This is a genomic window from Streptomyces sp. NPDC096339, from assembly GCF_044762985.1.
Taxonomy (GTDB): Bacteria; Actinomycetota; Actinomycetes; order Streptomycetales; family Streptomycetaceae; genus Streptomyces.
This window is the reverse complement of the sequence record NZ_JBIWFI010000019.1, coordinates 56,889-110,782: the sequence shown is the minus strand read 5'-3', so window position 1 is coordinate 110,782 and position 53,894 is coordinate 56,889. Positions and strand designations below refer to the sequence as shown.

At 71.1% G+C, this 53,894-nt stretch carries 54 protein-coding genes and 1 riboswitch (2 of these 55 cut by a window edge); of the genes, 25 read left to right on the top strand and 29 right to left on the bottom strand.

Going from position 1 to position 53,894, the window contains the following annotated elements; all coding sequences use genetic code 11:
• The 3 genes in view from ACIQ5Y_RS23595 to ACIQ5Y_RS23585 are tightly spaced (at most 40 nt apart) and all read right to left on the bottom strand, a layout consistent with a single transcriptional unit that may run on beyond the window.
• Window positions 1-739, bottom strand: partial view of an amino acid ABC transporter ATP-binding protein gene (locus ACIQ5Y_RS23595; RefSeq protein WP_403883707.1) — the 5' portion only. 29 nt of this gene lie to the left of the window's left edge; 739 of the gene's 768 nt are visible here — the first part of the coding sequence; it begins with the start codon at window positions 737-739; its stop codon lies off the left edge, out of view.
• On the bottom strand, window positions 736-1,686 hold the full coding sequence (locus ACIQ5Y_RS23590) for an amino acid ABC transporter permease (protein ID WP_403883704.1): 951 nt from the start codon (window positions 1,684-1,686) through the stop codon (window positions 736-738). The genes ACIQ5Y_RS23595 and ACIQ5Y_RS23590 overlap by 4 nt, the downstream gene beginning before the upstream one ends.
• Window positions 1,687-1,726: 40 nt before the next feature.
• Window positions 1,727-2,683 carry an ABC transporter substrate-binding protein gene (locus ACIQ5Y_RS23585; RefSeq protein ID WP_403883701.1) on the bottom strand — a complete coding sequence of 319 codons (957 nt, stop codon included), beginning with the start codon at window positions 2,681-2,683 and terminating at the stop codon, window positions 1,727-1,729.
• Between the two features lie 524 nt (window positions 2,684-3,207).
• Between ACIQ5Y_RS23585 and ACIQ5Y_RS23580 the strand changes: the two genes are divergently transcribed.
• The 4 genes from ACIQ5Y_RS23580 (at window position 3,208) to ACIQ5Y_RS23565 (ending at window position 6,505) form a co-directional block, all read left to right on the top strand.
• A complete protein-coding gene (locus ACIQ5Y_RS23580; protein WP_403883698.1) occupies window positions 3,208-4,416 on the top strand; it encodes an NADP-dependent malic enzyme in 1,209 nt (402 codons plus the stop codon).
• Between the two features lie 286 nt (window positions 4,417-4,702).
• Window positions 4,703-5,665: a zinc-binding dehydrogenase gene (locus ACIQ5Y_RS23575; protein WP_403883696.1), complete on the top strand. Its 963-nt coding sequence runs from the start codon at window positions 4,703-4,705 to the stop codon at window positions 5,663-5,665.
• Between the two features lie 70 nt (window positions 5,666-5,735).
• Entirely contained in the window at window positions 5,736-5,945 is a 210-nt protein-coding gene (locus ACIQ5Y_RS23570; protein ID WP_042818984.1) for a helix-turn-helix domain-containing protein, read from the top strand.
• Complete coding sequence (locus ACIQ5Y_RS23565) at window positions 5,945-6,505, top strand: Clp protease N-terminal domain-containing protein (RefSeq protein ID WP_403883692.1); 561 nt, start codon at window positions 5,945-5,947, stop codon at window positions 6,503-6,505. The genes ACIQ5Y_RS23570 and ACIQ5Y_RS23565 overlap by 1 nt, the downstream gene beginning before the upstream one ends.
• A gap of 162 nt (window positions 6,506-6,667) precedes the next feature.
• Here ACIQ5Y_RS23565 and ACIQ5Y_RS23560 read toward each other — a convergent pair whose 3' ends face one another.
• From ACIQ5Y_RS23560 to ACIQ5Y_RS23550, 3 genes are all read right to left on the bottom strand, one after another.
• Window positions 6,668-7,564 carry a helix-turn-helix transcriptional regulator gene (locus tag ACIQ5Y_RS23560; protein WP_403883689.1) on the bottom strand — a complete coding sequence of 299 codons (897 nt, stop codon included), beginning with the start codon at window positions 7,562-7,564 and terminating at the stop codon, window positions 6,668-6,670.
• 1 nt (window position 7,565) lies between these two features.
• Complete coding sequence (locus tag ACIQ5Y_RS23555) at window positions 7,566-8,486, bottom strand: DUF4097 family beta strand repeat-containing protein (protein ID WP_403883686.1); 921 nt, start codon at window positions 8,484-8,486, stop codon at window positions 7,566-7,568.
• A 414-nt stretch (window positions 8,487-8,900) separates the two neighbouring features.
• Entirely contained in the window at window positions 8,901-9,836 is a 936-nt protein-coding gene (locus ACIQ5Y_RS23550; RefSeq protein WP_403883683.1) for a LysR substrate-binding domain-containing protein, read from the bottom strand.
• A 211-nt stretch (window positions 9,837-10,047) separates the two neighbouring features.
• Here ACIQ5Y_RS23550 and snpA point away from each other — a divergent pair, with 211 nt between their 5' ends.
• Window positions 10,048-10,704 (top strand): snapalysin, encoded by a 657-nt coding sequence (snpA, locus tag ACIQ5Y_RS23545; RefSeq protein ID WP_403883680.1) that lies wholly within the window; start codon window positions 10,048-10,050, stop codon window positions 10,702-10,704.
• 4 nt (window positions 10,705-10,708) lie between these two features.
• On the opposite strand, the gene ACIQ5Y_RS23540 is transcribed toward snpA, so the two are convergent.
• The 5 genes from ACIQ5Y_RS23540 to ACIQ5Y_RS23520 all read right to left on the bottom strand — a co-directional run bounded on the left by ACIQ5Y_RS23540 (window position 10,709) and on the right by ACIQ5Y_RS23520 (window position 14,839).
• Window positions 10,709-10,906, bottom strand: a complete 198-nt coding sequence (locus ACIQ5Y_RS23540) for a hypothetical protein (RefSeq protein WP_403883677.1) — start codon at window positions 10,904-10,906, stop codon at window positions 10,709-10,711.
• A 36-nt stretch (window positions 10,907-10,942) separates the two neighbouring features.
• Window positions 10,943-11,524: a dihydrofolate reductase family protein gene (locus ACIQ5Y_RS23535; protein ID WP_403883674.1), complete on the bottom strand. Its 582-nt coding sequence runs from the start codon at window positions 11,522-11,524 to the stop codon at window positions 10,943-10,945.
• Window positions 11,525-11,580: 56 nt separating this feature from the next.
• Window positions 11,581-12,207 carry a GNAT family N-acetyltransferase gene (locus ACIQ5Y_RS23530; protein ID WP_403883671.1) on the bottom strand — a complete coding sequence of 209 codons (627 nt, stop codon included), beginning with the start codon at window positions 12,205-12,207 and terminating at the stop codon, window positions 11,581-11,583.
• Between the two features lie 128 nt (window positions 12,208-12,335).
• Window positions 12,336-13,382 carry a family 2 encapsulin nanocompartment cargo protein polyprenyl transferase gene (locus tag ACIQ5Y_RS23525; protein ID WP_403883668.1) on the bottom strand — a complete coding sequence of 349 codons (1,047 nt, stop codon included), beginning with the start codon at window positions 13,380-13,382 and terminating at the stop codon, window positions 12,336-12,338.
• A 50-nt stretch (window positions 13,383-13,432) separates the two neighbouring features.
• On the bottom strand, window positions 13,433-14,839 hold the full coding sequence (locus ACIQ5Y_RS23520) for a family 2B encapsulin nanocompartment shell protein (RefSeq protein WP_403883665.1): 1,407 nt from the start codon (window positions 14,837-14,839) through the stop codon (window positions 13,433-13,435).
• Window positions 14,840-15,055: 216 nt separating this feature from the next.
• On the opposite strand from ACIQ5Y_RS23520, the gene ACIQ5Y_RS23515 reads away from it, so the two are divergent.
• From ACIQ5Y_RS23515 to ACIQ5Y_RS23500, 4 genes are all read left to right on the top strand, one after another.
• A complete protein-coding gene (locus ACIQ5Y_RS23515) occupies window positions 15,056-15,511 on the top strand; it encodes an RrF2 family transcriptional regulator (RefSeq protein ID WP_403883662.1) in 456 nt (151 codons plus the stop codon).
• A gap of 180 nt (window positions 15,512-15,691) precedes the next feature.
• Complete coding sequence (locus ACIQ5Y_RS23510; protein ID WP_403883658.1) at window positions 15,692-16,888, top strand: globin domain-containing protein; 1,197 nt, start codon at window positions 15,692-15,694, stop codon at window positions 16,886-16,888.
• Window positions 16,889-16,998: 110 nt separating this feature from the next.
• Entirely contained in the window at window positions 16,999-17,589 is a 591-nt protein-coding gene (locus tag ACIQ5Y_RS23505; protein WP_403883655.1) for an N-acetylmuramoyl-L-alanine amidase, read from the top strand.
• A 31-nt stretch (window positions 17,590-17,620) separates the two neighbouring features.
• Window positions 17,621-18,514 (top strand): 1-aminocyclopropane-1-carboxylate deaminase/D-cysteine desulfhydrase, encoded by an 894-nt coding sequence (locus ACIQ5Y_RS23500; RefSeq protein WP_403883652.1) that lies wholly within the window; start codon window positions 17,621-17,623, stop codon window positions 18,512-18,514.
• Window positions 18,515-19,153: 639 nt separating this feature from the next.
• Here the strand turns inward: ACIQ5Y_RS23500 and ACIQ5Y_RS23495 are convergent.
• On the bottom strand, window positions 19,154-20,734 hold the full coding sequence (locus ACIQ5Y_RS23495) for a Na+/H+ antiporter (protein ID WP_403883650.1): 1,581 nt from the start codon (window positions 20,732-20,734) through the stop codon (window positions 19,154-19,156).
• Between the two features lie 55 nt (window positions 20,735-20,789).
• On the opposite strand from ACIQ5Y_RS23495, the gene ACIQ5Y_RS23490 reads away from it, so the two are divergent.
• The 3 genes from ACIQ5Y_RS23490 to ACIQ5Y_RS23480 all read left to right on the top strand — a co-directional run bounded on the left by ACIQ5Y_RS23490 (window position 20,790) and on the right by ACIQ5Y_RS23480 (window position 22,726).
• On the top strand, window positions 20,790-21,050 hold the full coding sequence (locus ACIQ5Y_RS23490; RefSeq protein ID WP_403883647.1) for a UBP-type zinc finger domain-containing protein: 261 nt from the start codon (window positions 20,790-20,792) through the stop codon (window positions 21,048-21,050).
• A gap of 210 nt (window positions 21,051-21,260) precedes the next feature.
• Window positions 21,261-21,674, top strand: a complete 414-nt coding sequence (locus ACIQ5Y_RS23485) for an anti-sigma regulatory factor (protein ID WP_365165629.1) — start codon at window positions 21,261-21,263, stop codon at window positions 21,672-21,674.
• Complete coding sequence (locus tag ACIQ5Y_RS23480) at window positions 21,671-22,726, top strand: SigB/SigF/SigG family RNA polymerase sigma factor (RefSeq protein WP_403883643.1); 1,056 nt, start codon at window positions 21,671-21,673, stop codon at window positions 22,724-22,726. Before ACIQ5Y_RS23485 ends, ACIQ5Y_RS23480 begins: the two co-directional genes overlap by 4 nt.
• Window positions 22,727-22,768: 42 nt before the next feature.
• Here ACIQ5Y_RS23480 and ACIQ5Y_RS23475 read toward each other — a convergent pair whose 3' ends face one another.
• Window positions 22,769-23,230: a hypothetical protein gene (locus ACIQ5Y_RS23475; RefSeq protein WP_403883640.1), complete on the bottom strand. Its 462-nt coding sequence runs from the start codon at window positions 23,228-23,230 to the stop codon at window positions 22,769-22,771.
• Between the two features lie 84 nt (window positions 23,231-23,314).
• Here ACIQ5Y_RS23475 and ACIQ5Y_RS23470 point away from each other — a divergent pair, with 84 nt between their 5' ends.
• Both ACIQ5Y_RS23470 and ACIQ5Y_RS23465 read left to right on the top strand, forming a co-directional pair.
• Complete coding sequence (locus ACIQ5Y_RS23470) at window positions 23,315-24,280, top strand: diacylglycerol/lipid kinase family protein (protein ID WP_384584542.1); 966 nt, start codon at window positions 23,315-23,317, stop codon at window positions 24,278-24,280.
• A gap of 323 nt (window positions 24,281-24,603) precedes the next feature.
• Entirely contained in the window at window positions 24,604-24,861 is a 258-nt protein-coding gene (locus tag ACIQ5Y_RS23465) for a WhiB family transcriptional regulator (protein ID WP_003953983.1), read from the top strand.
• Between the two features lie 148 nt (window positions 24,862-25,009).
• Here the strand turns inward: ACIQ5Y_RS23465 and ACIQ5Y_RS23460 are convergent, their stop codons facing one another.
• Window positions 25,010-26,479, bottom strand: coding sequence for a sensor histidine kinase (locus ACIQ5Y_RS23460; protein ID WP_403883787.1), 1,470 nt, complete (start codon window positions 26,477-26,479; stop codon window positions 25,010-25,012).
• Between the two features lie 361 nt (window positions 26,480-26,840).
• Window positions 26,841-27,434: a TetR/AcrR family transcriptional regulator gene (locus tag ACIQ5Y_RS23455; protein WP_403883637.1), complete on the bottom strand. Its 594-nt coding sequence runs from the start codon at window positions 27,432-27,434 to the stop codon at window positions 26,841-26,843.
• Between the two features lie 84 nt (window positions 27,435-27,518).
• Between ACIQ5Y_RS23455 and ACIQ5Y_RS23450 the strand changes: the two genes are divergently transcribed.
• Together ACIQ5Y_RS23450 and nagB are read left to right on the top strand one after the other, a co-directional pair.
• Window positions 27,519-28,280, top strand: coding sequence for an SDR family oxidoreductase (locus ACIQ5Y_RS23450; protein WP_403883634.1), 762 nt, complete (start codon window positions 27,519-27,521; stop codon window positions 28,278-28,280).
• 322 nt (window positions 28,281-28,602) lie between these two features.
• Window positions 28,603-29,388, top strand: coding sequence for a glucosamine-6-phosphate deaminase (gene nagB / locus ACIQ5Y_RS23445; protein WP_403883632.1), 786 nt, complete (start codon window positions 28,603-28,605; stop codon window positions 29,386-29,388).
• 148 nt (window positions 29,389-29,536) lie between these two features.
• Here nagB and ACIQ5Y_RS23440 read toward each other — a convergent pair whose 3' ends face one another.
• The 4 genes from ACIQ5Y_RS23440 to ACIQ5Y_RS23425 form a co-directional block, all read right to left on the bottom strand.
• Window positions 29,537-31,036 (bottom strand): glycoside hydrolase family 3 protein, encoded by a 1,500-nt coding sequence (locus tag ACIQ5Y_RS23440; RefSeq protein ID WP_403883630.1) that lies wholly within the window; start codon window positions 31,034-31,036, stop codon window positions 29,537-29,539.
• 7 nt (window positions 31,037-31,043) lie between these two features.
• Complete coding sequence (locus tag ACIQ5Y_RS23435) at window positions 31,044-31,946, bottom strand: carbohydrate ABC transporter permease (RefSeq protein WP_403883627.1); 903 nt, start codon at window positions 31,944-31,946, stop codon at window positions 31,044-31,046.
• Window positions 31,943-32,965 carry a carbohydrate ABC transporter permease gene (locus ACIQ5Y_RS23430; protein ID WP_403883624.1) on the bottom strand — a complete coding sequence of 341 codons (1,023 nt, stop codon included), beginning with the start codon at window positions 32,963-32,965 and terminating at the stop codon, window positions 31,943-31,945. The genes ACIQ5Y_RS23435 and ACIQ5Y_RS23430 overlap by 4 nt, the downstream gene beginning before the upstream one ends.
• A 444-nt stretch (window positions 32,966-33,409) precedes the next feature.
• A complete protein-coding gene (locus ACIQ5Y_RS23425; RefSeq protein ID WP_403883621.1) occupies window positions 33,410-34,693 on the bottom strand; it encodes an extracellular solute-binding protein in 1,284 nt (427 codons plus the stop codon).
• Window positions 34,694-34,981: 288 nt separating this feature from the next.
• Here ACIQ5Y_RS23425 and ACIQ5Y_RS23420 point away from each other — a divergent pair, with 288 nt between their 5' ends.
• The 3 genes from ACIQ5Y_RS23420 to ACIQ5Y_RS23410 all read left to right on the top strand — a co-directional run bounded on the left by ACIQ5Y_RS23420 (window position 34,982) and on the right by ACIQ5Y_RS23410 (window position 38,281).
• Entirely contained in the window at window positions 34,982-35,746 is a 765-nt protein-coding gene (locus ACIQ5Y_RS23420; protein WP_215146782.1) for a GntR family transcriptional regulator, read from the top strand.
• Window positions 35,747-35,843: 97 nt separating this feature from the next.
• Entirely contained in the window at window positions 35,844-38,090 is a 2,247-nt protein-coding gene (locus tag ACIQ5Y_RS23415; protein ID WP_403883618.1) for a carbon starvation CstA family protein, read from the top strand.
• Window positions 38,087-38,281, top strand: a complete 195-nt coding sequence (locus ACIQ5Y_RS23410) for a CstA-like transporter-associated (seleno)protein (RefSeq protein ID WP_403883615.1) — start codon at window positions 38,087-38,089, stop codon at window positions 38,279-38,281. The genes ACIQ5Y_RS23415 and ACIQ5Y_RS23410 overlap by 4 nt, the downstream gene beginning before the upstream one ends.
• A 50-nt stretch (window positions 38,282-38,331) precedes the next feature.
• Here ACIQ5Y_RS23410 and ACIQ5Y_RS23405 read toward each other — a convergent pair whose 3' ends face one another.
• Window positions 38,332-38,916 (bottom strand): Uma2 family endonuclease, encoded by a 585-nt coding sequence (locus ACIQ5Y_RS23405; RefSeq protein ID WP_403883612.1) that lies wholly within the window; start codon window positions 38,914-38,916, stop codon window positions 38,332-38,334.
• A gap of 78 nt (window positions 38,917-38,994) precedes the next feature.
• On the opposite strand from ACIQ5Y_RS23405, the gene ACIQ5Y_RS23400 reads away from it, so the two are divergent.
• From ACIQ5Y_RS23400 to ACIQ5Y_RS23390, 3 genes are all read left to right on the top strand, one after another.
• On the top strand, window positions 38,995-39,489 hold the full coding sequence (locus ACIQ5Y_RS23400) for a GNAT family N-acetyltransferase (protein ID WP_403883609.1): 495 nt from the start codon (window positions 38,995-38,997) through the stop codon (window positions 39,487-39,489).
• 76 nt (window positions 39,490-39,565) lie between these two features.
• A riboswitch (cobalamin riboswitch) is annotated at window positions 39,566-39,621 on the top strand.
• A gap of 163 nt (window positions 39,622-39,784) precedes the next feature.
• Complete coding sequence (locus ACIQ5Y_RS23395) at window positions 39,785-42,166, top strand: ribonucleoside-diphosphate reductase subunit alpha (protein ID WP_403883606.1); 2,382 nt, start codon at window positions 39,785-39,787, stop codon at window positions 42,164-42,166.
• Window positions 42,166-43,185 carry a ribonucleotide-diphosphate reductase subunit beta gene (locus tag ACIQ5Y_RS23390; RefSeq protein WP_384584508.1) on the top strand — a complete coding sequence of 340 codons (1,020 nt, stop codon included), beginning with the start codon at window positions 42,166-42,168 and terminating at the stop codon, window positions 43,183-43,185. The genes ACIQ5Y_RS23395 and ACIQ5Y_RS23390 overlap by 1 nt, the downstream gene beginning before the upstream one ends.
• Here ACIQ5Y_RS23390 and ACIQ5Y_RS23385 read toward each other — a convergent pair.
• Window positions 43,140-43,343 (bottom strand): hypothetical protein, encoded by a 204-nt coding sequence (locus tag ACIQ5Y_RS23385; RefSeq protein ID WP_403883602.1) that lies wholly within the window; start codon window positions 43,341-43,343, stop codon window positions 43,140-43,142. The two genes, ACIQ5Y_RS23390 and ACIQ5Y_RS23385, sit on opposite strands and share 46 nt — an antisense overlap.
• An 81-nt stretch (window positions 43,344-43,424) precedes the next feature.
• Here ACIQ5Y_RS23385 and ACIQ5Y_RS23380 point away from each other — a divergent pair, with 81 nt between their 5' ends.
• Window positions 43,425-44,396, top strand: coding sequence for a helix-turn-helix domain-containing protein (locus ACIQ5Y_RS23380; RefSeq protein WP_403883600.1), 972 nt, complete (start codon window positions 43,425-43,427; stop codon window positions 44,394-44,396).
• Window positions 44,397-44,618: 222 nt separating this feature from the next.
• Here the strand turns inward: ACIQ5Y_RS23380 and def are convergent, their stop codons facing one another.
• The 8 genes from def to ACIQ5Y_RS23340 all read right to left on the bottom strand — a co-directional run bounded on the left by def (window position 44,619) and on the right by ACIQ5Y_RS23340 (window position 52,248).
• Window positions 44,619-45,257, bottom strand: coding sequence for a peptide deformylase (def, locus tag ACIQ5Y_RS23375; RefSeq protein ID WP_403883597.1), 639 nt, complete (start codon window positions 45,255-45,257; stop codon window positions 44,619-44,621).
• Between the two features lie 57 nt (window positions 45,258-45,314).
• Window positions 45,315-46,322 carry a tetratricopeptide repeat protein gene (locus ACIQ5Y_RS23370; protein ID WP_403883594.1) on the bottom strand — a complete coding sequence of 336 codons (1,008 nt, stop codon included), beginning with the start codon at window positions 46,320-46,322 and terminating at the stop codon, window positions 45,315-45,317.
• 131 nt (window positions 46,323-46,453) lie between these two features.
• A complete protein-coding gene (locus ACIQ5Y_RS23365; RefSeq protein WP_403883591.1) occupies window positions 46,454-47,737 on the bottom strand; it encodes an HD-GYP domain-containing protein in 1,284 nt (427 codons plus the stop codon).
• The gene (locus ACIQ5Y_RS23360; protein ID WP_403883588.1) at window positions 47,734-49,353 is read right to left on the bottom strand and encodes an HD-GYP domain-containing protein; all 1,620 of its coding nucleotides are present in this window, start codon (window positions 49,351-49,353) and stop codon (window positions 47,734-47,736) included. Before ACIQ5Y_RS23360 ends, ACIQ5Y_RS23365 begins: the two co-directional genes overlap by 4 nt.
• Before the next feature lie 192 nt (window positions 49,354-49,545).
• Complete coding sequence (rsrA, locus tag ACIQ5Y_RS23355; protein WP_376659124.1) at window positions 49,546-49,851, bottom strand: mycothiol system anti-sigma-R factor; 306 nt, start codon at window positions 49,849-49,851, stop codon at window positions 49,546-49,548.
• Window positions 49,848-50,492, bottom strand: a complete 645-nt coding sequence (locus tag ACIQ5Y_RS23350) for a sigma-70 family RNA polymerase sigma factor (RefSeq protein ID WP_030385954.1) — start codon at window positions 50,490-50,492, stop codon at window positions 49,848-49,850. Before ACIQ5Y_RS23350 ends, rsrA begins: the two co-directional genes overlap by 4 nt.
• A 267-nt stretch (window positions 50,493-50,759) precedes the next feature.
• Window positions 50,760-51,398 carry an alpha/beta family hydrolase gene (locus ACIQ5Y_RS23345; RefSeq protein ID WP_403883584.1) on the bottom strand — a complete coding sequence of 213 codons (639 nt, stop codon included), beginning with the start codon at window positions 51,396-51,398 and terminating at the stop codon, window positions 50,760-50,762.
• A 31-nt stretch (window positions 51,399-51,429) separates the two neighbouring features.
• On the bottom strand, window positions 51,430-52,248 hold the full coding sequence (locus ACIQ5Y_RS23340) for an SOS response-associated peptidase (protein ID WP_403883581.1): 819 nt from the start codon (window positions 52,246-52,248) through the stop codon (window positions 51,430-51,432).
• A 53-nt stretch (window positions 52,249-52,301) separates the two neighbouring features.
• Between ACIQ5Y_RS23340 and ACIQ5Y_RS23335 the strand changes: the two genes are divergently transcribed.
• Both ACIQ5Y_RS23335 and aroA read left to right on the top strand, forming a co-directional pair.
• The gene (locus ACIQ5Y_RS23335) at window positions 52,302-53,015 is read left to right on the top strand and encodes a M50 family metallopeptidase (RefSeq protein WP_403883578.1); all 714 of its coding nucleotides are present in this window, start codon (window positions 52,302-52,304) and stop codon (window positions 53,013-53,015) included.
• 64 nt (window positions 53,016-53,079) lie between these two features.
• On the top strand, window positions 53,080-53,894 hold the 5' portion of the coding sequence (gene aroA / locus ACIQ5Y_RS23330; protein ID WP_403883576.1) for a 3-phosphoshikimate 1-carboxyvinyltransferase. The gene runs 547 nt beyond the window's last position; only the first 815 of its 1,362 coding nucleotides appear in the window; it begins with the start codon at window positions 53,080-53,082; its stop codon lies beyond the right edge, outside the window.

Genomic DNA, 53,894 nt, shown 5'->3' with positions numbered 1-53,894 from the left:
TGCGGTCGTGCTGCGGGTTACCCAGCACGTCGCGCGGGTTGCCGGACTCCACGACGACGCCGCCGTCCATGAAGACGAGGTTGTCGCCGACCTCGCGGGCGAAGCCCATCTCGTGCGTGACCACGATCATGGTCATGCCCGACTCGGCCAGGTCCCGCATGACGTCCAGGACGTCACCCACCAGCTCCGGGTCGAGCGCCGAGGTGGGCTCGTCGAAGAGCATCAGCTTCGGCTCCATGGCCAGCGCGCGGGCGATCGCCACGCGCTGCTGCTGACCGCCGGAGAGCTGGGAGGGGTAGTTCCCGCCCTTGTCTCCGAGGCCCACGCGGTCCAGGAGGCGCACGGCGCGCTCGCGCGCCACCGCCTTGGACTCGCCCTTGACCATGACCGGGGCTTCCATGACGTTCTCTATGGCCGTCATGTGCGGGAAGAGGTTGAAGCGCTGGAAGACCATGCCGATGTCCCGGCGCTGGGCCGCGACCTCGCTGTCCTTCAGCTCGTAGAGCTTGTCGCCCTTCTGCTTGTACCCCACCAGCTGGCCGTCGACCGAGAGCCGGCCGGCGTTGATGCGCTCCAGGTGGTTGATGCACCGCAGGAAGGTCGACTTGCCGGAGCCGGACGGGCCGACCAGGCAGAACACCTCTCGGGGGGCGACTTCCAGGTCGATCCCGCGGAGGATGTGGGCGGCGCCGTACGACTTGTGGACGCCCTCGGCCTTGACCATCGGCTGAGCGGTCATCGCGCGACCTCCGTACGGCGGAACATGTTCAGGTTGGCCTTCAGACGCTGGAACGGCGTCGGCGGCAGGTTCCGCGTGGAACCACGGGCGAAGCGGCGCTCCAGGTAGTACTGGCCGACGCTGAACACACTGGTCAGGGCCAGGTACCAGAAGGAGGCCACGAACAGCATCTCCATGATGGCACCGGCCGTGTTGCCGATGTTCGACGAGGCCCGCAGGAGTTCGGTGTACTGCACCGCCGAGACCAGGGAGGAGGTCTTCAGCATGTTGATGAACTCGTTGCCCGTGGGCGGGATGATCACGCGCATCGCCTGCGGGAGCACGATCCGGCGCATGGTCTTCGACTGCGGCATGCCGAGCGCGTGGGCGGCCTCGGTCTGGCCCTCGTCGACCGACTGGATGCCGGCCCGGACGATCTCCGCCATGTAGGCGCCCTCGTTCAGGCCGAGGCCCAGGAGGGCGACCATGAACGGGGTCATGACGTCGACGGTCTCGTTCTTGTAGATCGGACCGAGGTTGATGTACTGGAAGATCAGCGACAGGTTGAACCACACCAGCAGCTGGACGTACACCGGGGTGCCGCGGAAGAACCAGATGTAGAGCCAGGAGACGGCGCCCGTCACCGGGTTCTTCGAGAGGCGCATCACCGCGAAGATGATGCCGAGCACGAGGCCCAGGGCCATGGCCGAGACGCTGATGATCACGGTGTTGCCGAGACCGCTCAGGACCGCCGGGTCGAACAGCTTGTCGCGGACCGTCGCCCAGATGACGTTGCCGTTGGCGAAGGCGTAGACGATCCATCCCAGCAGCGCGACCACGACGACGCCGCTGACCCAGCGGCCGTAGTGCCGCACCGGGATGGCCTTGATGGCCTCGTACGGGGTACCCGAGGCGCCGGGTCCGGCCGGCTGGTTATCGGCCGGACCCTTTTCGATCTTGTCAGTCACAATGACTGCCCTTCAGTGGAGCGTGGAGCGAGGGACTGACCTACTGGCCGGCGTTGATCGTCGCGGACTTGACCGCGCTGTCCTGCACGTTCCACTTCTCCAGCGCCTTGGCGTACGAGCCGTCCTTGATGGCGGCGTCGAGGGCCTGCTTGAGGGCGTCGCGGAGCTGGGTGTTCTCCTTGCTCACGCCGATGCCGAAGAGGCCGACGTCGCTCTGCTGGCCGGCGATCTCGAAGTCGTTGCCGCCACCGGAGGTCTTCACCGTGTAGGCCGCGACCGGGTAGTCGTTCAGGTCGGCGACGGCGCCGCCGGCCTTGACGCGGGTCTGCGCCTCGGCGTCGGTGTCGAAGGCCTGGATGGTGAGCTTCTTGTCGCCGCACTTCTCGGCCTGGGCCTTGAAGGTGTCCTCGTAGATCGTGCCGCGCTGGACGGCCACGGTCTTGCCGCAGAGGTCGTCCATGGACTTGATGCCCTCGGGGTTGCCCTTCTTGACGAGGAGCGAGAGACCGGAGGAGAAGTAGTCGACGAAGTCGATCCCCTTGCCGATCTTCTGGCCCTTGTCGTCCAGGCCCTCCTGGCGCTTCTTGTTGTCGGTGATCGACGACATGATCGCGTCCTCGCGGCCCGTGTAGATCGAGGTGATCAGGCCGTCGAAGGTGCCCGCGGTGAACTGGAACTTCACACCGAGCTGCTTGCTGAGCGCCTCGGCGATGTCGGGGTCGACACCGACGATCTTGCCGCCCTCGACGAACTCCATCGGGGCGTAGGCGGAGTCCGTGCCGACCTTGATGACACCGGCGTCCTGGATCTTCTTCGGCAGGGCGGAGAAGAGAGGGGCGGAGCTGTCCTTCTGCGTACCACCGGAGGGGGTCGCGGAGGAGCCCTCCGTCTGGTCGCCACAGCCGGTCAGGACCAGGGCGCCGGCGACCGCGATCGCGCCGACCGCGGCGATCCGGGACCGGGCGGCGGTCGTACGACGGGTGGTGCTTGCGGTCATGGCTTCGTTCCTCCGGCTGGTGGAAAAGGATCGAGAAGCGGTCGGACACGCACCATCGAGTGTCGCGACCTTGTGTGATTACGGCATCTTGCCATTCGGACTGAGACATTCAGGCTGCCCGTCAGGTCAAAATCGCATAACGGGCGACTGGGGTGACCCAACAGGACTGCGGGACAGGGCCGTCGATACCGCAGATACTGCCGTGACCAGGGACTTTCCCGGCACTTTCTTCTGCCTGTCTCGCCTGTCGGACATCAAGGTTTGGACTTTTGGCCAAAAGCAGGACAGAAGGCCTACAGTCGAGGCGGAATCGACTCGTCTGGGTGAGCGTTCTTCGGGTAGAACAGATCCTTACACCCCTCATCCGGGGCTCAGGGCGCGCGTGCGGCGCGCCCGCGCGTACGAACCTCCCCTCCGCGGAGACGGGCCAACCGTCGAAGCGGAGTACGTACTCGGTGCCCGCCCACCCCTTAACCAGGAGTGGCCACCCTCAACGATTCAAAGGACTTAAGGGGTCACATCAAGTGGCAGCGGAGATCGTCAACCCTCACAGTGACAGCAGCGCGACGGACAACAACCCGGACGCGGTGTTCGCGCTGCACCGCGGCGGCAAGATGGCCGTCCAGGCCACCGTGCCGGTCAACAACAAGGACGACCTGTCCCTGGCTTACACGCCGGGCGTGGCGAAGGTGTGCACCGCCATCGCCGAGCAGCCCGAGCTCGTGAACGAGTACACCTGGAAGTCCAACGTGGTCGCCGTCGTCACCGACGGTACGGCCGTGCTCGGACTCGGTGACATCGGTCCCGAGGCCTCCCTCCCCGTGATGGAGGGCAAGGCCATCCTCTTCAAGCAGTTCGGTGGCGTGGACGCGGTTCCGATCGCGCTCGCGACCAAGGACACCGACGAGATCGTCGAGACGGTCATCCGCCTCGCGCCGTCCTTCGGCGGCGTGAACCTGGAGGACATCTCCGCTCCCCGCTGCTTCGAGATCGAGCGCCGCCTCCAGGAGGCCCTCGACATCCCGATCTTCCACGACGACCAGCACGGCACGGCCATCGTGACGCTGGCCGCCATGCGCAACGCCGCGAAGCTCACCGGGCGCACGCTCGGCGACCTGCGCGCCGTGATCGCGGGCGCCGGCGCCGCGGGCATCGCCATCGCGAAGATCCTCGTGGACGCGGGCATCGGCGACGTCTGCGTCACCGACCGCAAGGGCGTCGTCTCGGCGGACCGCACCGACCTGACGGACGTCAAGGCGGAGATCGCGGGCCTGACCAACAAGACCGGCCAGACCGGTTCGCTGGAGCAGGCCCTGGCCGGCGCGGACGTCTTCATCGGCGTCTCCGGCGGCACGGTTCCGGAGGAGGCCGTGGCCTCGATGGCGAAGAACGCCTTCGTCTTCGCCATGGCGAACCCGAACCCGGAGGTCCACCCGGACGTCGCGCACAAGTACGCGGCGGTCGTGGCCACGGGCCGCTCGGACTTCCCGAACCAGATCAACAACGTGCTGGCGTTCCCGGGCATCTTCGCGGGTGCCTTCAAGGTCCGCGCCTCCCGGATCACCGAGAACATGAAGATCGCGGCTGCCGACGCCATCGCCGGCGTCGTCGCGGACGACGAGCTCACCGCCGACTACGTGATCCCGTCGCCGTTCGACACGCGCGTCGCCGAGGCCGTCGCCACGGCCGTGGCCGCCGCGGCGAAGGCCGACGGCGTGGCCCGCCTGGTCTGATCGCCTCGCTGAGCGGTACGGGCGCAGGCCCGGCCGGATCCCTTCCCGGATCCGGCCGGGCCTGCGTCTTTTGCGCGGCGGTAGGGGCGGGCTCCGCCCGCTCGGCCTGCAGGGCGGCCGGGAACGGGCCGGACCGGACCGCCCGGACCGGTCCGGCGGGCACCGCCGCCCGGGCGCGCAGGCGCCTCGGACCGCGCCCCGCGTACCGGCCGGGTGCGACGAAGGACTCACCAACCCGGTCGCGGAAGCCCTGGAACCCGGCCCTACCCAGCGGTAGCGTCGCGGCATGTTCGCTGCCTATGCCGCCCGAATCGACCGTGACCAGCCGCTGAACGGCCTTGAGCTGGGCGAACGCCCCGCGCCCGAGGCCCGGCCCGGCTGGGTGACCGTGAACGTCAAGGCCGCCTCCCTCAACCACCACGACCTGTGGTCGCTGCGCGGAGTCGGCCTCGGCGAAGAGAACCTCCCGATGATCCTCGGCTGCGACGCCGCCGGGATCGACCAGGACGGCAACGAGGTCGTCCTGCACTCCGTGATCGGCCAGAGCGGCCACGGAGTCGGCCCGGACGAGCCCCGGTCGATCCTGACCGAGCGCTACCAGGGCACCTTCGCCGAGCAGGTGTCCGTCCCCGCCTGGAACGTGCTGCGCAAGCCCGCCGAACTGTCCTTCGAGGAGGCCGCCTGCCTTCCGACGGCCTGGCTGACCGCGTACCGCATGCTCTTCACCAACGCGGGCGTCCGCCCCGGGGATTCGGTACTGGTGCAGGGCGCGGGCGGCGGGGTCGCGACCGCCGCCATCGCGCTGGGCAAGGCGGCGGGCCTGCGGGTCTACGCCACCAGCCGCGACGAGGCCAAGCGCAAGCGGGCCGTGGAACTGGGCGCGGCGGACGCCTTCGAGCCGGGCGCCCGCCTGCCGCACCGCGTCGACGCGGTGATCGAGACGGTCGGCGCGGCGACCTGGTCGCACTCGGTGAAGTCCCTGCGCCCCGGCGGCACCCTGGTCATCTCCGGCGCCACGAGCGGAGACCGCCCGGCGCATGCCGAACTGACCCGGATCTTCTTCCTGGAGCTGAAGGTCGTCGGCTCGACGATGGGCTCGAAGGACGAGCTGGAGGACCTGCTGTCGTTCTGCGCGACGACGGGCCTGCGGCCGGTGATCGACGAGGTCCTGCCGCTGGACCGGGCGCGGGAAGGCTTCGAGAAGGTCGCGTCGGGCGACCTCTTCGGCAAGGTGGTCCTGACGCCCTGAGACCCGCCCTCCCCATCCCGTATGTCAACCGGGGTTGACGCCCCTCCCGCGTCAACCTAAATTGACATGCATGACGGAAGCCACCGATCTGGCCGAACGGGCCGGTGACCGTGACCCGCGCGTGGGCCTGCGTGCCGTGGCCGCCCTCCGCAGACTGCTGGAGCAGTTGGAGGCCGTACAGGTACGCAGTGCCCGCGCGCAGGGGTGGTCCTGGCAGGAGATCGCGGCCGAGCTGGGCGTGAGCCGGCAGGCCGTGCACAAGAAGCACGGGAGGCTTTGATGTTCGAGCGATTCACCGGGGACGCCCGCGCCGCGGTGACGGGCGCGATCGCCGAGGCACGGCAAGCCGGCGCCGCCACGGTCACCGAGGAGCACCTGCTCCTCTCCCTGCTGACCCTGGGCGCCCTGGACCCCTTGGGCGTCGACCGGGCCGCGGTGGCGGCGGACCTCGCGGCGGCCCGCCGCCGGGGCGGCATGTCCAGGGCGGACGAGGAGGCCCTGGCGGACCTGGGCATCGACCTCACCGAGATCGTCTCCCGCGTCGAGGAGACCCACGGCGAGGGAGCCCTGTCCGCCCCGGAGCCGCGAAAGCGCACCCTGGGCTCCTCGCTCCGCTCGGCCCTGGGCCGCCCGGAACCGGACAGCCGCCACGTCCCGTTGGCCCAGGGCTCGAAGCGGGCCCTGGAGCAGTCCCTGCGCATCGCGCTGGGCCGCAAGGACCGCCACATAGGCACCCTGCACCTGCTCCTGGCCCTCCTCTCCCGCCCCGGCACCCCCTCCGAGATCCTGACGGACCACGGAGTGACGTACACGACGGCGGAGTCCACCCTGGCGGCATGACACCTACCGGCGTTTGATGCCCACCCGTCACGAGCCGGCCCCGCCGGGGAAACCCAGCCCCGCCGGCGTTTGAGGCGCGGGGTCCGGGGCGGAGCCCCGGCGGCGGCGCCGCGGCAGGACGGACCGACCTGGGCCGCGCGCCCGGCGGCGCCGCGGCCGGACCTAGCCCTTGCCCCGCAGGGTCGCCGACAGGCGGGCGGCGGCGGCCGCGAGGTCGGCCCGGGCCTCGGCCACCCGCGCCGCCGTCACCCCGTGGTCGCGCGCCGCATCGCGGACCTCGTCGCGGAAGCGGTCCAACAGCCGGTCCAGGTCGCGGGCCGGGTCCCCGGACGGGACCAGGTCCTCGGCCCAGTCCGCCGCGCCGGCGGCCCCGGCAGCCGCCGAACCCCCCGCGGACGCGGCCGGCGCACCGCCACCGCCCAGCCACGCACCGGCGAGGTTCCCCAGCACGCCGCCCGACTTGGCGAACTGCTCCTGCAGCTGCCCCGCGATGCGCTGGACCTCCTCGCGGGCCCGCTCCTGCGCCTCCTTGGCCTGGCGGCGGGCCGCCTGTGCCTCCTCACGGGCCCGGCGGCTCTCGTCCTTCGCCCGGCGCGCCTGTTCCTTCCACTCCGCGCGCGCCCTGCTCATCTCCTCCTTGATCGTCTTCCAGGACTCGTCGTCGACCCGGGTCGCCGAGGCGGAGGCCGCGGCCCGCATCTCGCGCCGCAGGTCACCCGCCGCACCCCGGACGTCGTCACGGATCTCGGCGGCCAGTTCGGTCACGGAGTCGCGGATCTCCAGCTCCAGGTCGGCGAGTTCACCGCTGCGGTCGGCCAGTTCGGCACGGCCCGCCTCGGTGATGGAGTAAACCTTGCGCCCGCCCTCGGTGGCGTACGTGACCAGGCCCTCGGCCTCCAGCTTGGCCAGGCGCGGGTACACCGTGCCCGCGGAGGGGGCGTAGAGGCCCTGGAAGCGCTCCTCCAGGAGGCGGATCACCTCGTATCCGTGGCGGGGCGCCTCGTCCAGGAGCTTGAGGAGGTAGAGGCGGAGGCGGCCGTGGGCGAAGACGGGCGGCATGTCAGAGCACCTTCTTGTCGAGCGCGAGGGGGGTTTCCGCGGTGTCGGCGGCCGGGCGGCGCAGCAGCGCGATCCCGCCGGACACTGTGGTGGCCCGCAGCGTGCCGGTACCGGCGCCGAGCGTGCCGGTGATCCGCTTGGAGCCGAGCTGGCCGGAGACCCGCAGGTCCTCGAAGGCGTTGGAGACGCCACCGGTGGCGGTGTTGGCCTCGATGCGCGCGTCGGCGGGGTGCGGGAGGCGGATCGCGACCTGGCCGGAGACGGAGTTGAGCGCGATGTCCACGGGCCGGGCGGCGGCCGGGTCGAGGTCCAGGTCGATGAGCATGTCACCGCTGACCGAGTCGGCCCGTACGTTCGTCGCCGTTCCGTCGACCACCGTCAGACCGCCGGAGACCGAGTGGAACCCCAGCTCGCCCGTGACGGACTGGGCCTCGACGCTGCCGGAGACGGTGTGCGCCTTGACCTGTCCGGAGAGCGCCACGAGGGTGGCGTCGCCGGACACCCCGTTGACGTCGGTGCCGCCGGAGATCCCGGACACGAACGTGGTCGCGTCGACCACGCCGACCCGTACGTGCGTGGCGGCGGGGACCATGAGGGTGACGGCGGCGCTGCGCTCCCAGGCCTTGCGGCCGGTGGCGGACCTGCCGGACCAGGCCTTCCACGGCTTGGTCTCGAACCACTCCTTGAAGCCCTGGGAACCGTTCCAGGGCAGGTCCTCGTAGGAGACGGTGAGGGTGCCGCCCTCCTGCACCACGTACAGCGGCGGCCCGTCGACCTCGGCGACCTCCAGCCGGGCCGGACCTTCTTCGGCGGCGACGACGTTGACCGTGCCGCTCACGAGCCGCACGCGGAGCTCGGTCACAGGCTCCTCGAAGGTGAGCTTCTGCGGTTCGGCGGCCGACCACGTCTTCTGCTCTGCCATGGTGCTGATCCTTTCTCTGCGCGTGCACGGACCGGACTCTCGACGACGCTCGCAACATATCGCGTCTTCTGATGAACACGATATATCGCGGTTGGGTGAAGTCAAGCGAATGCCCCGACGGGCTCCGCGACCGAGGCTCGGGCCACCGGGCCGACGGCCGGGCGGCCGGCGCGGGCGGGGCCGGCGGCCTGCGGGTGCCGCTGCGCGGAGTCGTCCCCTACCCGCCCTTCCGCCGTTCCCCGGGCTCCGCCCGGACCTGGTCCTCAAACGCCGGACGGGCTGGAGATGCCCGCACCCGTAAGCCGGCAGGGGGCAGAATCCGGCCTGGCCGGCGTTTGAGGCGCGGGGTCTGGGGCGGAGCCCCAGGTCTTTGAGCCGCACCGGCGATTCGGGCGGGGGGGCGGGGCCCCGGGGCTAGGCGGCTTCGAGGAGGGGGCTCGCGTGGTGTCGGAGCCAGGCACGGTACGGCGCGGCACGCAGGGCCGCTTCGCGGTACGCCGCCCGGAGGTCCTCGAAGACCTCCGCATGCGCGCCCGGTCGCGTGGCCAACAGCAGCCGCACCGCCAGCGGATCCCCGCACAGCGGCCGGATGGCCATGTCGTCCCGCGGCCCGGACGTCGGCTGGCACGGCGCCACCGCCTCACCGGAGACGATCAGCGAGGTCGCCGTGTGGTAGTCCGCGTGCAGGACCGGCGGGTCGAGACCGGCCCCCGCGAACACCCGCCGCAGGCCGTCCCATTCGCCGTCCACCGAGGGGTCCACCGTCCACCGGTCCTCGGCCAGGTCCCGCAGCGCCACCACGGGCGAGCTCGCCGCCGGGTGGTCCTTGGACATCGAGACGAACTGCGGTTCCCGCTCCATCAGCACCCGCAGTTCCAGCCCGACCGGGACCGTCAGCGGGCTGCCCTCCACCTCGTGCACGAACGCCACGTCCAGCTGCCCCGAAGCCACCATCCGCAGCAGCGCGTTGGCGGAGACGTCCACGACCAGGGAGGTCTCGGTGTCCGGCAGCCGCCGGTGGAGCCGGCGCAGCCACCCCGGCAGGGCCCGGCTGGCCGTGGAGCCGATGCTCAGCCGGGGGCCGCGGGCCTGCGCCCGCGCCTCCGCGACCAGCGCGGCCATCTCGGCGAGCAGCGGCCGGGCCCTGCCGAGGACGGCGTGGCCGAAGGGGGTGGGCCGGCAGCCGGTGCGCTCGCGCAGGAACAGGTCGCCCTCCAGGGCCCGTTCGATGCGGCGCAGCTGAGTCGTCAGGGCGGGCTGGCTCACGCCGAGCTGCCGGGCGGCCTTGTGCAGGCTGCCGGCGTCGGCGATGGCGCACAGCGCCCGCAGGTGCCTGACCTCAAGCTCCATGCCCCAGAGGGTAGGCCGGGCCGGGCGAACCGCACCAGCCGTCGACAGGCCGTCGAATCCCGCCATTCTCAAGGAGGTTGACCTTCCGAAACCTCCCCGATAAGGCCGCGTTATCGGCGGCTGACATCATCCGCCGCCCGCTTCCGCTCCCGCAGACTCCGGTACCGAACGACCACCCCCCACCGCACCGGACGAGTAGGAGCTCCCCCACATGCGCCACTCCCGTAAGGCCGCGCTGGCCGGAACCATCGGCCTCGGTCTCGCCGCCGCCCTCGGCTCAGTCGCCCCCACCGCCAGCGCCGCGCCCGCCGCCGGCAACGCCTCGACGTACGCCGCGTACGAGCGTTCACAGGAGAACGAGGCCGCCAACCGCGCCTTCTTCGAGGCCGTGCGGCGTTCGGTCGCCGAGCAGCGCGCCGCGAACCCGGGCGTGCTGGCCGTGACCGTCACGTACAACACCCGCAACGCGCCGAGTTTCCGTACGCAGATAGCCCGCTCCACCCAGATATGGAACAGCTCGGTGTCCAACGTGAAGCTGCAGGAGGTGTCCTCGGGCGGGAACTTCTCGTACTACGAGGGCAACGACTCGCGCGGCTCGTACGCGAGCACGGACGGGCACGGCCGGGGCTACATCTTCCTCGACTACCGGCAGAACCAGCAGTACAACTCCACCCGGGTGACCGCGCACGAGACCGGTCACGTGCTCGGCCTGCCGGACCACTACTCGGGCCCGTGCAGCGAGCTGATGTCGGGCGGCGGCCCGGGCACCTCCTGCCAGAACGCGACCCCGAACAGCGCCGAGCGGTCGCGCGTGAACCAGCTGTGGGCCAATGGCCTGGTCGCCTCCGGACTGTGGACGAAGGGCTGACCCTCTAGCCCTCCCCGGCGTACTCCGGGCACTCCGGGTTCCGGCAGGGGCCCGGAGTCCAGTACGGGATGAAGATCCCCAGGGACTTGCGCCGTCTGAGCACCGTATCGACGGGGCTCCCGCACGTCGGGCACATCTGCTGCTCGTGCCCGGCGTGCGGGGCGATCGTCTCGTGCGGGCGCTGCTGCTGTTCACCGGCCATACCTCTACGGTAGGCCGGTTTCTCCCTTTTGCGCGGTCAGCGCTTGACGGCGTACGAGGTGATGACCTGACCGCCGCCGAGGGCGGTGCAGCCGGTGAGCTCCAGCGGGCGCACTCCGAATCCGGCGCGGGACATCGGCATGCCGGTCCCCACGAACACCGGGTACGTCTTGACGATGTACTCGTCGATCTCGTCGATCAACTGGGTGGCGAGGTCGGCGCCGCCGCAGAGCCAGATGCCGAGACCGTCCTGCGCCTTGAGCTCGCGGACCTTGGCGGCGACGTCGCCGGCGATCAGCTCGACCTGCGGGTCCGGCGGGGTGGTGAGGGAGCGCGAGACCACGTACTGGCGCAGGTGGCCGTACGGATTGGCGTCACCCTGCTTGAACCCCACGTCATAGGTGGCCCGGCCCATCAGCACGGCGTCGAAACGCGCGGGCGGGGCGTCCGCGACGCCGAGCTGGTCACGGCCCAGCCGCGAGATGGTCTCCGGGTACTCGGCCATGAGGAGGTCGATGAACTCGGGGTCGACGTGGGAGTAGAAGAACTCGCCGTCGCCGTCCGGGGCTCCGATGAAGCCGTCGACCGACGTGGCGATGAAGTACGTGAGCTTGCGCAAGCGATTCTCTTCCGTTCGGCAGTGCCACCGCACCGGGGCACGTCGAGTAAAGTACTTCAGCTGTAGTGGTTACGCAAGCCCTTACGGACCCAGGCCTGCGGCTTGCGCCACATCGGCCACATCAGCGGCCCGTCCGGCAGCCGCACCGCCTCCCCCGTGAACTCCCACCCCAGCCGCTCGTAGAGCGCCCTGCTGCGCTCGCTGCTCGCCTCCAGGTACGCCGGCACGCCCTCCCGGTCGCAGCGTTCCAGCACCGGGCGCATCAGCGCGGAGCCCAGCCCCTGGCCCTGCCTGCCGGGGGCGACGGCGATCATCAGCAGGTACTCGTGCTCCTCCGCCGTGGGGTGCACCGCGCCCGTCAGCCGGCCGACCAGCTCGCAGCGCTCGTTGTCCGGGTCGGCCACGGCCCGCATCTTCGCCGGGACCTCGTCCTCGCCCTCCGGCTCCCCCGCCGGGATCCGCAGCCACAGCGCGGCCGCCGAGCCGTCCACGGCGTAGTCGATACGGCCCTCGGCGAGCGCCACGTCGACGAAGACCCCGAGGAACTTGCCGTGCACCGCGGCCATGTGCGCGGGGTCCGGGAAGACCCAGCCGCTCACCGGGTCGGTGCGGAAGGCCTCGTCGAGCAGCCGCGCCACCGCGTCCCGGTCCGACCGATCCGCCTGACGTATCTCCAGTGCCACTGGCCACACCCTTCGCTCAAGTCCCAACGTCCTTGGGGGATCCTAGAGTTGGCCCCAGCACGCGGAAAGGCCCGTTCCGGCGCCGTACGGTGCCGGAACAGGCCTTCCCCCGCCCTCCTATCGCGTGCTCACCTCGTGCGGCGCGTGACGAACTCCGCCAGCGCCAGCAGCCCTCCCGCCGCCCCGAGGTCCGCGACCGCCCGGGACAGCTGCTGCACCGCCCGGCCCATCCGGTCCGCGGCGTGGGCCTGCGCCCAGTCGCGCCCGCCGGCCTTCTCCACCGCCTCGGCTGCCCTGCGTACGTCGTCCCCGGTCATGGGGCCCGCGTACAGGGCGGCCAGCTCCTCTCCGGCCGAGGTGCCCGAGTTGAGGGCGGCGACGACCGGGAGGGACTTCTTGCGGGCGATCAGGTCCGCCCCGGCGGGCTTGCCGGTGTGCCCCGGATCCCCCCAGATGCCGATCAGGTCGTCGATCAGCTGGAAGGCCAGCCCGGCCTCCCGGCCGAAGGCGTCCATCGCCTCGACCTCCTCCGGCCCGGCCCCGGCGTACAGCGCGCCCAGGGCGCACGCGCAGCCGAGCAGCGCCCCGGTCTTCGCGGTGGCCATGGTGAGGCACTCGTCGAGCGAGACGTGCGGACGCTGCTCGAAGGCGCAGTCCGCCTGCTGGCCCCCGCACAGCTCGATGACGCAGGCCGTGAGCCGGGCCGCGGCCTCCGCGGAGGCCGGATGCGGGTCCTCGGCGAGCAGCCGCAGCGCGAGCGCCATCATGGCGTCACCCGTGATGATCGCGTCCGGTATCCCGAAGACGGTCCAGGCCGTGGACCGGCCGCGCCGCTGGACGTCCCGGTCGATGACGTCGTCGTGCAGCAGCGTGAAGTTGTGCGCCAGCTCCACGGCGACCGCCGCCGCCCGTACGGCCTCCTCCACCTCCCCGTCCGGGCCCCGCAGGGCCTGGGCGGCGGCCAGGACCAGGGCCGGCCGGATGGCCTTCCCGGTGCTGCCCGCGGCGGGCGTGCCGTCCGCGTGCTCCCAGCCGAAGTGGTACATCGCCACCCGCCGCATCGAACCGGGCAGGCTCTCGACCGCCCGGCGCAGCTGCGGGTTGACCGTTTCCCTCGTCCGTTCCAGCAGGGCGGCGGCCTCCTGGCCCTCGCCCGCGGTCAGGGCTGTGCTCATGGCGTTCAACGCGACCTCGGCCTTTCCCGCGCTCCCCGCGCTCAGCGCGCTCAGCGCCAGCGGCCGATCTCGACGTTCTCCAGGACGCCGATCGCGTCCGGCACCAGCACAGCGGCGGAGAAGTAGGCGGTGACCAGGTACGAGATGATCGCCTGCTCGCTGATCCCCATGAAGCGGACCGACAGGCTCGGCTCGATCTCGTCGGGGATGCCCGGCTGGTGCAGGCCGATCACACCCTGCTCGGCCTCGCCGGTGCGCATGCAGAGGATGGAGGTGGTGCGGGCGTCACTGATCGGGATCTTGCTGCTGGGGAAGATCGGCACCCCGCGCCAGGACGGCACGCGGTGGCCGTCGATCTCCACCGATTCGGGGTAGAGCCCGCGCTTGTTGCACTCGCGGCCGAAGGCGGCGATCGCCTTGGGGTGCGCGAGGAAGAGCTTGGAACCGCGCCGCATGCTGAGCAGCTGGTCCATGTCGTCGGGGCTGGGCGCGCCGTCGTGGGGCTGGATGCGCTGGTCGTAGTCGGCGTTGTGGAGCAGGCCGAAGTCGGTGTTGTTGAGCATCTCGTGCTCCTGGCGCTCGCGCAGCGCCTCGACCGTGAGCCGCAACTGCTGCTCGGTCTGGTTCATCGGCTGGTTGTAGAGGTCGGCGACGCGCGTGTGCACCCGCAGGACCGTCTGCGCGATGGAGAGTTCGTACTCGCGCGGGTGGGCCTCGTAGTCGACGAAGGTGCCGGGGAGCACGGCCTCGCCCCGGTGGCCGGCGGAGAGGTCGATCGCGGCCTCGCCGTACTTGTTGGTGCGCTGCTCGGGCAGGGTCCGTACGCGCTCCACGTGCGCGCGCAGGGAGTCGACGCGGTCGGCGAGCAGCTGGAAGTCCTGGCGGGTCAGGACCAGGGCGGTGCCGGAGGTGGCGGCGCGGGCGGTGTACTCCCAAATCGATTCTTCATCGACGAGCGAGTCCTCGCCGAAGAAGGCGCCGTCGGCGACGGTCTGCAGGACGGCGTCGTCACCGTAGGGGCCGGGGCCGATGTGGTCGATGCGGCCGTGGGCGAGGAGGAACACCTGGTCCGAGGGGCTGCCGAAGGAGGTCAGCTCCTGGCCGGGCTCGAAGTCGATCTGGCGGCAGCGCTGGGCGAGTTCGGTGAGCACCGCCTCGTCCTCGTAGTCGCGCAGGAGCGGGAGTTCGCCGAGCTCGGCGGGGATGACCTGGACCTGGGTGCCGGTCTTGATGAACTCGACGATGCCGTTGCCGACGGAGTAGCTGAGCCGGCGGTTGACGCGGTAGGTGCCGCCCTGCACCGGGACCCACGGGAGCATCTTCAGGAGCCACCGCGAGGTGATTTCCTGCATCTGCGGCGCGGACTTGGTCGTGGTTGCCAAGTTCCGTGCGGCCGATGTCCCGAGACTGCGCTGCGGCGTCTGGGTCTCGGATTCGGAACCTGCCTGGACCGACATGAATTTCCCCTTCGATCACTCCATGGATCTGCGGGGTGCAGCCTTGCAGTACGTAGCGTGATGAGACCATTACACAAAAGGGTGTGACTACTCCGTACGGGGGCGGGGCACACTTTGGGGCCCACCCCCTCCCCACGCGCCCCCCTGCACGCCTCACACCCCACCACTTTCGGCCATTAATTTGCATTGAGGATGCAAGTTTTCTACGGTCGACCCATGAGGCTGACCCGATTCACCGACCTGGCGCTGCGCATCCTGATGCGCCTGGCCGTCGCGGAGACGGACCTGCCGACCACGCGCGATGTAGCGGCGACCATGCGGGTCCCGTACACGCACACCGCCAAAGTGGTCGCCAGACTGCAGCATCTCGGCCTGGTCGAGGCCCGGCGCGGCCGTGGCGGCGGACTCGCCCTGACCCCCGCCGGGCGGGCGGCCTCGGTGGGCGGAGTGGTCCGCGACCTGGAGGGCGCGGGCGACGTCGTGGACTGCGACGGCACCGTCCCCTGCCCGCTGCGCTCCGCCTGCGTGCTGCGCGGCGCGCTGCGCCGGGCACAGGAGGCCTTCTTCGCCACACTGGACCCGCTGACGGTGAACGACCTGGTCGCGGCCCCGACGGGGCCTCTGTTGCTGGGCATTTCGGGCGGACCTCCGCCAGGGGCCGAAAGCCTCTGACGATCAGGGTCGGATGGCCGGTTTCCGCCCACCGTCGACCCGCCTAGGCTCAGGCTGACGGCAAGCTCGAACGAAGGTCCGCACCGCGGCGGACCTTTTTTCGGCCGCAAAATACGCATCTCAGATTCCAATTAAATGCACCATCCGCACCCTGCACCACCCACACGCGAGGAGTCCCGAATGCTTTCCGAGAAGTCGACGGCGACCGTACGAGCCACCCTGCCCGCCGTCGGAGCCGCCATCGGCGAGATAGCGGAGCTCTTCTACACGAAGCTGTTCGCGGCCCACCCGGAGCTGATCCGCGACCTCTTCAACCGGGGCAACCAGAACTCCGGCCTCCAGAAGCAGGCCCTCGCCGGCTCCATCGCGGCCTTCGCCACCCACCTCGTGGAGCACCCCGAGACCCGCCCCGACGTGATGCTGAACCGGATCGCCCACAAGCACGCCTCGCTCGGCGTCACCCGCGAGCAGTACCCGGTCGTCCACCAGCACCTGTTCGAGGCCATCGCGGAGGTGCTCGGCGATGCCGTCACCCCCGAGGTCGCCGCCGCCTGGGACGAGGTCTACTGGCTGATGGCGAACGCCCTCATCGCCATCGAGGAGCGCCTGTACGCCGAGCAGCAGGTGCTGGCCGGCGACGTCTGGCGCGAGTGGACGGTGACCGCCCGCACCGAGGAGACCGCGGACTGCGCCACCTTCCGGCTCGCCCCGGCGGACGGCGCCCCCGCCCCCGCGCACCTGCCCGGCCAGTACGTCTCCGTCCAGGTCGAACTCCCCGACGGAGCCCGCCAGATCCGCCAGTACAGCCTCTCCACCTCCCCCGGCTCCCCGGTCCGCGCCATCACCGTCAAGCGGGTACACGGGCCGGCCGCCGCGGGCCCCGACGGCGAGGTCTCGGGCCACCTGCACGCGCACGTCCGGGCGGGCGACACCCTGCGCGTCTCGGCCCCGTACGGCGACCTGACGCTCCGGGACTCCGGCGCGCCGGTCCTGCTCGCCTCGGCGGGCATCGGCTGCACCCCGATGCTCTCGATGCTGGAGCACCTGGCCGACACCGGGCACACCGCCCCGGTCACCGTGCTGCACGCCGACCGCTCCCCCGCGGACCACCCGCTGCGCGGCGACCACCAGGCCCTGACCCACAAGCTCGCGGACGCCGCCGCCCACTTCTGGTACGAGGAATCGGCCGAACCCGGCCACCACACCGGCCTGATGGACCTCGCTGCCGTCCCCGTCGCCCCCGGCACCAAGGCCTACCTCTGCGGCCCGCTGCCCTTCATGCGGGCGGTGCGCGAGCAGCTGATCACCAAGGGCGTACCGGCCTCGGACATCCACTACGAGGTGTTCGGACCCGACATGTGGCTGGCTTCCGCCTGACGGCCGGCCGGATTCCGCCCTAGCGCCGGAAGGGTCGCCTCCGTTAAACCGTAGCGTGATCAGACGAACACACAGGGTGTCCGTCGAGCACCGCAACGAAGGAGGCGGCCATGGCCGCACCCATGTCCGCGGACCGGTTCATCAACGCATTGCGCCATGAAGGCCTGACCGTCGTGGAGGTCGGCGCCTGGCGCACCCACAACCGCAACCACAAGGGCCCCTGGGGCCCGGTCCACGGGGTGATGATCCACCACACCGTCACGCACGGCACCCCGTACACCGTCCAGCTCTGCCGCGAAGGCGACGAGGACCTCCCCGGCCCCCTCTGCCACGGCGTGATCGCCAAGGACGGCCGCGTCCACCTGGTGGGCTACGGCCGCGCCAACCACGCGGGCAAGGGGGACTCCGACGTCCTGGCGGCCGTCATCGCGGAGAAGCGCCTCCCGCCCGACAACGAGGCGGACACCGACGGCAACCGCCACTTCTACGGCTTCGAGTGCGAGAACCTCGGCGACGGCAAGGACCCGTGGCCGGCGGTCCAACTGGACGCCATCGCCCGCGCGGCGGCGGCGCTCTGCCGGGTCCACGGCTGGACGTCCCGCTCGGTCATCGGCCACCTGGAATGGCAACCGGGCAAGATCGACCCGAAGGGCTTCACGATGGCCTCCATGCGCGACCGCATCGCGGAACGCCTGAAGTAACCCCGGGGCGGGGGCGCCGCACAATGGACGGGTGGACCACCCCGAACTGCGCCCCCGCCCGCCCTCGCCCCTCCAGGAGATCCGTGACGAGCGGTTCGGGCGGCACGGTGTGCGGCTGCTGCTCAAGCGGGACGATCTCGTCCACCCGGAGCTGCCCGGGAACAAGTGGCGCAAGCTCGCGCCGAATCTGCGGGCCGCCGTGGAGGCGGGGCACGGGGCGCTGGTCACTTTCGGCGGGGCGTACTCGAACCATCTGCGGGCCACCGCCGCCGCCGGGCGGCTGCTCGGGGTGGGGACCGTCGGGATCGTGCGCGGGGACGAGCTGGCCGGGCGGCCGCTGAACGATTCGCTGGCCCGGTGCGTGGCCGACGGGATGCGGCTGCACTTCGTGGCCCGCTCGGAGTACCGGCGCAAGGCCGAGCCGGATGTGCTGGCGCGACTGGTGGGCGAGGCCGGGGCGGAGGGCGCGTACGTGGTTCCGGAGGGCGGGAGCAATGTCCTCGCCCTGCACGGCTGCGCCGAGCTGGGCCGTGAACTGCGGGGTGCGGCCGATGTGGTCGCCGTGGCCTGTGGGACCGGTGGGACCCTGGCCGGGCTGGCCGCCGGGCTGGGGCCCGGGCAGCGGGCGCTGGGCGTGCCGGTGCTGGCGGGCGGGTTCCTGGGCGCGGAGATACGTTCACTCCAGGCGGCCGCGTTCGGGGGGCCGGCCGGGGAGTGGAGTCTGGCCGAGGGGTACGACCACGGCGGGTACGCCCGCGTGCCGGAGCGGCTGGAGGCCTTCGCCGCGGACTTCGGGTACCGGCACGTGCTGCCGGTGGAGCGGATCTACGTGGCGAAGCTGCTGTGGGCCCTGACCGACCTCACCGCGTCCGGAGCCTTCCCCCGCGGCACCACCCTGGCCGCCGTGGTCACGGGAAGGCCGTGACGGGCCGCGTGGTTTTGCCGGGTGCGGCACCGTGCCGGGGGCGCTGCCTCGCGCCTCCGGCGGGGTGGCGTGGTTTTGCCGGGTGCGGCGCCGTTCCGGGGGCTCCGCCCCCGCGCCCCTGCGCCTCAAACGCCGGCGGGGCTGGGTGGTGTCCTGGAGCGGGACCGGCCCGGTTGGGGCGGGGGCCCTCCGGAGTGTCTCCTCGTCCTCGCGCCTGCGGGCACCGCGAGACAGCTCGGCGCGGTTGCGCGCTCGTCCTGCGGGGACCCTCCTGCGGACCCCCACCCCAACAGCACACTCCCGCCCCGCCCGGGCGGGGTCTTGGCCTGACTGTCGGAGCGGGGGCACGGTGGGGCGTCCCCGCAGGACGAGCGCGCAACCACCCTCGGCACTTTCACGACGGCCGCAGGCGCGAGGACGAGGAGACGCCCCGCCGGGACACCGCGCAGCGGCCTCGGGGTCGGGGCCCCGGCCCGGGAAACTCCAGCCCCGCCGGCGATTGAGGCGCGGGGTCCGGGGCGGAGCCCCGGCAACGGACCCGCACCGGACAGCGGGCACCAGCCAACCTCCAGCCCCGCCGGAGGCGAGAGGCGCGGGGCCAGCGCCCCCGGAACGGCGCCGCACCCGCCGCGCAAGGGATCAGCCCTGCTCGCGATAGGCGGCGGCCTCCTCCAGGTCCAGCCGCCGCAGCAACGCCCGCAGCATCTCGTCGTCGATCCGGCGCTGGTCGCGCAGCTGCACGAAGACCTCCCGTTCGGCCTCGATCATCTCTCCGGCGAGGCGCCGGTAGACGTCGTCCGCCGACTCCCCCGTCTCCGGGTTGACCTCCCCCAGCCGCTCCCACACCGCGTTGCGCCGCCGCTCCAGCACCGTCCGCAGCCGGTCCGCAAGCGGTGGCGGCAGGGTGCTGTTCTCGGGCTGTTCCAGGAGCTCGGCCAGGCGTTCCTCCGCCGCCCGCGAGGCCTCGCTCTGCGCCTGCGCCTCCGCGAGGGTTTCCGCCTGGACGTCCTTCGGGGGCAGCTTCAGCAGCCTGATCAGCGGCGGGAGGGTGAGGCCCTGGACGACCAGGGTGCCGATGACCGTCGTGAAGGTCAGGAAGAGGATCAGGTTGCGGTGCGGGACCGTGATCGGGATGGAGAACGCGATGGCCAGCGAGACCACCCCGCGCATCCCGGCCCAGCCCACGATCACCGGCGCCTTCCAGTCGGTGTCGGTCTCCCGCGAGCGGATCCGCTCCGACACCCACCGGGGAAGGAAGGTCGCCGGGAACACCCAGACGAACCGGGCCACCACCACCGCGAGGAACACCGCGATCGCGTACCAGGCCGCGGTCAGGCCCTCGTACTCCCCCAGCCCCTTGAGGACCACCGGCAGTTGGAGCCCGATCAGCGCGAACACCACCGACTCCAGCACGAAGGCGATCACCTTCCACACCGCCTCCTCCTGGAGCCGGGTCGCGAAGTCGACCTGCCAGTTGCGGTGCCCGAGGTACAGCGCGACCACGACCACCGCGAGCACCCCGGAGGCGTGCACCCGCTCGGCCGCCGCGTACGCCACGAAGGGGATCAGCAGCGACAGGGTGTTCTGGAGCAGCGGCTCCTTGAGCCGGGTGCGCAGCTGGTGGATCGGCACCATCAGCAGCAGGCCCACTCCGACCCCGCCCACCGAGGCCACCAGGAACTCCGCGATCCCACCCGCCCAGCCGGCGCTCGTGCCGATCGCCGCCGCCAGGGCGACGTTGTACGCGGTGATCGCGGTGGCGTCGTTGACCAGGGACTCGCCCTGCAGGATGGTCGTGATCCGGTTCGGCAGGCCGAGCTTGCGCGCGATCGCGGTGGCGGCGACCGCGTCGGGCGGCGCGATGACCGCGCCGAGCACCAGGGCGACCGGCAGGGAGAGCGCGGGCATCACCAGGTAGGCCGCGTAGCCGACGGCGAGCGTCGCGAAGAGCACGTAGCCGACCGACAGCAGGGCGACGGGCCGGATGTTCGCCCGCAGGTCCAGGTACGAGCTGTCGACGGCGGCCGTGTACAGCAGCGGCGGGAGCAGCAGCGGCAGCACGATGTGCGGATCCAGGGCGTACGAGGGCACGCCCGGGACGTACGCGGCCACCAGCCCCACCGCGACCAGCAGCAGCGGCGCCGGCACCGGTGTGCGGCGGGCCGCCCCGGCCACGGCGGCGCTGACCGCGATCAGCGCCACCAGCGGCAATACCTCCATCGAAGATCCATCCTCAATCGTCGCGCGCCCGCACCCTGGTCGTACGCTGGCCATCATGAGCGAGTGCACCCACGTTGCCGAACTGCCGCGCCCCGAGCCCATCCCCTCTGCCCAGACCTGCCCGGAATGTCTGGCGCTCGGCAGTCACCCCGTCCAGCTCCGGATGTGCCTGGCGTGCGGGCACGTGGCCTGCTGCGATTCCTCGCCCCACCGCCATGCGACGGCGCACCACCAACAGACCGGTCATCCGGTGATGCGGAGCTTCGAGCCGGGCGAGACCTGGCGGTGGTGTTTTGTCGACGGTTCGATCGTCTGAGGCGGGGTAGGTCAACCCTCCGCCGGTTCCCCTGATTTGGGCCGCGCAGACCCCTAGCCACTGTGTGTACCCATGGGCTTACCATCAGTCACTGGGCAGCGGCATGGCCGGCCGGGGTGTTCAGCGGGGCCACAGGGGTGCCGCGACACGATCGCCCGGATCGCGATAGCGTCACCGGCGAACAGAGCTCGTACCACCTTGGAGGTGAGGGTGTCCCAGATCGCAGGCGAGCCCGGGACCCAGGACTTCGTGGAAGTCCGGCTGCCCGCTGCGGGTGCCTACCTGTCGGTGCTGCGAACGGCCACGGCTGGCCTCGCGGCACGTTTGGACTTCACCCTCGACGAGATCGAGGACCTCCGCATCGCGGTGGACGAGGCCTGCGCGATCCTGCTCCAGCAGGCCGTGCCGGGCTCCGTCCTCAGCTGCGTCTTCCGCCTCATCGGGGATTCGCTGGAGGTGACCGTGTCCGCGCCGACCACCGACGGTCGCGCGCCGGAGCGCGACACGTTCGCGTGGACGGTCCTGTCGGCGCTGGCCGGCAAGGTCGAGGCCACGGTCGAGGAGAACCGGACGGTGAGCATCAGCCTCTACAAACAGCGCGGCGCGGGACCAGGCCCGGCGTGAGCGGCGGGGAGATCCCGGTGCGGGGCGGGGATCGGCCCCGGGTACGGCACGAGGTCGACGGCGGCATCCCTGAACAGCAGCACGCCCGGCCGCACCCGGCTGAAGCGGATGCGGAAGACGGCTTTTTGGACTCGGCGGAGCGACGGGCGGGCCCTATGAGCGAGAACCAGCACGATCAAGTACAGCCGCCGGAGGCCGCTGCCAAGCCCCCGGAGGCTCTGCCCGGCGCCCCGGAGGGCGCCGGGACACCGGCAGCGCCGGCACCGGGGCTCCCGGTGTCGCCGGCGCTGCCGGACCCGCGCGACCGCAGCGGTGCGCGGGCCCTCTTCATCGAGCTGCGGGCGCTGCCCGACGGCTCGCCGGAGAAGGCGGAGCTGCGCAACCGCCTGGTGCGGATGCACCTGCCGCTGGTGGAGCACCTGGCGCGGAGGTTCCGCAACCGCGGTGAGCCGCTGGACGACCTGACGCAGGTCGCGACGATCGGCCTGATCAAGTCGGTGGACCGGTTCGACCCGGACCGCGGGGTCGAGTTCTCCACGTACGCCACGCCCACGGTGGTCGGCGAGATCAAGCGCCACTTCCGGGACAAGGGCTGGGCGGTACGGGTTCCCCGGCGCCTCCAGGAGCTGCGGCTCTCACTGACGACGGCCACCGCGGAACTGTCCCAACAGCACGGCCGCTCCCCCACCGTCCACGAACTGGCCGAGCGGCTGGGGATCTCCGAGGAGGAGGTTCTGGAGGGGCTGGAATCGGCCAACGCCTACAGCACCCTCTCGCTGGACGTCCCGGACACCGACGACGAGTCGCCGGCGGTCGCGGACACCCTGGGCGCGGAGGACGAGGCCCTGGAGGGCGTCGAGTACCGCGAGTCCCTCAAGCCCCTGCTGGAGGGACTGCCGCCCCGAGAGAAGCGGATCCTGCTGCTCCGGTTCTTCGGGAACATGACCCAGTCGCAGATCGCGCAGGAGGTCGGCATCTCCCAGATGCACGTCTCGCGTCTGCTGGCCCGCACCCTGGCGCAGCTTCGCGACAAGCTCCTCGTCGAGGAGTAGGAGCGGGAGCGGGAGGAGTACGAGGCGTACGACGTACGAGGGCTATCGGGCCTGCTCGCCGGGCCCGATGCCGAGTGCTTCGGTCGCCGTGGGGTTCACCAGGAGCACCAGGACGGCCACCGCCGCCACGGCCAGCGCCACGGCGGCCGCGATCATCGCGCCGCCCGTGCTGTACAGGGTGTAGGCCACGGGCAGCGCCATCAGCTGGGTGATCAGTGCCGGGCCGCGGCTCCAGCGGCGGCCCAGGCGCAGACCGCGCGCACCGATCAACGGCAGTGCGGCCAGGACGAGGAGGGTGATCCCGCCGGTCTCGGCCTGCTGGGGGGAATCGGGGTCTCCCGCGATGCCCACGAAGAGCATGTAGACGCCGAGTCCGGCCAGCGCCAGCCCCTCCAGGGCGGTGAGCGCGGCGGCGGCGGTCAGCCGCCGGGGCAGCGCGGAGGCGGGTGCGGATGCGGCGGCGGTTGCGGCGGCGGGGGCCTTCTCGGGCTGCTTCTTACTCACCCCAGCAGGGTAGCCGCGTGCCCCGGACCCCTGAGGGGACGGGCAGTAGGGTCGGCATATGCGGGGGTGGGTAGGCTGGCGCTCATGCGTGCACTTCTCGTGGCCAACCCAGCAGCGACGACCACCAGTGCGCGCACGCGCGACGTCCTGACCCATGCCCTGGCCAGCGAGATGAAGCTGGAGGCGGTGACCACCGAGTACCGGGGGCACGCCCGGGACCTGGGGCGCAAGGCCGCGCACGAGGGGCTCGACCTCGTGGTGGCGCTGGGCGGCGACGGCACGGTCAACGAGGTGGTCAACGGGCTGCTGCACGACGGGCCCGATCCGGACAACCTGCCCCGGCTGGCGGTGGTCCCCGGCGGGTCGACCAATGTGTTCGCACGCGCACTCGGTCTGCCGAACGACGCGGTCGAGGCGACCGGTGCCCTGCTGGACGCACTGCGGGAGCAGCGCGAGCGGACGATCGGTCTGGGCCTGGCGGCCGGCGCCCCCGGAACGGAGGACGAGTCGGTTCCGTCGCGCTGGTTCACGTTCTGCGCCGGCTTCGGTTTCGACGCGGGGGTGGTCGGCCGGGTCGAGCAGCAGCGGGAGCGGGGCAAGCGTTCGACGCATGCGCTCTACGTACGGCAGCTGATGCGCCAGTTCTGGGAGGAACCCAATCGGCGGCACGGCACGGTCACGCTGGAGCGCCCGGGAGCCGATCCCGTGACGGATCTGGTGCTGTCGATAGTGTGCAACACCTCACCGTGGACATATCTGGGGAATCGTCCGCTTTACGCCTCCCCTGAGGCATCGTTCGATACCGCGCTTGACGTATTGGCGCTGGATCGTTTGTCAACTCCGGCGGTCGCTCGGTACGCGACACAGCTCCTGACCTCGACTCCTGAGCGGGGTCCACACGGCAAGCACGCGGTGTCTCTGCACGATCTGACCGACTTCACCTTGCATTCGAAGGTTCCGCTCCCGTTCCAGATGGACGGCGATCACCTGGGCTTGCGCACCAGCGTTCGGTTCGCAGGCGTACGGCGAGCACTGCGTGTGATTGTGTGAGTAGAAGGGCCCAAAGTCCTTTCACTCGAACGTTTACACGCCGGTCCACCCTCACGATGTAGGGCTGTGACCTAGTAGACACCGACGAATCAAAAAAAACTTTCCGGAAGGGGTTGTATCCCCGTCCGAGGTTTGCGAATCTCTTCATGGCGATCGGGACAGCCCGCAGAACCCGGCACCCACACAGAGCGCCAGAACCCCTCTCACGAATGCCTGATTGATCACCCGGGAAACCAGGTGGTCGACCTTCCCTCACGGGGGGATTCGTGAAAGCGTTCACATTCACAAGCAACCTGCCCGCAATACAAGGAGATGGAGCAGCCATGGACTGGCGTCACAACGCCGTTTGTCGTGAGGAAGACCCGGAACTCTTCTTCCCCATCGGCAACACCGGTCCTGCGCTGCTGCAGATCGAGGAAGCCAAGGCCGTCTGCCGCCGTTGCCCCGTCATGGAGCAGTGCCTGCAGTGGGCGCTCGAGTCCGGTCAGGACTCCGGCGTCTGGGGCGGTCTCAGCGAGGACGAGCGCCGCGCGATGAAGCGCCGCGCCGCTCGCAACCGGGCGCGCAACGCCAGCGCCTGACAACGACTTTCGAGCCTCGACGTGCAGCGCGTAGTACCCGAATAAGCGCTTGGCAACGTGCTCTTGGACCCCGGACCGATCACCATTCGGTCCGGGGTTCAGTGCTGTCCGGGGCAGATCCTCGTCACGTTGAGTGACGGTACGGCTGCTACTTCTGCGGGCTGGAGGGGATGTCGAGGACGACCTTCGTGCCGTGCGGCTCCGCCGGGACCATGTCGAAGGTGCCGCCCAGCTCGCCCTCCACGAGGGTCCGTACGATCTGCAGGCCGAGGTTCCCGGCCCGCTGGGGGTCGAACCCCTCGGGCAGTCCGCGGCCGTCGTCGAGCACGGTGATGAGCAGCCGGCCGTCCGCACGGCCGGTGCCGGAGCGGACCGCCGACACCTCCACCGTGCCCCGTTCGGCCGGGGCGAAGGCGTGTTCCAGGGCGTTCTGAAGGATCTCGGTCAGCACCATCGACAGCGGAGTGGCGACCTCCGCGTCCAGGATTCCGAAGCGGCCGGTGCGCCGGCAGTCGACCTTGCCCGGGGAGATCTCCGAGACCATCGCGATCACCCGGTCGGCGATCTCGTCGAACTCGACCCGCTCATCCAGGTTCTGAGACAGCGTCTCGTGCACGATCGCGATCGAACCGACCCGGCGCACGGCCTCGTTGAGGGCCTCGCGGCCCTGCGGGGAATCCATCCGGCGGGACTGGAGGCGCAGCAGCGCGGCCACGGTCTGGAGGTTGTTCTTCACCCGGTGGTGGATCTCCCGGATGGTCGCGTCCTTGGTGATCAATTCGCGTTCGCGACGGCGCAGTTCCGTGACGTCGCGGCAGAGCACCAGGGAGCCGATGCGGGTCCCCTTGGGCTTGAGCGGGATCGCCCGCAGCTGGATGACCCCGCCGTTGCCCTCGACCTCGGTCTCCCGGGGGGCCCAGCCGCTGGCGAGCTTCACGATCGCCTCGTCCACCGGACCCCGGGTGGGGGCGAGTTCGGCGGTGGTGTTGCCCAGGTGCTGGCCGACCAGGTCGGAGGCGAGGCCGAGCCGGTGGTACGCGGAGAGGGCGTTCGGGGAGGCGTAGGTGACCACGCCGTCAGCGTCGAGCCGGATCAGGCCGTCACCGACGCGCGGGGAGGCGTCCATGTCGACCTGCTGGCCGGGGAAGGGGAAGGCGCCCGCCGCGATCATCTGGGCCAGGTCCGAGGCGGACTGGAGGTAGGTCAGCTCCAGCCGGCTCGGTGTACGCACAGTGAGCAGGTTGGTATTGCGGGCGATCACTCCGAGTACCCGGCCTTCGCGGCGGACGGGGATCGACTCGACGCGGACGGGCACCTCCTCGCGCCACTCCGGGTCGCCCTCGCGCACGATGCGGCCCTCGTCGAGCGCGGCGTCGAGCAGCGGGCGGCGGCCGCGCGGCACCAGGTGGCCGACCATGTCGTCCTGGTACGAGGTGGGGCCGGTGTTCGGGCGCATCTGCGCGACCGAGACGTACCGGCTGCCGTCGAGCGTGGGCACCCACAGCACGAGGTCGGCGAAGGAGAGGTCGGAGAGCAGCTGCCACTCGGAGACCAGCAGGTGGAGCCACTCCAGGTCGGTTTCACCGAGAGCGGTGTGCTGGCGTACGAGGTCGTTCATGGAGGGCACGTGGCGAGCGTACCCCGGGTACGCCGCATGACTTTCCCCACGACGGTACTCAGGAGTATCCAGAACGCCCGGGGGCCGCGTACTGTTGGAGGAACCGACGGGTTCATCCCCCCGTCATTGGATGGACAGAACAGAATGGTCTAGTCCACAATTGCTTCAAGCCTCCGTCCTCCCCGCACAGGAGGACGGATCGAGGCGAGCCGCGTGATCTGCCCTGACCGCGCAGGCGCCTCTCCGCGGCCGCGGGAACCGCACACCCGCCGGCCGTAAGTACTCCGGGCTACGGTGCCGGACGGGCTGAGGGTCCCGTCGGGCACCGTGGCCCAGAGGAATCCCCGCGAATTCCCGCGGATCACTCCGGCCAGGCCAGCAGCGCCCGCTCCGCGACCGCCTCCAGCTCCTCCCGGCTCGCCCCGTCGCGCGACTGCTGGGACATCCCCTGAAGCACGACTCCGGCGTACCGGGCCAGCGCCCGCGCGTCCGTGTCCGCGGGCAGCACGCCGCCGGCCATGTCGGCCCGGATCCGGCGCTCGAAGAGTTCCAGGTTGGCGTTGCGCCGTTCGCGCAGGGCCTCGGCGACCTCTTCCGACGTCGTGTTGATCGCCGCGCTGATGACCATGCAGCCCGGCGGATGGGCCGGGTCGGTGTAGACCTCGGCGGCCTCGCGCAGGATGCGGCCCACCGCCGCGCGGGCGGTGGGCTCCTCGGCCAGGGCCACGCTCGCGAAGTCCGCGTACCGCCGGCCGTAGACCACCACGACCTCGTCGAAGAGCTTGCGCTTGTCCCCGAAGGCCGCGTAGAGGCTGGGCGCGCCGATGCCGAGCGAGGTGGTCAGGTCGGAGATCGAGGTCGCCTCGTAGCCGCGCTCCCAGAAGGCGAGCATGGCCTTGTCGAGGGCGGCGTCGCGGTCGAAGGAGCGGGGCCTGCCGCGCTGTCCTGTCACCATGCGCCGATTCTATAGCGGTCGTTAGTGAATCTGATACGGTCCTTTCTGTAGCGACCACTAGCGAAATGCGAAGGGGGGCGCGTCATGGGCGTGCTCAAGGGGAAGACGGCGCTGGTCACGGGCGGCAGCCGGGGTATCGGACGGGCCGTCGCGGAGCGGCTGGCGCGGGACGGCGCGCTGGTCGCGGTGCACTACGGCCGCGACGGGGCGGCGGCGAAGGAGACGGTGGCCTCGATCGAGGCGGCCGGCGGGGCGGCCTTCGCGATCCGGGCGGAGCTGGGTGTGCCGGGGGACGCGCGGGCGCTGTGGGCGGCGTACGAGGCCCATCCCGCGCACACGGAGGGGGTGGACATCCTGGTCAACAACGCGGGTTCGGCGGCGTTCGCCGGCATCGAGGAGATCGACGAGGAGACGTACGACCGGACGCTGGCCCTGAACGCCAAGGCCCCGCTGTTCGTGATCAAGTACGGGCTGGCGCGGCTGCGGGACGGCGGCCGGATCGTGAACGTCACGGGCACCCCGGACCTGGCACTGCCGGCGATCCTGGCCACGGTCACGGCGAAGGGCGCGACGAACGCGCTGACCCGCTCGCTGGCCGCGGAGCTCGCGCCGCGCGGGATCACGGTGAACTCGGTCGGCCCCGGCATCACGGAGACCGACCTGAACGCGGGCCTCCTCGCGGACGCGGGGACCCGGGCCCACCTTGCCTCCCGGTCGGTCTTCCACCGCATCGGCGAGGCGGAGGAGGTCGCGGACGTGGTGGCGTTCCTGGCCTCCCCGGACTCCCGCTGGATGACGGGCCAGCACCTGAACGCCACGGGCGGCCTCCAGCTGGCCCTGGTCTAGCCTCTGGGCTCCGCCGGGCGCGGCTCAAAGATCGGGGCTCCGCCCCGCACCCCGCTCCTCAAACGCCGGAGAGGCTGGATTCGGCATCTGCCGTCCGCCAGGCGCGGCCGGGACAATCCAGCCCCGCCGGCGTTTGAGGCGCGGGGTCCGGGGCGGAGCCCCAGGGTGCCGCGCAGCGGCGCCTCGGCCTCGGCCGGACCCCCGGGAGGCCGGAGACCCCGATCCGGATCACCATGGGAGTTGGGCGGAGCCCAGCGGGGAAGGGCCCGGTTCTGGTAGATTGGTCTATACCACCACCGCACTCCAGATCGGCAGGCCCCGCGTGGAAGTTGTCATCGTCCCGAACGCCAAGGCAGGCGGCGAGCTCATCGCGGAGGCCATGGCCGCCCTGGTCCGCCGCAAGCCCGACGCCCTGCTCGGCGTGGCGACCGGCTCCACCCCGCTGCCCATCTACGAGGCCCTCGCCGCCAAGGTCAAGGCGGGCGAGGTCGACGCCTCCAAGGCCCGCATCTGCCAGCTCGACGAGTACGTCGGCCTGCCGGCCGGGCACCCCGAGTCCTACCGGGCCGTCGTCCTGCGCGAGGTGGTGGAGCCCCTCGGTCTGTCCGAGTCGTCCTTCATGGGTCCCGACGGCTCCGCCGAGGACATCGTCGCCGCCTGCGAGGCCTACGACCGGGCACTCGCCGCGGCCGGCGGCGTCGACCTCCAGCTGCTGGGCATCGGCACCGACGGGCACATCGGCTTCAACGAGCCCTGCTCCTCCCTCGCCTCCCGCACCCGGATCAAGACGCTGACCGAGCAGACCCGCGTGGACAACGCGCGCTTCTTCGAGGACGACATAGACCAGGTGCCCCACCACGTCATCACCCAGGGCATCGGCACCATCCTCGACGCCCGCCACCTCGTCCTCCTCGCCACCGGCGAGGGCAAGGCCGAGGCCGTCGCGCAGACCGTCGAGGGCCCGCTGTCCGCGCTGGTCCCGGCCTCCGCCCTGCAGCTGCACCGGCACGCCACCGTCGTCGTGGACGAGGCCGCCGCGTCGAAGCTGAAGCTGGCCGACTACTTCCGCCACACCTACGCCAACAAGCCGGCCTGGCAGGGGCTGTAGCCCCACGAAGGTCCCACGAACGCGAACGGCCGGGCCCCCACAGGCGGTGGGGCCCGGCCGTTCGTCATGTCGCCGGTACCGGTACGGCCGAGGCCGGGCTCCCGCGGTGGGAGCCCGGCCTCGGCCGTATCCGGGGCCGCGGCGGTGCTCAGACCCCCGCGATGACCTCCGCCGCCGCCCGCCCGCAGACGCGGGAGGCGCCGTGCGTGGCGATGTGCATCGCCCCGCGGGGCTCCGCGCGGGGCAGGCCCATCTCGACGACCACCGTGTCCGGCCGGGCCGCGACCAGCTCGTCCAGGACCCGCGTCATCCACGGGTGCCGGTGCGCGTCGCGGACCACGGCGACGACCGGGCGCTCCCCCGCCGCCGTCAGGACGTCCGCGGCCGTGGCGCCCTTCGGGTAGACGCCCGCCTCCGTGCCCGGGAGCAGCGAGGCCAGCTCCGCTGCCACGCCCCACGGGGTCTCGTCGCCCACCGCGATGTTCGCGACGGGGGCGAGCGTGGCGACGTACGGGGTGGTCGGCGGCTTGCTCCCGCCGGTGACCACGAGGGCCCGGCGGGCGGCCTCCAGGCCGATCCCGGACGCGCGGCTCCCCTCCTGCCGCGCGTCCGCCCCTGCCCGGCGGGTCCACTCGGCGAGCGCGCGCACCCGGGCCGCGGCGTCGGCGAGCCGCTCCTCGGCGAGCGTGCCCTCGCGGACGGCCGTGACCAGCGCGTCGCGCAGCCGCAGGACGGTCGCCTCGTCGGCGAGCCCCCCGCCGACGCAGATGGCGTCGGCGCCGGCCGCGATGGCGAGCACGGAGCCGCGTTCGATCCCGTACGTCCCGGCGATGGCGTTCATCTCCATGCCGTCGGTGACGATGAGGCCCTCGTAGCCGAGCTCCCCGCGCAGCAGGCCGGTGAGGATCTGCGGGCTGAGCGTGGCCGGGCGGGTCGGGTCGAGGGCGGGCACCAGGATGTGCGCGCTCATCACGGCCTTGGTGCCGGCTTCCATCGCGGCCTTGAACGGGACCAGTTCGCGCGCGGCGAGGGTGTCGAGGTCGACGTCGATGCGCGGCAGCGCGTGGTGCGAGTCGACGCTGGTGTCGCCGTGGCCCGGGAAGTGCTTGGTGCAGGCGGCGACGCCGGCGGCCTGGAGCCCCTCGACGTAGGCGGCGGTGTGCCGGGCGGCGAGGTGGGTGTCGGCGCCGAAGGACCGCACGCCGATGACCGGGTTGTCCGGGTTGGAGTTGACGTCCGCGGACGGGGCCCAGTTGAGGTTGACCCCGCACTCGGCGAGGCGGCGGCCCAGCTCACGGGCCACGTCGCGGGTCAGCGCGGTGTCGTCGACGGCGCCGAGGGCCAGGTTACCGGGGAAGGAGGAACCGGCCCGCACTTCGAGGCGGGTGACGTCGCCGCCCTCCTCGTCGATGGCGACGAGGACGTCGTCGCGCTCGGCGCGCAACTGCGCGGTGAGCGCGGCGAGCTGCTCGGGCGAGGCGATGTTGCGGCCGAACAGGCCCACGGCGGTGAGGCCTTCGCCGACCCGGCGCAGCAGCCAGGCGGGTGCGGTGGTGCCCTCGAAGCCGGGCTGGAGGACCGCGAGGGCGTCCCTCGTGAGCCCTCCGTCTCCATTGGACGCAGTCGTGTGGTGCGCAAGGACAGTCATGGTGCCGTTATCCCTTCACGGCGCCGGAGGTCATGCCTCCGACGGCCTTGCGCTGGAGGAAGACGAAGATCAGCAGGACGGGGACCGCGAAGAGCGAGGACGCGGCCATGGTGGCGCCCCAGTCGTTGCCGAAGGCCGTCATGAACTCGGTCAGCCACAGCGGCAGGGTCTGGGCGGTCTTGTCCTTGTTGAGGATCAGAACCATCGCGAACTCGTTCCAGGCGGTGATGAAGCCGAAGAGCGAGGTGGACATCAGGCCGGGGGCCAGCAGCGGGAAGATCACCTTGCGGAAGGCCTGGCCGCGGGTGCAGCCGTCGATCTGGGCCGCCTCCTCCAGGGTCACCGGGACGGCGGCGATGAAGCCGCGCAGGGTCCAGATGGTGAAGGGGAGGATCATCACGAAGTAGATCGCGGTGAGCAGCGGCAGGCTGTTCAGCATCTCGCCGTCGCGGGCGATCATGTACATCGCGATGACCATGACCTCCCAGGGGGCCATCTGGGCCATCATCACCGTGAGGACGAGTCCCTTGCGGCCCCTGAACTTCATCCGGGCGATGGCGAAGCTCGCGGCGAGGGCGACGAGCAGGGCCAGCAGGACGGCGCCGACGGTGACCAGGACGCTGTTGGTGACGTACGTCCAGAAGTTCTCGACCCCGGTGGCCTTGGCGAAGTTGTCCAGCGTCGGAGTGAAGACGAAGACGGGGTCCTTCGTCAGCATCTGGTCGGACGGCTTGAGCGCCGAGGAGAACATCCAGTAGACGGGGAAGACGAAGACCAGGGCCAGCAGCAGCGCGCCGAGGTTCTTGGCGACGGCTCCGGGGCGCAGCGGGCGGCGGGTGCGGAGCTTCTGGGTGGGCTGCGGGGCGGCGGGCCGGGAGGTGGTGGCCTTCGGGGCGGTGGTCGTGCTCACTGCTCCTCCTCCTGCTTCAGGATCAGGCGGAAGTAGAAGGACATGACGATCACGAGGATGAGGATCGTCAGGACGGAGATCGCGGCGGCGAGACCGTAGTGGGCCTGGCTCTGGCCCTCGACGTAGGCGAAGACCGGCAGGATCTCGGAGGCGCGGTCGGGGCCGCCCTTGTTCATCGCGTAGACCTGGGTGAAGGCCTTGAAGACCCAGATCACCTCGAGGAACGTGGTGACGAGGAAGAAGGGCTTGAGGTTCGGGAAGACGATCTTCCAGAAGGTCTGCCAGCCGTTGGCGCCGTCCATCCGCGCGGCCTCGTACAGCTCGGCGCCGACCGTGGTCAGTCCGGCGTACATGTTGAGCGCGACGAAGGGGATGGAGCCCCAGACCACCAGGAGGGTGACGATCGTCAGGGTCGACAGGCCCGTCTCGAACCAGTTGTGCTGTTCGTAGCCGGAGAATCCGATGGTGCGCATGACCCAGTTCATGACGCCGAACTGCTCGTCGAACAGCCAGTTGAAGACCTGCACGGAGGCGACGATCGGCATGGCCCAGGCCATGACGAGCGCCATCGACAGGACCAGGCGCATCCACTTGCCGAGCCTGTTCAGCAGAATGCCGATGAGGCTGCCGAGCGCCATGATCAACGCGACGTTGGCCAGGGTGAAGGCGAAGCTCCTGGCGACCACGGTCCAGAAGTTCGAGTCGCCGAGGAGATCCGCGTAGTTGTCGAACCCCGCGGACGGGTACTTCCGCTGGATGAACTCGATCTTGTTGATGTCCTGGAAGGACAGGATCACGTTCTTGATCAGCGGGTACAGCAGGAGGGTCGCGAGGCTGAGCACCGCGGGCCCGATCAGGAGGTAGGGCAGCCACCCCGAGGGGAGCGACTTTCTGCCCCCGCGAGGGGCCGTACGGCCGGGGCCGACTCCGGTGACGGGCGCCTTCGGCGGCGGTCCGGCGGACTTCAGTGCTTCGTCCTCTGGAGCGCTGGTCGCCGCTCCCCGGGAGTGCACGGTCATCTTCATTCTCTTCCGTGGAGACTGGGGCGTTCAGGCCGACGGGGAGTCATTCCCTCGTGTGAGTGATGTCGCGGCCCGCCGATGCCGCGCTACGTTGTCCTGACCTGGCAGCCCAGCTGTCGGTCTACCGCCGGGCCGGCGGGAAGTGACGTCTGTGGAGCCGATGTAAGACCGTTGGGCAGATCCCTGTCCCTGGCCTTAACCGGGACGGCAATCGGCGCTGAAGCAGAAAACCCGGCGGGTGACCGCCTGGTTTCACCTTGCTCGCAGGGTGAACGAGGTCAAGTCTTGGCTTCCTCGCGGAATTACTGGGACTTACGCGTCGCCGCCCGCCCCGCAGCGGGCGGTGACGCCTCATTCAGGAATGCGCTACCGGGGGTACGACGGGCGCCGCCGGGCGACCGCCGCACCCCCCGGTGCGTTCACTGCTGGTACCGCCTGGTGTTACTGGTTGATGCGCTTCGCGATCTCCGCGTCCGCTGCCGCGCCCGCCTTGGCGGCGTCCTCACCGTTCAGGACCTTGGTCATGAACTCCTTGATCGGGTTCGGCTCGGTCTCGACGTTCGCCCAGCCCGCGGTGACCGGGGTGATCTTGCCGTTGGCACCGGCCTTGGCCATCGACTCGGCGAAGGAGCCCGGGGCGGTGGCGAAGTTCGCGGCCGCCTGGTTCGGGAGCAGCGCACCCTTGGTCTCGGCGGCGTACTTGGTCATCTGGTCCTTGCCGGCGGCGAGGGCCAGCCACTCCTTGGCGAGCTCCTTGTTCTTGGAGCGCTCGGCCACGGCGAGGTTCGAGCCGCCGAGGAATACGGTGCCCGGCTTGTCGGCGGTCTTGCCCGGGATCGGGAAGTAGCCGAAGTCGGCCTCCTTGCCCGCGTCCTTCAGGGCCTTCTCCGCTCCGGCGGCCTCCCAGCCGAGACCGATCCAGGAGGCGACACCGCCCTTGGGGATGATGTCGGTGGACTGCTGCGGGGTGGCCTCGTCCTTGTCCTTGGGGGCGGTGGAGAAGGAGGCGAGCTTCTTGTAGAACTCCATCGCGGACGCGGCCTGCGGGGTGCTCAGCTGGCCCTTCCACTTGCCGCCGTCCTTGACGGCCAGCTCGCCGCCCTCGTCCCAGACGAAGCCGGCGAGGACGTACCAGCTCTGGCCGGGCAGGTAGATCGGCTGCGTGGCCGGGTCGGAGGCCTTCAGCTTCTCCAGACCGGCCACCCACTCGTCGCGGGTCTTCGGCGCGGTGACGCCGGCCTTCTCGAAGGCCTTCTTGTCGTAGACGACGACGCGGTTGGCGGCGTACCACGGAGCGGAGTAGAGCTTGCCGTCGATCTCGGACGAGGCCATCATGCCCTTCGCCCAGGCGTCCGCGCCGAGCTTGGCCTTGTCCTTCGTCAGGTCGGCGAGACCGCCGGTGACCGCGTAGCCGGCGGTCTGGGTGTTGCCGAGCTCAAGGACGTCCGGAGGGGTGTTCTCGGAGAGGGCCGTGGTGACCTTCTCCTGGATGCCCTTCCACTTCTGCTCCTCGACCTTGACCGTGACGCCGGGGTGCTTGGCCGCGAACTCCTTGTTGACCTCGTCGAGCCAGGCCTTGGGCGCGGAGCCGTCCATCACCCAGACGGTGATCTCCTTGGCGCCACCCGCGTCGGCCTTCCCCTTGTCGTCGCCGCCGTTGCCGCACGCCGCGACTCCGACCATCATGCCCGCGACACCGACCGCCGCAATGAGCTTGCGCTTCACGCCACCCTCCTCGGGGATGCTGCCTGCAACTTCCCTCGCCCGCCGCGGTGACGTACCAAGTACTGCCCGTGGGGCCGGGATCCGATCCATATTGGTGTAGACCAGTAGCTGGAGCTTGGCCTAGACCTTTAGGGGTGTCAAGGGTCTAATGAGCGGGCGGTCGGTCCGTTATCGGACCGACACCTGGACAGGGAGAAGGCCTGTCCCCCCGCACGTGTCACGATGTGACCGCACATATCGGAGGAGCCGGTGACGGCAGCGAAACTGGAGTCGGGAAGGCGGGCGGCGATGGCCACCGAAGGGGCGATCACGGAGCCGGAAGGCGGGGCGGCCACTCGCACGGCGCGTGTACCCAAGTACTACCGACTCAAGCGGCACTTGCTCGACATGACCGAAACCCTGCCGCCCGGCACCCCGGTCCCGCCGGAGCGCACGCTCGCGGCCGAGTTCGACACCTCGCGGACCACGGTCCGCCAGGCCCTCCAGGAACTGGTCGTCGAGGGACGACTGGAGCGGATCCAGGGCAAGGGCACCTTCGTCGCCAAGCCCAAGGTCTCCCAGGCCCTGCAACTCACCTCGTACACCGAGGACATGCGCGCCCAGGGCCTGGAACCGACCTCCCAGCTCCTGGACATCGGCTACGTGACGGCCGACGACACCCTCGCCGGGCTGCTGAAGATCAACACCGGCGGGCGGGTGCTGCGCATCGAACGGCTACGCCTGGCCAGCGGCGAGCCGATGGCCATCGAGACCACCCACCTCTCGGCCAAGCGCTTCCCCGCGCTGCGCCGTTCGCTCGCCAAGTACACCTCGCTCTACACCGCCCTGGCCGAGGTGTACGACGTGCACCTGGCCGAGGCCGAGGAGACCATCGAGACCTCCCTGGCCACCCCGCGCGAGGCCGGCCTGCTCGGCACCGACGTCGGCCTGCCGATGCTGATGCTCTCCCGGCACTCCCTGGACGCCGACGGCGAGCCGGTGGAGTGGGTGCGGTCCGTGTACCGCGGCGACCGCTACAAGTTCGTCGCCAGGCTGAAGCGCCCCGCCGTCTGACGAGAACCGTCCGGCAGAGGACCTCCCGCATACCGTTATGCGGACGGGGTCTTACGCTGACCGGCCAATCCCCCGTAGATTCCCTGCGCTTACGCAGATGATCGACGAGGGGACGAGGGTCATGCCTGAACCGGAAGCAACAGGGACACAACGGGGCGTGGCGAGTCCGGGCACCACGCCCGGCTCGCCCTCCCCGAAGTCCGTCGCCGTCTGGGTGCTCGTCGCGCTCGTCGGCGCCATCGGCTGGGGCGTGCTCGCCCTCTCCCGCGGCGAGGAGATCTCCGCCGCCTGGCTGCTCGCGGCCGCGGTCGGCTCGTACGCGATCGGCTACCGCTTCTACGCGCGTTTCATCGCGAACCGCGTACTGAAGGTGGACCCCACCCGGGCCACCCCCGCCGAACGCCTCGACAACGGTGTCGACTTCCACCCCACCGACCGGCGGGTGCTCTTCGGCCACCACTTCGCCGCCGTCGCCGGCGCCGGCCCGCTCGTCGGCCCGGTGCTCGCCGCGCAGATGGGCTACCTGCCGGGCACCATCTGGATCGTCGCGGGCGTCATCTTCGCCGGCGCCGTCCAGGACATGGTCACGCTGTTCTTCTCCACCCGCCGCGACGGCCGCTCGCTCGGTCAGATGGCCCGTGACGAGATCGGCCCGATCGGCGGAGCCGCCGCCCTGGTCGCCGTGTTCACCATCATGATCATCCTGCTGGCGGTGCTCGGCCTGGTCATCGTGAACGCCCTGGCGCACTCCCCGTGGGGCGTCTTCTCCATCGGCATGACCATCCCGATCGCCCTCTTCATGGGCTTCTACCTGCGCGTACTGCGCCCGGGCCGGGTCACCGAGGTCTCCGTCATCGGCGTCGCGCTGCTGCTCCTGGCCATCGTGGCGGGCGGCTGGGTCGCCGAGTCCTCGCTGGCGTCCACCTTCACCCTGGAGAAGGAGACGCTGGTCATCTGGATGATCGGCTACGGCTTCATCGCCTCGGTGCTGCCGGTGTGGATGCTGCTCGCACCCCGCGACTACCTCTCCACCTTCATGAAGGTCGGCACCATCGCGCTGATGGCGCTGGGCGTGGTCATCGCCATGCCGACCCTGAAGATGCCCGCGGTCACCGACTTCGCGGCCCGCGGCGACGGCCCGGTCTTCGCCGGTTCGATGTTCCCCTTCGTCTTCATCACCATCGCGTGCGGGGCCCTGTCCGGCTTCCACTCGCTGGTCTCCTCGGGCACCACCCCGAAGATGATCCAGAAGGAGACCCAGGTCCGGGTCATCGGCTACGGCGCGATGCTCACCGAGTCGTTCGTCGCCATCATGGCGATGATCGCGGCCACCATCATCGATCCCGGTCTGTTCTTCGCGGTGAACTCCCCCGGCGGCGTCATCGGCACCACGGTCCAGAGCGCGTCGGAGGCGGTCACCCACTTCGGCTTCGCCATCAGCCCGGAGGCCCTCGCGCAGGCCGCGAAGGACGTCGAGGAGGCGAGCCTGCTCTCCCGTACCGGTGGCGCGCCGACCTTCGCACTCGGAATGTCGGAGATCTTCTCGTCCGTGATCGGCGGCGCGGGAATGAAGGCCTTCTGGTACCACTTCGCCATCATGTTCGAGGCGCTGTTCATCCTGACGACCGTGGACGCGGGCACCCGCGTGGGGCGGTTCATGCTCCAGGACACCCTCGGCAACGTGCACAAGTCCTTCAAGAACGTCAGCTGGAAGCCCGGCGTGTGGATCGCGAGCGCCGTCGTCGTGGGCGGCTGGGGCTACTTCCTGTGGGTCGGCATCAAGGACCCGCTGGGCGGCATCAACCAGCTCTTCCCGCTGTTCGGCATCGCGAACCAACTGCTCGCGGCCGTCGCCCTGGCCGTCTGCACCACGCTGCTGGTCAAGTCCGGCCGGCTCAAGTGGGCCTGGGTGACGGGCGTTCCGCTGGCGTGGGACGTGGCCGTGACGCTGACCGCGAGTTACCAGAAGGTCTTCTCGGACGACGTGAAGGTCGGCTTCTTCGCGCAGCGCGACAAGTACCAGGCCGGCATCGACGCGGGCAAGGTGCTGCCGCCCGCCAAGAACATGGACGACATGCACACCGTGGTCACCAACGCCACGGTGGACGGCGTGCTGTCGGCGCTGTTCGCGGTGCTGATCATCATCGTGTTGGCCGACGCGGCCCGGACCTGCCTCAAGGCGATCTCCGACCCGGATTCGGTGCGGCTGTCCGAGGTCCCGTGGAGCGAGTCGAAGATCATCGCTCCGGCCGGGCTGATCCCGACCGCCGCCGAGCGGGCCGAGCTCGCCGCGGCGGGCCTGGACTCGGGTGGCGGCCGGGCCAAGGAACCGGCGGCGTCATGACCCTGCGCGGCGCGCTGGCCCGCGCCCGGTACTTCGTACGGGAGTTCTCGGGCGAGGCCGCGTACGACCGGTACGTCGCCCACGCCCGCTCGCACGACCCGCAGGCGGCCGTCCCGACCCGGCGCGAGTTCGAACGCGCCCGCACGGACGCCCGCGAGGCGGACCCCCGGGAGGGCTTCCGCTGCTGTTGAGCGGTACGAACGGGCCCCGCCGGTTGTGACCGGCGGGGCCTTCGTATCGATCAGCGCACCCAGTTTTTCAGGGCCTCGGTCTGGAGGGTGATGCCGACGGGGTCGGGGAGCTCGATGTCCTTACCGAACGCCACGGTACGGGTGCTCACATATCGGCGGCCGTCCGGCTCACTGAACACGATCACGTCACCCGCCTCCCGATCGATGAGCAGATATACGGGGATACCGGTCTGTGCATACGCGAGGGGCTTCTCCACGCGGTCACGCCGGTCCGTGTCAGTGTCGTACGAGGTAACCTCGACCACCATCAGGACCGGGGCTGGATCGGCCCACTCACCCTGGCCGACGAACGCGTCGTCAGGCGCAAAGGAACCATCGGGGCGGGCACGACCCGAACGGTAGTCACCGATGGCCAGTCCGCGCTCCACGTGTAGCCACAACTCGGGCCTGTGCTGCATGCAGATGCGCGCGAGCCACAGAACGATTCGGTCGTGATCGCCGTCCGGCACTGCCTTGCTCCTGATGACCCCGTCGATGAATTCCAGCCGCAGACCTTCGACCTCTCTGGCAGCTATCCGTGCCACGGCCTCGAAGTCTTCGGTCGTCATGTGGGGCCGGTCGGTCATCACGGTCATGCCTCGCTCGCCTTCCTAGACGGTGCTGTCTCCGACGATAGCGCCGGGCACCGACACCCGTCCTGCACACTCGACCGCATGGACATCCTGATCAGGGCGGCCCAACCCGCCGAATACGAAGAGCTCGGCGAGATCACCGCGCAGGCCTACGTGGGCGACGGCCTGCTCAGCTCCGGCGAGGCGTTCTACGTGGGCGTGCTGCGCGACGTCGCGGCCCGGGCAGCCGACGGGGAAGTGCTCGTGGCCGTCGACGAGGGCCTGCTGCTCGGCGGCGTGACCTTCGCCCCGCCCGGGAGCCCGCTCGCCGACATCGCCGGGCCCGACGAGGCCGAGTTCCGGATGCTGGCCGTCTCCCGCGAGGCGCGCGGACGCGGCACGGGCGAGGCTCTGGTGCGCGCGTGCATCGACCGGGCCCGGGCGATCGAGGGGGTCAGCACGCTCGTGCTCTCGACCCAGCGCAGCATGACCGGCGCCCAGCGGATCTACGAGAGGCTCGGTTTCACCCGTACGCCGGAGCGGGACTGGGCGCCCGTTCCGGGGCTGACCCTGCTCACCTACCGTCTGGAGCTGTAACCGCAGCGACACAACATCTAGGGGGTCGCGCGGGACGCGGCCCCCACATGTATGCTCATCCTCGCTGTCGCCGCAGGGGAATCCGGTGTGAATCCGGAACTGTCCCGCAACGGTATGAAAAGTCCGAGGACCTGCCGACGGTGCATCCGGGTCGACCGAACCGGGTGCCGATACGTCCGGGCCTCGAGGTTGGGCCGGTGGACGCCTTGCGGTGTTACGCGTACCTGCCACGCCCGCATGTGCTCCCCCGCGTCCGCCCGCCGTCGACCGGGCCGAGCGAGGGAGAGCTCCCGCCGTGACCATCGCGCCTTCCGCACCGCGCGCCGAGTCCGTTTCTGGCGACAACACCGAGGGCCCGGGGGCCGCGCTGCTGCGTACCCTCACCGAACTGACGGCGGACCTCCCCGACACCGACCCCGGCCGGGTGGCCGCCGCCGCGCTGCGCGGCCGCAGCGCCGCCGCCGACGAGGCCGAGCTGCGGGGCCTGGCCACCGAGGCCGCCGCCGGCCTGATCTCCGAGGACCCGGCGTACTCCAAGCTCGCCGCCCGGCTGCTGACGCTGGCCGTCCGCGACGAGGCCGTCGGCCAGGGCTCCACCTCCTTCTCCGTTTCCGTCGAGGTCGGCCACCGCGAGGGCCTCATCGCCGACCGCACGGCCGAGTTCGTACGCGCCCACGCGGCCCGCCTCGACGCGCTGGTCGAGCACTCACTCGCCGAGGGCGCGGACGACCGCTTCGGCTTCTTCGGCCTGCGCACCCTGCACAGCCGCTACCTGCTGCGCCACCCCATCACCCGCCAGGTGATCGAGACCCCGCAGTACTTCATGCTCCGCGTCGCCTGTGGTCTCGCCGCGGACGAGAGCGTCCAGGCAGTCGAGGAGGTCGCCTCCCTCTACCGGCTGATGAGCCGCCTGGACTACCTGCCGTCCTCCCCGACGCTCTTCAACTCCGGCACCCGCCACCCGCAGATGTCCTCCTGCTACCTGCTGGACTCCCCGCTGGACGAGCTCGACTCGATCTACGACCGCTACCACCAGGTCGCCCGCCTCTCCAAGCACGCCGGCGGCATCGGCCTGTCGTACTCCCGCATCCGCGCCCGCGGTTCGCTGATCCGCGGCACCAACGGCCACTCCAACGGCATCGTGCCGTTCCTGAAGACGCTGGACGCCTCCGTCGCCGCCGTGAACCAGGGCGGCCGCCGCAAGGGCGCCGCCGCCGTCTACCTGGAGACCTGGCACGCGGACATCGAGGAGTTCCTGGAGCTCCGCGACAACACCGGCGAGGACCAGCGCCGTACGCACAACCTGAACCTCGCCCACTGGGTGCCGGACGAGTTCATGCGCCGTGTGAACGCCGACGCCGACTGGTCGCTGTTCTCCCCGGCCGACGTCCCCGAGCTGGTCGACCTGTGGGGTGACGCGTTCGACGCCGCCTACCGCAAGGCCGAGGAGTCGGGCCTGGCCCGCAAGACCATGCCCGCCCGCGACCTGTACGGCCGGATGATGCGCACCCTCGCGCAGACCGGCCAGGGCTGGATGACCTTCAAGGACGCCTCCAACCGCACGGCGAACCAGACCGCCGAGCCGGGCACGGTCGTCCACTCCTCCAACCTCTGCACCGAGATCATCGAGGTCACCAACGACGGCGAGACCGCCGTCTGCAACCTCGGCTCGGTCAACCTCGGCGCCTTCGTCGTGGACGGCGGGATCGACTGGGAGCGGATCGACGAGACCGTCCGCACCGCCGTCACCTTCCTCGACCGCGTGGTGGACATCAACTTCTACCCGACCGAGCAGGCGGGCCGCTCCAACGCCCGCTGGCGTCCGGTCGGCCTGGGCGCCATGGGCCTCCAGGACGTCTTCTTCAAGCTGAAGCTGCCCTTCGACTCCGCCGAGGCGAAGGCCCTGTCCACGAAGCTCTCCGAGCGCATCATGCTCGCCGCGTACGAGGCCTCGTGCGACCTCGCCGAGCGCAGCGGCCCGCTGCCGGCCTGGGAGCAGACCCGCACCGCGCGCGGTGTCCTGCACCCGGACCACTACGAGGTCGAGCTGAACTGGCCGGAGCGGTGGGAGGCGCTGCGCGCCCGCGTCGCGCAGACCGGCATGCGCAACTCGCTCCTCCTCGCGATCGCCCCGACGGCGACGATCGCCTCGATCGCCGGCGTGTACGAGTGCATCGAGCCGCAGGTCTCCAACCTCTTCAAGCGCGAGACCCTGTCGGGCGAGTTCCTCCAGGTCAACGGCTACCTGGTGGAGGAGCTGAAGCAGCTCGGCGTGTGGGACGCCCAGACCCGCGAGGCGCTGCGCGACTCCTCCGGCTCCGTCCAGGGCTTCGGCTGGATCCCGGCCGAGGTCCGTGAGCTGTACCGCACGGCCTGGGAGATCCCGCAGCGCGGCCTGATCGACATGGCGGCGGCCCGTACGCCGTTCCTCGACCAGTCCCAGTCGCTGAACCTGTTCCTGGAGACGCCCACCATCGGCAAGCTCAGCTCGATGTACGCGTACGCCTGGAAGCAGGGCCTGAAGACCACGTACTACCTGCGCTCGCGCCCGGCGACGAAGATCGCCCGCGCCGCGCAGGCCGCCACCGCCGCCCCGGTGGCCCTCCCGCAGGCCGTCGACGCCGACGCGCTGGCCTGCTCCCTTGAGAACCCCGAGTCCTGCGAGGCCTGCCAGTAATGAGCACCACCCAGTCCGACAAGAACCTCCTGGACCCGGGCTTCGAGCTCACGCTCCGCCCGATGCGCTACCCCGACTTCTACGAGCGCTACCGGGACGCCATCAAGAACACCTGGACCGTCGAGGAGGTCGACCTCCACTCGGACGTCGCCGACCTCGCGAAGCTGACCCCGGCCGAGCAGCACATGATCGGCCGTCTGGTGGCGTTCTTCGCGACGGGCGACTCGATCGTCTCGAACAACCTGGTCCTCACGCTCTACAAGCACATCAACTCCCCGGAGGCGCGCCTGTACCTGTCGCGCCAGCTGTTCGAGGAGGCCGTGCACGTCCAGTTCTACCTGACGCTGCTCGACACCTACCTGCCCGACCCGGACGACCGCGCTGCGGCGTTCGACGCGGTCGAGGAGATCCCCTCCATCCGCGAGAAGGCGCAGTTCTGCTTCAAGTGGATGGACTCGGTCGAGAAGATCGACCGCCTGGAGACCCAGGCCGACCGCCGTCGCTTCCTGCTGAACCTGATCTGCTTCGCCGCGTGCATCGAGGGCCTGTTCTTCTACGGTGCCTTCGCGTACGTGTACTGGTTCCGCTCGCGGGGTCTGCTGCACGGCCTGGCCACCGGCACCAACTGGGTGTTCCGGGACGAGAGCTGCCACATGGACTTCGCCTTCGCGGTCATCGACACCGTCCGCAAGGAGGAGCCGGAGCTCTTCGACGAGGAACTCCAGCAGCAGGTCACCGACATGCTGAAGGAGGCCGTCGAGGCGGAGCTCCAGTTCGGCCGCGACCTGTGCGGCGACGGGCTGCCGGGCATGAACACCGAGTCGATGCGCGAGTACCTGGAGTGCGTCGCCGACCAGCGCCTGGTCCGCCTCGGCTTCCCGCCGGTGTACGGCTCGCAGAACCCGTTCTCCTTCATGGAGCTGCAGGGCGTCCAGGAGCTGACGAACTTCTTCGAGCGCCGCCCGTCGGCCTATCAGGTCGCGGTCGAGGGGACCGTCGACCTGGACGAGGACTTCTGAGCCCTCGGGGCCTCCCCCTCCTTCGCCTCCGATCGGCCGGCGGCTGCTTCGTGCAGCTGCCGGTCGATCCTGCGTTCCCGGGCCGTTCCGTACAGGGCGGGGCCGGCGAGGAGTGCGGCGACGGCGAGGACGACGAGATAGTTCAAGATCGTGGTCATGGCTCCACTCTCGCGAGTGCGGCGAAAACCGGACAGTGGCAGGACTGTCATGAAAGAGCGAATTACTGCCACACTGGAGCCATGCCTCTGAACAATGTCGCCGTGGCCGTGGTCAACGGGGTCGCCCCCTTCGAACTGGGCATCTTCTGCGAGGTCTTCGGGATCGACCGCAGTGCGATGGGCCTGCCGGTGTACGACTTCGCCGTCTGCGCGGTCGAGGACAATCCGCTGCCCGTCGGCGACGGCCATTTCGCCCTCACGCTCCCCCACGGGCCCGAGCGGCTGGAGGAGGCGGACCTGATCTGCCTGCCCGCCGACCGGGAGGCCCCCACCCGCGACTACCCCGAGGCGCTGCTGGGCGCCCTCGACCGGGCCGTGGCGCGGGGCGCGCGGCTCCTGAGCGTGTGCAGCGGCGCCTTCATGCTGGGTGCGGCCGGGTTGCTCGACGGGCGGCGCTGCACCACGCACTGGATGCACGCGCCCGCGCTGATGCGACGCTTCCCGCGCGCGCTGGTCGATCCCGACGTGCTGTACGTGGACGAGGGCCAGGTCATCACCGCGGCCGGCACCGCCTCCGGGATCGACGCGTGCCTGCACGTCGTACGGCAGGAGCAGGGCGCCGAGGTGGCCAACACCATCGCCCGGCGGATGGTCGTACCGCCCCACCGGGACGGAGGCCAGGCCCAGTTCATCCAGCGGCCGCTGCCGCGCACGGCCTGCGACACGGTGGGTGAGGTGATCGCGTGGATGGCCCGCCACCTGGAGGAGGAGATCACCGTCGAGCAGCTGGCGGAGCGCGCGCACATGTCACCGCGCACCTTCGCCCGCCGCTTCCTCCAGGAGACGGGCACCACCCCCTACCAGTGGGTGCTGCGCCAGCGGGTGCTGCTCGCCCAGGAGCTGCTGGAGACCACCGACGAGACCGTCGACGCGATCGCCGGCCGCTGCGGCTTCGGCAACGCGGCCGCCCTGCGCCACCACTTCCTGCGAACGCTCGGCACCACGCCGAACTCCTTCAGGCGCGCCTTCCGCGGCCCCCGGGCCGTCGCCTGACCGGGCTCCCTCCCGACGGACCCGCGGGCGGCCCGAGTTGGCTCAAAGCAGACCCCGTGCGTAGCCGGGCGGCGGCGTACGGTGATTGCCACCGGCCCGGCCGCCCCGCGCGGCGATCCGGACCCCACCACTCACACAGCCCAGGGGGGCCACCATGTCCCGCGTCGCCCGCACGATCACCGAAGCCCCGGCCGGCGACACCGGCTGGGGCCCGGCGAGGCGTCAGTCGTTCGGAACGGTCTCGTAGCGCGGGGTGCCCTCAGCCATCTGCCGCAGGGCGTCCTTGCGGTCCCGCTTCGAGAGCCGGTCGATGTACAGGTAGCCGTACAGGTGGTCGGTCTCGTGCTGGAGGCAGCGCGCGAAGTAGCCGGTGCCGCGCACCTTGATCGGGTTGCCCTGGGCGTCCTGACCGGTGACCTCGGCGTAGTCCGGGCGGGCCAGCGAGGCGTAGGCGGTCGGGACCGACAGGCAGCCCTCGTTGGAGTCGTCCAGGACCCGGTTGCCCGCCGGCAGCTCCACCAGCTTGGGGTTGACCACGACACCGGTGTGGCGCACGCCGTCGTCGTCGGGGCAGTCGTAGACGAAGACCTTGGCGTCCACGCCGATCTGGTTCGCGGCCAGACCCACGCCCTCGGCGGCCTTCTGGCTGGCGAACATGTCGTCGATCAGCTGCGCCAGCTCTTCGCCGAACTCGGTGACGTCCTTGCACTCGCGGTGCAGGACCGGGTTGCCGACCACCGTGACGGGGCGGGCCGTGCCGCGCTCGCGGTGGGCCAGCTCGCGCTCCGCACAGTCCTCGGTGTCCACGACGTACCCGTCGTTCACGAGCTCGCCAACAACCTCGTTCTCCTGCTGCGCCATGTCCGCCGTACGCCTTCCGTAAGTCACCGATGTGCCCGTACAGCCTACGGCCCCTGCTCAGCAGACTTCTTCGAGATCCCGCCACTCGCGGGTGTCCGGACTGTCCGCGACCCAGCCGTCGAGCAGACCGCGCACCAGACCGGGCGGTGCAGCGATGCCGCATTCGCGCTCGGGCACCCACAGCGAGCCGGAACCGGCCGTGCGGTGCCCCAGCGGACCGGGGTGCCCCGGCTCGCTGTGGTCGTGCGGATCCAGGTGCTCGCCGTCGCCCTCGTCGCTCGGCATCTCGCTCTCCGAGCAGGTCCGGCACAGCAGCCGGACCGACGAGGACCAGTCCTCGGCGGCGAAGCCGGCGTCCGCGGCGAGCTGCTCCAGGGCGTCCCGGTCGGTCTCGCTCGCCGCTTCCAGGAGCACCACCCAGGTGGGCACGGGCGACGGCGCCCACAGCTCGATCTCGTCGAAGACGGGGTAGGAAGGGCCGGCCGCGGTGATCCGCTCGCCGTGCGGGACCCCGTCGTGCAGCACGACCTCGCCCCAGCGCCGCCCCGAGGAGGGCAGCGGGATGGAGAGGACCTCCAGCCGGGCCGGGTCCAGCCTGCGGCCCCAGACCACCTCGGCCTCGCCCTCGGGCGAGAGGCGGACCGCGGCGCTGCCGAGCTCCATGCCGACCGGCTCGCCGCCGTGCTTGCCGTTGCCCGCGCTGGCGTGGGCGTCGCCGGGCACCTTCAGCCCGTACGCCTGCCAGGCCCGCCGGGCCAGCGGCCAGTCCTGGAGCGCGGTGGCGGCGATGCCGACGTTCCACCAGTCCGGGGCGCCCGTCTCACGGTCCAGCAGGGCCACGGCGCGCAGTCCGGCGGCCCGGGCCTGCTCCCAGTCGTGCCGGAACTTGTGCAGCAGGGCCAGGTTGAACCAGGACTCGGACAGCCAGGGTTCCAGGTCCGCGGCCCTGGTCAGGAGCGCACCCGCGTCCTCGTACCGACCGTCGCCGATCAGCGTGAACGCGCGGTCGGTGGCCTGCCGCCACGAGGCGGAGGGCCTATGCCGTACCTTCCCGAAGATCCTCACGATTCCCGCCTGCCTGGGGGCACCTCCCAGCGGTGGCTGGGGGACTCTGGTGCAGCCTCGCCGACACTCTCACGGTCACTCTTACTGGCATCCAACCATGCCCACTCGGACGGCCGCTCATTACCCATGGGTTACCCCGGTGGTACAGGAACAACTCTGTCACGTCCACCCCTGGCCAGAACCCTCGCCAGGCACTCCACGACCTCCGGCTGGTAGTCCCGCCCGGTGCCCAGCCGCAAGTGTTCCAGGGCGGCCAGTGAGCCGCCCGGGTGACGGCTCCCGCCGGGGGCGCCGGTGAGGTCCTCGTACGCGTTCACCGCGCGCACGATCCGCGCTGCGATGGGCTGCTCCCGGTACGGGTCGGCCTGCCTCTCCACCACCACGGCGACCTCGGCGGGCACCCCGGTCTGGCGGGCCACCTCCCCGCCCAGCTCGGCGATGCGGCGGGCCTCGGCGGCGGGCAGCTCGGCGGTGGCCCCGGCGGGGACCGGGTCGACGAGGGAGAGCTGCCCGATGTCGTGCATGAGCGCGGCGTACTCCAGCACCGTGAGCTCCCGCTCCGACAGGCCCAGCTCCCGGCCGACGGCGCAGCTCAGGGCGGCGACGCGGCGGGAGTGGCCGGGCCGGGTGTAGCCGGCGATCTCGGTGGCGCGGGCCAGGGAGGTGATGGTCTGGCGGTAGGTGGTGCGGATCGCGGCGATCCGGTGGAAGGACAGCTGGGTGAGCAGCAGGGGCACGCTGAAGACGGGGATGGCCCACAGGCCCGCGACGGCCACGCCGAGCGCCATGACGACGCCGGTGGCGCAGATCGCCGCGCCGATGCCCAGCTGGGCCCTCAGCTCGTCGCGCAGCAGGGGGCCGTACGGCCAGCCGGTCCGGGCACCGGCGAGCGCCGCTGCGAGCACGGCGTCGCACAGGGCGGTGAGGCCGAGGAGGCAGAGCAGGAAGAGGACGAGGTACGGGCCGTGGCCGCCCCACTCGCCCAGTCGGCCCGAGTTGTAGAGCGGCTGGAAACAGACGGCCGCGAAGGCGACGGTGAGGACCCGCCGGGAGAGGTGGTCGAGGGCGGGGCCGCGGCCGCGGGCGACGTGCGGGACGATCCCGGCCAGAGCGGCCGCCACGACCACGGCGACGATCTGGAGCACGCCGTGGTGGGTGGGCCGGCCGGCGTTCTGGCCGAGCAGGGCGTACGCGAGGGCCCCGGCGGAGGCGAGCGGCGCGGGCAGGCGGCCCGCTCCCTCGCCCTGCCCGGCGGCCCACTGGTCCCTCCGGGCGAGCTCTCCGACGGTGATGAGGACGCCGAAGGCGAGGGCTGTGCCCGGCTCGTGGAGCCCGTTCCACAGGGTGTGCCCGAGCGCGACGGCGGTGAGCACCGCGGCGGCCCCCCGCACGGCCCACACGGCTCCCACCCTCACTGCGCCCCCTCGGCCCGGACACCGTCCGGACGCGCCCCCTGGTCGCCGTGGGTGGCAGCGCCACCTCCGTGCAGGGAAGCCCGCACCGCGGCTCCGGCCCGGCCCGCGGCCGGGCCCGCCGGGGCAGTGCCCCGGGCCTGCGGTCCACCGGTCCCGCTGGACGGTGGAGCGGCTCCCTGCGCCGGGAGGGCGGTCAGGGCCCCCGGCACGGGGGCCGCGCCACCGGGGTCCTGGTTCGCCCCTGCGGCGGCGGCAACGGCGGGGATCACCTGGAGGTCCTCGTCGGAGGTGACCACCGGGTGCCAGCCGTGGCGATCGATGGCTTCGGCGAGGGCGTGGACCATCGCCGCGTCGAACTGGGCCCCCGCGCACCGCTCCAGCTCTGCGAGGGCGGTCGCCACCGGCCGGGCCCGGCTGTAGGAGCGGGTGGAGGTCATCGCGTCGAAGGCGTCGGCCACCGCCACCACCCGGGCCAGGACCGGGATCTGCTCGCCGGTCAGCCCGTACGGGTAGCCGGAGCCGTCGACCCGTTCGTGGTGGTGCAGGATCGCCGCCCTGGCCTCGCCGAGGAAGCCGATGCCGCGCACCATCTCGTGTCCGTACTCGGGATGCAGTTCGATGATCCGACGCTCCTCCGGGGTGAGCGGCCCGTCCTTGCGCAGCAGCCTGGTGGGGACGCCGAGTTTGCCGACGTCGTGCAGGATCCCGGCGATGCGGACGACTTCGAGGCGGTCCTCGGCCATGCCCAGCTCGCGGGCGATCATCGCCGAGGCCTGGCCGACCCGCTCGCTGTGGCCGCGGGTGTAGCGGTCCTTGATGTCGACGGCCTGGACGAGGGCGCGGATGGTGGCCCGGTGGGCGGCGCGCTCGCGGTGGTACTGGGCGAAGACCCAGCAGGAGATGTACATCGGCAGCAGCACGAGCAGCGCGGCCGGAAGCCCGTAGGGGCTGCGCCACATGACGGCCATCATCAGTCCGGCGAGTCCGTGGACGCAGTGCGGGGCGAGGGACCGGGTGAGCAGTCCGCGCCAGGCCGTGGCGGCCCGCCGGCCTTCCGCGGCGGCCAGGATGGCCCCGTCGAGGGCGGTGAGCACCAGGCAGAAGACGGCGGCCGCGACCGCCGCGGGGAGCAGCACGTACGGGAAGTCGGCCACCCAGGCGGGCGGGCCGGAGCCCGCGGCCACCGGGTCCGTCCGCGTCGGCCCGCCCAGGGCGGCGGGGCCGCGCAGCAGCCCGTACGCCTGCCCGGCGGTCCAGGCGGCCATCGAGTGCTGCGCCCCGTGCCACACGCGCCGCACCCAGGCGGGCCGCTGGACCACGGTGCCCGCGAGCCCGCCGGGCAGTGCCACGAGTGCGGCGGCGGCGGGCGGGAGCAGGAAGACGGCGGCCAGCAGCACCGGGAAGAAGGCGCCGATGCCTTCGGGGACGCGGCTGCCGAGCCGGGGGCAGAGCTTGACGAGTTCGCAGCCGAGGTAGAGCACGCCGAGCGTGGCAACGGCCGGCCAGGGCGTAGCGGCGGTGCCGTTGCCGGGCGCGAACGCGGGGACGATGCACGCGACGGCCCCGAGGACGGCGCACAGGATGTAAACGCGCGCCGTCGGCGGAAGTACCCGCATGGCGCTCTCCTCCCCCTGTGCCGCGCAAGCCTGGTATCAAATCAAACCAGTACCGATGGGGGAGAATAAGTGGGGCCCCGCGCGAAGTGGGCCACATTTTCGGATTGCGCCGAGCGGGCGCCCCCGGATTAACACCTTCGGGTGAACGAAGTGCCCTTCCGGGAGCCGGTGTTCAAACGTCGGGCCGTCCGGTCAGCCCGTGACCGGATTCTCTGCCGTGACGTCGTGTTCGGGCACTGCCTGCCCCGATCTGATCAGCTCGATCCGGCCCATGACCTTGGACCGCAGGTCGGTCGGCACGTCGTCCGACCCGCAGCAGCGCTTGACCAGCTTCTTCACGGCCTGCTCCAGGCCGTACTTCTCCAGACAGGGATTGCACTCGCCGAAGTGTGTCTCGAACTTCGTGCAGTCACTGTCGGGCATCTCGTGGTCGAGGAACTCATAAAGGTGGTCAAGCACCTCAGAGCAGTCCGTCTCGTGCGGCTCTCCGCAACTCATGAGCCCGAGCCTTTCCGGTCGTTCGACTCTCCCGCGCCGGCGGGTACCAGCCCGCGCTCACGGGCATAGTCCTCCAGCATTCCGCGGAGTTGACGGCGGCCACGGTGCAGTCGCGACATGACCGTACCGATGGGTGTACCCATGATGTCGGCGATCTCCTTGTACGCAAAGCCCTCTACGTCGGCAAGATAGACCGCGATGCGGAACTCCTCCGGAATGGCCTGGAGCGCTTCCTTCACATCCGAATCGGGCAGGTGGTCGAGTGCCTGCGATTCGGCGGACCGCAGGCCGGTCGACATGTGCGACTCGGCGCGCGCCAGCTGCCAGTCCTCGATCTCCTCCGCGGCGCTGCGCTGGGGCTCGCGCTGCTTCTTGCGGTAGGAGTTGATGAACGTGTTGGTCAGAATGCGGTACAGCCACGCCTTCAGGTTGGTGCCCTCGCGGAACTGGTGGAAGGACGCGTATGCCTTCGCGTACGTCTCCTGGACCAGGTCCTCGGCGTCGGCCGGATTGCGCGTCATGCGCAGCGCGGCCGAGTACATCTGGTCGAGGTAGCCGAGGGCGTCCCGTTCGAAGCGCGCGTTGCGCTCCAGGGTCGTCTCCTCCGCGTGGCCTTCGTCGGTCCCAGCGACAGGACCCACCTCCTCCGACAGCGTGGCGGCTCCGAAAGCGGATCCGCTCGAATCGGAGAATAGTCGACCTTCCCGGCCCTCCGCCGCCCGAAGCTCACTGCGCTTGGGCCCCGGCAGAACCGTCCAGTCCAGGTCAACGGCATGCGTCCGGCTCTGGCTGATGACCTGGGTCATGCGCTCCCTCTCCTCCGACGATTTCCCGTACCTACCGACATCCGGCACAACAGAAGGGCGGGGCGGCGCATTCCCGGGTACGGGACGGGTTTTCGTCGGATCTCAGACGCGGAGCGTCCGGAGCCATTCCGCGACCGCCGCGGTGATCATCCCGATGGCCTCTTCCTGGGAGACATCGGCCTTCTTCGGTACGGCGAAGCCGTGGTCGGCGCCGGGGATCTCCACCAGCGCGTGCTCTCCCGCCGGGAATTCCTCCGGCCGCCCGAAGGGGTCCCGGCCGCCCTGGACCACCAGGGTGGGCCGCCCGGCACCGAGCAGCTCCTCGGCGCGGGACTTCTCGGGCCGGCCCGGCGGGTGCAGCGGGAAGGCCAGCGCGAGCACCCCGGCCGCGCCCAGTTCGGCGGCGGTCCGGCAGGCCACCCGGGCCCCGGCGCTGCGGCCGCCCGCGACCACCGGCAGCCCCGGCCCCGCGAGGACGGGCCACAGCCCGCGCCAGCCCTCGTCGAGCACCTTGGGCGCGGCGGCGACCTTCTTGCCGGCGACCCGCCAGGGCTGCTCCACGAGGGCGACGGTGACGCCCAGGGCGGGCAGGGCTGCGGCCAGCGCCTGGAGGTCACGGGCCTCGATGCCGCCGCCCGCGCCGTGGCTCACGGCGAGTACGAGCTCGGGCTCCGGGGCGGTGTGCCAGGTGACGCGGGCCTCGCCCGCGGGGGTGTCCACGCTCTCGGTACGGGTGCTCATGGCTCCCATCCTGCCCGCACGCCGGCCCGGGTCAGAAGAGCGTGCCCTCCTCCGGCGCGGCCAGTTCCGCCAGCAGCTCAGGCCCGTTGTTGCGCACGTTGCTCGCGGCGGTGGAGACCGGATAGGCCCTCATCAGCCCGCCCGGCGGGGGCGCGAGGAGCTCCTGCAGCGAGCCCTCGGTGTCGGTGTTCGCCGGGTCCAGCCAGGCGTCCCAGCGGTCCGGGGTGAGCATGAGCGGCATCCGCGGGTGGATCTCGGAGAGCGAGCGCGGCCCTTCGGCGGGCGCCACGCCCAGCGGCGTGGTCTCGGCCTCGGTGGTGATCACCGAGCAGGTCGCCCACCAGGCGAGGGGGTGCTGGTCGGGCAGGGTCCGGTCGCGCCAGAACTCGTATATCCCGGCCATGGCGAAGACGGAGCCGTCGGCGGGGAGGACGAAGTAGGGCTGCTTGCGGGCCCGCTTCTTCTTCCCCTCGACCTCCAGCTGCCGCTCGTCGTGCGCGGTGACCCACTCGTAGTACCCGTCGGCGGGGACGATGCAGCGGCGCTGGGCGAAGGGGCGGCGGAAGGAGGGCTTCTCCGCGAGGGTCTCGGAGCGGGCGTTGATCATCCGGGCGGCGCCGTCGGGGTTCTGGGCCCAGGAGGGGACCAGGCCCCATTTCAGGACGCGCAGCTGGCGAACCGGACCGCGCCCGGGAGCGTCCTTCAAAGGACGGTCGAGGATGACGTGGACCTCTTTCGTCGGCGCCACGTTCCAGTCGGGGGCCAGGGTCTCCGCCGGCTCCCACCGCTCGATGCCGAACGCCTCCACCAGTTCCTCGGGCGCACGCCCGGCTGCATACCTTCCGCACATGGCTGCCACACTGCCATGTCTCTCGAACAAGACCACGAGGAGTCCGCCACTTCATGGACAGCAGCACGATGGCCGGCCTGTGGGACCGGCTCACGGGTATACAGACGGCGCCCGAGCAGTGGCTGGTCATCGCGACCGGCGTGGTCGCACTGGCCGCCGTGGGCTACGGCCCGGTGTGGCGGGTGCTGCGCAACGCCGTGACCATCGCCCACGAGGGCGGCCACGGGCTGCTGGCCAAGCTGACCGGGCGCCGCCTCGACGGGATACGCCTGCACTCGGACACCAGCGGGGTCACCCTCAGCTACGGCAAGCCGACCGGCGTCGGCATGGTCCTGACCGCCGCGGCCGGGTACACGGCGCCTTCGCTGCTCGGGCTCGGCGGGGCGCTGCTGCTGTCCGCGCACCGGATCACGCTGCTGCTGTGGGTGGCGACCGCCCTGCTGGCGGTGATGCTGGTGAAGATCCGCAACGCCTACGGGGTGCTGACGGTGGTGCTGACGGGCGCCACGTTCGTGCTGGTGTCCTGGCTGGCCCCGGCCGAGGTGCAGGCGGTCTTCGCGTACGGGGTGGTGTGGTTCCTGCTGCTGGGCGGGGTCCGGCCGGTGTTCGAGCTGGGGGCCAAGCGCCGGCATGGTGGCGCGCCCGATTCGGACGCGGACCAGCTGGGGCGGCTGACGCATCTGCACCCGGTGGTGTGGCTGCTCTTCTTCCACGTCGTCGCGCTGTGTTCGCTCACCGGTGGCGGGCGCTGGCTTCTCGACCTCTGAGACGGTCCGGCCATGGTGCCGTGATCAAGATCCGGGGGCCCGCGGAGCCACTAAAGTGGGGGCCATGACCGAGACCCCCGCGCTTCCCGCCCTCTGGCCCGCTCCGCTCGCGGAAGGGGCCGTCCACGCCACCGTCACGGTGCCGGGGTCCAAATCGGTCACCAACCGTGCCCTGGTCCTGGCAGCGCTGGCCGCCGAGCCGGGCTGGGTGCGCCGCCCGCTGCGCTCGCGCGACTCCCAGCTGATGTCGGACGCGTTGCGCGCCATGGGCGTGGGCATCGAGGAGACGGTGTCCTCCAGCTCCGCGGGCAACGGTGACAGCGGCGAGGCCTGGCGGATCATCCCGGCGGCCCTGCACGGCCCGACGACCGTGGACGTCGGCAACGCGGGCACGGTCATGCGCTTCCTGCCGCCCGTGGCGACCCTCGCCGACGGGGACATCCGCTTCGACGGCGACCCGCGCTCCTACGAGCGTCCGCTCGGCCAGGTCATCACCGCCCTGCGCACGCTCGGCGCCCGCATCGACGACGACGGCCGGGGCGCGCTGCCCATGACCGTCCAGGGCGGCGGGGCCCTGGAGGGCGGCACGGTCGAGATCGACGCCTCCAACTCTTCGCAGTTCGTCTCGGCGCTGCTGCTCTCCGCCCCGCGCTTCAACCAGGGCGTCGAGGTCCGGCACGTGGGCGGCAACCTGCCGTCGATGCCGCACATCCGCATGACGGTGGAGATGCTGCGCGCGGCGGGCGCCCAGGTCGACACCCCCGAGGCCGGTGGCGAGAAGGACGTGTGGCGGGTCGCCCCCGGCGCGCTGCTGGGCCGCGACATGGTCGTCGAGCCGGACCTTTCCAACGCCCAGCCGTTCATGGCCGCGGCCCTGAT

What these genes read in the sequence shown, in the direction of transcription:
- ACIQ5Y_RS23460 (WP_403883787.1), bottom strand. Translation starts at nt 26,479, where the DNA reads ATGAACGACCTCGTACGCCAGCACACCGCTCTCGGTGAAACCGACCTG.
- ACIQ5Y_RS23360 (WP_403883588.1), bottom strand. Translation starts at nt 49,353, where the DNA reads ATGCGGGTACTTCCGCCGACGGCGCGCGTTTACATCCTGTGCGCCGTC.
- ACIQ5Y_RS23470 (WP_384584542.1), top strand. Translation starts at nt 23,315, where the DNA reads ATGCGTGCACTTCTCGTGGCCAACCCAGCAGCGACGACCACCAGTGCG.
- ACIQ5Y_RS23455 (WP_403883637.1), bottom strand. Translation starts at nt 27,434, where the DNA reads ATGGTGACAGGACAGCGCGGCAGGCCCCGCTCCTTCGACCGCGACGCC.
- ACIQ5Y_RS23495 (WP_403883650.1), bottom strand. Translation starts at nt 20,734, where the DNA reads ATGGAGGTATTGCCGCTGGTGGCGCTGATCGCGGTCAGCGCCGCCGTG.
- ACIQ5Y_RS23345 (WP_403883584.1), bottom strand. Translation starts at nt 51,398, where the DNA reads ATGAGCACCCGTACCGAGAGCGTGGACACCCCCGCGGGCGAGGCCCGC.
- snpA (WP_403883680.1), top strand. Translation starts at nt 10,048, where the DNA reads ATGCGCCACTCCCGTAAGGCCGCGCTGGCCGGAACCATCGGCCTCGGT.
- def (WP_403883597.1), bottom strand. Translation starts at nt 45,257, where the DNA reads ATGGCGCAGCAGGAGAACGAGGTTGTTGGCGAGCTCGTGAACGACGGG.
- ACIQ5Y_RS23465 (WP_003953983.1), top strand. Translation starts at nt 24,604, where the DNA reads ATGGACTGGCGTCACAACGCCGTTTGTCGTGAGGAAGACCCGGAACTC.
- ACIQ5Y_RS23560 (WP_403883689.1), bottom strand. Translation starts at nt 7,564, where the DNA reads ATGCCGCCCGTCTTCGCCCACGGCCGCCTCCGCCTCTACCTCCTCAAG.
- ACIQ5Y_RS23510 (WP_403883658.1), top strand. Translation starts at nt 15,692, where the DNA reads ATGCTTTCCGAGAAGTCGACGGCGACCGTACGAGCCACCCTGCCCGCC.
- ACIQ5Y_RS23555 (WP_403883686.1), bottom strand. Translation starts at nt 8,486, where the DNA reads ATGGCAGAGCAGAAGACGTGGTCGGCCGCCGAACCGCAGAAGCTCACC.
- ACIQ5Y_RS23410 (WP_403883615.1), top strand. Translation starts at nt 38,087, where the DNA reads ATGACCCTGCGCGGCGCGCTGGCCCGCGCCCGGTACTTCGTACGGGAG.
- ACIQ5Y_RS23390 (WP_384584508.1), top strand. Translation starts at nt 42,166, where the DNA reads ATGAGCACCACCCAGTCCGACAAGAACCTCCTGGACCCGGGCTTCGAG.
- ACIQ5Y_RS23515 (WP_403883662.1), top strand. Translation starts at nt 15,056, where the DNA reads ATGAGGCTGACCCGATTCACCGACCTGGCGCTGCGCATCCTGATGCGC.
- ACIQ5Y_RS23585 (WP_403883701.1), bottom strand. Translation starts at nt 2,683, where the DNA reads ATGACCGCAAGCACCACCCGTCGTACGACCGCCGCCCGGTCCCGGATC.
- ACIQ5Y_RS23575 (WP_403883696.1), top strand. Translation starts at nt 4,703, where the DNA reads ATGTTCGCTGCCTATGCCGCCCGAATCGACCGTGACCAGCCGCTGAAC.
- ACIQ5Y_RS23405 (WP_403883612.1), bottom strand. Translation starts at nt 38,916, where the DNA reads ATGACCGTGATGACCGACCGGCCCCACATGACGACCGAAGACTTCGAG.
- ACIQ5Y_RS23440 (WP_403883630.1), bottom strand. Translation starts at nt 31,036, where the DNA reads ATGACTGTCCTTGCGCACCACACGACTGCGTCCAATGGAGACGGAGGG.
- ACIQ5Y_RS23420 (WP_215146782.1), top strand. Translation starts at nt 34,982, where the DNA reads ATGGCCACCGAAGGGGCGATCACGGAGCCGGAAGGCGGGGCGGCCACT.
- ACIQ5Y_RS23540 (WP_403883677.1), bottom strand. Translation starts at nt 10,906, where the DNA reads ATGGCCGGTGAACAGCAGCAGCGCCCGCACGAGACGATCGCCCCGCAC.
- ACIQ5Y_RS23520 (WP_403883665.1), bottom strand. Translation starts at nt 14,839, where the DNA reads ATGTCGGTCCAGGCAGGTTCCGAATCCGAGACCCAGACGCCGCAGCGC.
- ACIQ5Y_RS23400 (WP_403883609.1), top strand. Translation starts at nt 38,995, where the DNA reads ATGGACATCCTGATCAGGGCGGCCCAACCCGCCGAATACGAAGAGCTC.
- ACIQ5Y_RS23430 (WP_403883624.1), bottom strand. Translation starts at nt 32,965, where the DNA reads ATGACCGTGCACTCCCGGGGAGCGGCGACCAGCGCTCCAGAGGACGAA.
- ACIQ5Y_RS23525 (WP_403883668.1), bottom strand. Translation starts at nt 13,382, where the DNA reads ATGAGCACAGCCCTGACCGCGGGCGAGGGCCAGGAGGCCGCCGCCCTG.
- ACIQ5Y_RS23450 (WP_403883634.1), top strand. Translation starts at nt 27,519, where the DNA reads ATGGGCGTGCTCAAGGGGAAGACGGCGCTGGTCACGGGCGGCAGCCGG.
- ACIQ5Y_RS23380 (WP_403883600.1), top strand. Translation starts at nt 43,425, where the DNA reads ATGCCTCTGAACAATGTCGCCGTGGCCGTGGTCAACGGGGTCGCCCCC.
- ACIQ5Y_RS23340 (WP_403883581.1), bottom strand. Translation starts at nt 52,248, where the DNA reads ATGTGCGGAAGGTATGCAGCCGGGCGTGCGCCCGAGGAACTGGTGGAG.
- ACIQ5Y_RS23385 (WP_403883602.1), bottom strand. Translation starts at nt 43,343, where the DNA reads ATGACCACGATCTTGAACTATCTCGTCGTCCTCGCCGTCGCCGCACTC.
- ACIQ5Y_RS23490 (WP_403883647.1), top strand. Translation starts at nt 20,790, where the DNA reads ATGAGCGAGTGCACCCACGTTGCCGAACTGCCGCGCCCCGAGCCCATC.
- ACIQ5Y_RS23565 (WP_403883692.1), top strand. Translation starts at nt 5,945, where the DNA reads ATGTTCGAGCGATTCACCGGGGACGCCCGCGCCGCGGTGACGGGCGCG.
- ACIQ5Y_RS23335 (WP_403883578.1), top strand. Translation starts at nt 52,302, where the DNA reads ATGGACAGCAGCACGATGGCCGGCCTGTGGGACCGGCTCACGGGTATA.
- ACIQ5Y_RS23570 (WP_042818984.1), top strand. Translation starts at nt 5,736, where the DNA reads ATGACGGAAGCCACCGATCTGGCCGAACGGGCCGGTGACCGTGACCCG.
- ACIQ5Y_RS23505 (WP_403883655.1), top strand. Translation starts at nt 16,999, where the DNA reads ATGGCCGCACCCATGTCCGCGGACCGGTTCATCAACGCATTGCGCCAT.
- ACIQ5Y_RS23415 (WP_403883618.1), top strand. Translation starts at nt 35,844, where the DNA reads ATGATCGACGAGGGGACGAGGGTCATGCCTGAACCGGAAGCAACAGGG.
- ACIQ5Y_RS23550 (WP_403883683.1), bottom strand. Translation starts at nt 9,836, where the DNA reads ATGGAGCTTGAGGTCAGGCACCTGCGGGCGCTGTGCGCCATCGCCGAC.
- rsrA (WP_376659124.1), bottom strand. Translation starts at nt 49,851, where the DNA reads ATGAGTTGCGGAGAGCCGCACGAGACGGACTGCTCTGAGGTGCTTGAC.